Genomic DNA, 44,156 nt, shown 5'->3' on the forward strand with positions numbered 1-44,156 from the left:
CCCGAAAAATGAGAACGACGCCGATGACATCGCCATTTTCACTTCGGATGGGCGCCGCACTGTCATCAATAAAGTATTCCGTTCCGTCTTTGGAAATCAGGATCGTGTGTTTTGCCAGACCGACCCTGCCACCCGCTTTGAGAACCTTGAGGGCGGGGTTTTCCATCCGGTTGCGTGTCTTTTCATGATAGATGGCAAAGATTTTATCCAGAGGGTTGCCTCTGGCTTCGGATAAGCGCCATCCGGTCAATGCTTCGGCAACCGGATTCATGAGCAGAACCCTTCCTCCCCTGTCGGTGGTGATCACGGCATCGCCGATGGCGTCGAGGGTCGTCGCCAGGTACTCTTCGCTGATGCGGAGTTGTTCCTCTTTGACCTTCAGGTGGGTAATATCCGTAAAAACAGTTGCGAATTGACCCTTGCGGGGTGAGAAGACGGAAACCAGAAGGTGTTTGTCCATGGGCGCCCAATGGATTTCAAAGGATGTGGGGGCTCCCGTTTCAGCCACCTGGGCATAGGTGTCCAGGAAGGGGGCGTCGTCGACCCCATAGACTTCCGTGGCCCGTCTGCCGGCGATGGCTTCCCTTTTCAGGCCGGTGATGCGTTCATAGGCGACGTTGACCTCCAGCAGCCGATAGTCGACCGGTTGGCCGGCAGCATCCAAAGTGATCTCGTGAAGACAAACGCCTTCATTCATGGCTGCATAAAGCTTGCGGAATCGGTCTTCACTCTCGATGAGGGACTGTCCGGATCGCCGCCGGTCATCTTCAAGCCTGGTCTTCATCAGGGCGATGGCCGCGAATTCAGCACAGATCGATGCGATCGCCGCATCCCTGGGGGTGAAATCAACCGGTTTGTTGGCCAGGATGAGCAACCCGACCACGTGTTGGCCGATAGCCATGGGGGCGAACATCACATTTTTCAGTTCGACGTGCCCTGCGGGCATAAAGCCGGCCGACCGGCTGCTGGCAAAATCGTTGGCATAGACCGTCTTTCCATCCCGATACGCCTCGGCCCGCAGTCCGCGTATGGGCAGCTGGGGGGCAACTGCGCAGGGCATCCCGCCGGTATCCAGAAAAAGCACTTCATTCTCGGCGGCGTCTTCCGAAAGCAGGGCCACATATCCGGCTGTCGCGCCCGCCGCCTCCTTGCAGGCCTTGAAAATGGACCTGGCCGCTTCATCGAAGCCCTGGTCAGCCAAAACGATGGCGCTGCATTTTTTCAGGACGGCCAGTTCCGCCTCAAGCGACCCGATCTTCTTTTGCAATTCATGCGCTGAATGGTGAGTCGTCATTTTTCCTGACCTGCGGCTTTAAGGTTGCCCTTTTTGTCTTGACAATACCGAAGCCCACCAATTAAATCAATGCGCTTTCGCATTTCAGCGCCGCCACCGGACGCTGGCCGGTTTGAACGAAAACCCTATTCCGGAAAAATGAAGTCAGACAAGCGTGCGCGGGAGATAGCGCGGGTTTTAGGTCATGGATCAGCCTGTTTGCATGAGACGATAAGGAGATTGAACCGTGCTCGAATTCACGTATGAAGAACTGCTGCCCCTGGGCAAGGACAATACCCCCTACCGGCTGCTCACCACCGACCACGTCTCCACGGCCCGGTTCGAAGGACAGTCCGTACTCAAGGTCGCATCCGAAGGGCTGGAACTGTTGGCCGAGACCGCCTTCACGGATGTCTCCCACCTGCTGCGGCCGACCCACCTGGCGCAGTTGGAAAAGATCCTCAAGGATCCGCAAAGCTCGGACAACGACCGTTATGTGGCCCTGGAAATGCTCAAAAACGCCGTTATCTCCGCCGAAATGGAATTTCCCATGTGCCAGGATACCGGTACTGCCATCGTCATGGGCAAAAAGGGCCAGTTTGTCTGGACGGGCTTCAGCGATGAACGGGCGCTCTCCAAGGGCGTGTTCAACGCCTATACCAAAGCCAACCTGCGCTATTCCCAGAATGCACCACTGACCATGTACGAAGAGAAAAACACCGGGTGCAATTTGCCGGCCCAGGTGGAGATCTATGCCACCGGAGGCGATGCCTACAAATTCCTTTTCATCGCCAAGGGCGGCGGATCGGCCAACAAGACCTACCTCTTCCAGGAGACCAAGGCCGTGCTCAACCCGGGTACACTGGTGGATTTTCTCACGGCCAAGATGAAGACCCTGGGCACCGCCGCCTGCCCGCCTTACCATCTGGCGTTCGTGGTGGGGGGGACATCGGCGGAGTTCAACCTCAAGACGGTCAAGCTGGCCTCGGCCGGCTATCTGGATGGTCTGCCCACCGCCGGCAGCCAAACCGGGCATGGCTTCCGGGATCTCGAGCTGGAAGCCGAACTGCTGGCGCGGTCCCGGGAACTGGGCATCGGCGCCCAGTTCGGCGGCAGGTATTTCTGCCACGATATTCGCGTGGTGCGGCTGCCGCGCCATGGCGCTTCCTGCCCCATCGGCATGGGCGTCAGTTGCAGCGCGGACCGCAATATCAAGGCCAAGATCAGCGCCGACGGCATCTTTCTGGAGCGGTTGGAAACCGATCCCGCACGCTTTCTCCCCCAACCTCAGGGCTCTGGTGAGGACGCCGTGGCCATTGACCTGAACCAGCCCATGGACAAGATTAGGGCCATCCTCACCCAATATCCGGTGGCCACCCGCCTGAAACTGTCCGGCCGGATCATCGTCGGCCGGGATATCGCCCACGCCAAGCTTAAGGAGCGGCTGGACAGCGGCCAGGGACTGCCCCGGTATCTGAAGGATCACATCATCTATTACGCCGGACCGGCCAAGACCCCCCGAGGCTACGCTTCCGGTTCCTTCGGTCCCACCACCGCCGGACGCATGGATTCCTACGTGCCCATCTTCCAGGCCCGGGGTGCCTCCATGGTCATGCTGGCCAAAGGCAACCGCTCCAAGGCAGTGACGGCGTCGTGTAAGCAATACGGCGGGTTCTACCTGGGCTCCATCGGCGGCCCTGCCGCCCGGCTGGGTAAGGAGTGCATTACGTCGGTGGAGGTGCTGGAGTACCCCGAACTGGGGATGGAGGCGATTTACATGATCACGGTCAAGGATTTTCCGGCGTTTATTCTGGTGGACGACAAGGGCAACGATTTTTTTGAGAAACTGCTGTAAGCTACTCCCCCTGGCCTTCGAAGAAATTGTATACAAAATCGATATGCTGTTTCATGGCCCGCAGGGCGGCTTGAGGGTCGTGATCGCGGATGGCCTGGTAGATGGCCCGGTGCTGGTCGATAATGATGTCGATGTTTCCCGGCACCTCGTAAAGCCCCTCCAGGTTGACCCGGATGCCGGTAAACAGGAAATCGTAGAAATTCTTCATGATGAAGATGTGGAGAGGATTATTCGTGGCATAGGCGATGGCCATGTGAAACGACGCATCCGCCTCCGAACCCAGTCTGCCGGATTTGACTTCATTTTGCATCTCGGCGATGCTTTCCTCCATAAACCGCAGGTCCTTTTCCACGGCCCGGGAGGCGGCCATGGCTGCCGCGTTGCACTCCAGCCCCATGCGGACTTCCAAAAGGTCGCTGATAGAGGCATCCTGGCTTTCCACCATGTTGGCCAGGATGTTTTTCTCCCGTGATTCAGGCGACCGCACGAAGGTGCCCTGGCCCTGTTTCTGTTCCAGCAGGCCCATGACAACCAGTTTGTTGGTGGCGTCTCTGACCGAGGTCCGGCTGACACCAAAGGCTTCGGCCAGTTCCCGTTCGGTGAGAATCTTTTCTCCGGCTTTGAATTCACCTCTGAAAATCAGTTCCCGCAACTGGTCGAACACCTGGTCTGAAATCCGTTTGGGTTTAATGGGCTTGAATTTGTGTGGCATGTTTAATGAGCGGCTCCGCGCGGACATGGAGATGGTTCTTAAATTCAATGGGTGCATGTGGCGCAGGTTACGTTCCGGTGTCGGGCGCCGAGGCCGTAAGCCTAAATCGAACTGAAAATATGATAATAAATATCGGATAGATATATAATTCCAATCGGTTTGTTGTGTTCCAGTACGGGCAGGCGACGATACTTGTTTTTGATCATTTGGTCCAGGATAACGATGATATGGTCATCCAACTGCGCACTCATCACGTTCATGCTCATTACCTGTCTGACATTTTTTCCCTTAAGGGCTTCCACCAATCGCCTCAACTGCCCTGTCCACAACAGCGTGTTTGCCTCCACGCTCAGATTCAAAAAATCCGGTCGAAGATGAAAAAGAATGTCATACATGCTGACCACACCGCACAACTGACCAAGATCGTCAACGACCATGAGGCTGATGGTCTTATGGCCCGACTTTCTGACCCTCCCGTTAAGGATCAGCTTGATGGCATTTTCAATGGGCGCATCCTGATGAATTTTATCGAAGGAGACAACCATTACGTCTTTGGCATACATGGTCATGGAATCACTCTTCCTGCCTGTGCGAGACCGGGCTTCAAATCAGGCGCTCTGCGGTTTTACCGACCCTTCAAGGGTGCAGGCCTCGTGTTGATGGCTCGCCGGGATGGCATGCACGTTCAACGCTGCGTCAGTCGTAGGAGTAAACCCTGTATTCGGTCGTTGCTCCTAAGACGGCATCGATCTTGTTCTCCACGACCTCCCGTTCCTTGTTGGCAAACCACCGCTCCCAGTCATCAACCGATTTCCAGGTGCTGATTACCAAAAATTCATACGGGTCCGCCACATTGCGCATGGTCTCCCCCGAGATGTATCCGGGTTGACGAAAAGCCAGCTTCCTTGCCTCGACAAGCAATGGGCCTATCTGGGGCAGCAGGCCGGCTTCCATTCCGCCATACAGGCGGGGCATTTTTCTGAACATGAGCACGCGTATTGACATTCTTGCCTCCGATGAATTTAACCTGGTCCTTACATGTCTGCGGTCAGTTAGAAGTCGGTAAAATTTTGGGTCAATCGCACCTCGGCAGTTTAGCTTATCAGGCCGGATTATACCATAAGATTTTTTAATGTCAGCAACACGCCGGCTGCCACCGCCGAGCCGATCACCCCGGCGACGTTCGGCCCCATGGCGAACATCAACAGCATGTTTTCGGGGTCTTCCTCCATGCCCATTTTTTGACTGACGCGGGCAGCCATGGGTACTGCAGATACTCCGGCGGAACCAATTAACGGGTTGATTTTATTGATTGAAAATTGGTTCATGAGCTTGGCCATCAATATGCCGGATGCGGTTCCGATGCAAAAGGCAACGATTCCGAGCAACAGGATTCCCAGGGTTTCCAAACTCAGGAAGTTGGCTGCCGACAACCGCGAACCGACCCCCAGTCCGAGAAATATCGTGACGATGTTGATCAAGGTGTTTTGGGTGGTTTTGGAAAGGCGGTCGACGACACCGCACTCTCGCATCAGGTTCCCAAACATGAAAAACCCAATCAGTGGCGCGGCCGACGGCAATAAAAACATGCACAGCCCAAGGGTGGTCAGCGGAAAGATAATCTTTTCCACTTTTCCCACATAACGTAATTGGGTCATGCGGATTTTGCGTTCATCGGAACTGGTCAACGCCCTCATGATTGGAGGCTGAATGATGGGAACCAGGGCCATATAGGAATAGGCGGCCACAGCAATGGCGCCCAGCAGGTCTGGGGAGAGCTGGCTGGCCAGAAAAATCGCCGTGGGGCCGTCGGCTCCGCCGATAATACCGATGGATGCCGCGTCAAAAAGATCAAAATTGATTCCGGGGACGATTTCAGACAGGATCAGTGCGCCGATGAGGGTGCTGAAGATGCCGAACTGCGCGGCCGCTCCCAAAAGGGCGGTCTTGGGATTGGCGATCATGGGGCCGAAATCGGTCATGGCGCCGACCCCCATGAAGACCAGAAGCGGGAAGACACCTGTTTTTATTCCGATTTCATAGATGTAGTAGATGATGCCTCCCGGCTCGGTGATGCCTGCCAGGGGAATATTGGCCAGGATGCATCCAAAGCCCATGGGCAAAAGGAGCAGGGGTTCGAAGCGTTTGCCGATGGCCAGATACAACATCAACAGACCGATCGCGACCATTAACAGCCTGCCGATACCCTCGGTCCATAATCCGGACACCGGGAAAAGGTAGGCGAACAGCCCCGTGGTCTTGATGAACTCAATCACCATGGCACCCATGGGAGCCATTTCAGTCTGTGCGGCGGTTTCCCCCGGCGAGGAGGTGGCGGCCAGGGCCAGGGTGGAAATGATCAACAGCGCAACTACGACTGCCAAACCAATGGCTGACTTTTTATAGTGTATCATCGGGTCTCCTGGCCTATGCAATCGTTGCGACCAGTTGTTCGGGTTTGACGACTTGGTTTTTTTCCACTTCGATGGATACCACCTTGCCGTCGCAGGGGGCTACTACCGGGGTTTCCATCTTCATGGCTTCAAGAATCATGAGTGAATCGCCTCGATTGACGTGATCACCGACAGAGACAAAAATTTCGTATACAATGCCCTGTAATTTGGCTTTGACGCCGACCACGTTAACCGGTTTGGCTTCAGCTGCGGGTGCTATCGTTTTAACCTCACCGGTGGCCGCTTCCACCTTGACCTGGTAGGTTTTGCCTTCTACGGTCACCGTGTAATCGGCGGGCTCGTTCATGGCCGGCGCTGACGCCGTTGCCACGGCCGCAGGAGCCGGCGCGTCCTTTGTGTCGGTAACCTTGCGGACATTAATGGGTTTGTTGCCCCTTAAAAAGTCGAGTCCCTTGTTGCTTCCCTGCGTTTCCAGTGCGCCCACAATGAAAATGTTTTCGTCGTTGACCGGCAGGCCGTGTTTCTCAAGAATCGCCTTGGCTTTGGGAATACCGGGTTCAAGGATGTCCAGCGGGTCTCCTGTGAACACGGGTTTGCCAAGCTGATCCTGGGCAAGCTTGACGATTTCCGGATCCGGTGGCACGGGTGTGCGACCGAAGTAACCCAGCACCATCTTGCCATAGCCGTCGGTTATTTTTTTCCAGGGCCCCTGGGTCACATTGGTGTAGGCCTGCTGGAAATAAAACTGCGATACGGGGGTCACCGAGGTGCCGAACCCGCCGCGGGCCACGCATTCGGACATGGCCTCGATCACCTTGGGGTAGAGGTCCAGCGTGCCGGTGTCGCGCATCATCATGGTGTTGGCCGTCAAGGCACCCCCGGGCATGGGCGAAAGGATCACCTCAGACGAGATTTTCTGCGACTCAGGGGGAAAAAAGTAGTCCTTTAGGCATTCCTGAAGGACTAGGTTGGCCTGCATAATTTTGGTCACGTCGATATCCAAGGTATAATCGGTCCCCTTCAGTGCATGCCACAAAGAGAGCATATCCGGTTGGCAGGTTCCGCCGGACAGGGGGGAGCGCGCCAAGTCCACGCCGTCGCAGCCGGCCTCGATGGCGGCTTTGTACTGGGTGATGCCCACACCGGCGGTTTCATGGGTATGGGCCCAGATGATGGCATCCTTGCCCAGCAGCTTGCGCGCTGCCTTGATGGTCTCGTAAAACTTGTTGGGATTGGATGTTCCGGAAGCATCCTTGAAGCAGATGGAATCATAGGGAAGTCCGGCGTCCAATATTTCCCGAAGGGTTTTAATGTAAAACGGGGCATCGTGGGCGCCTGAACAGCCCGGCGGCAGTTCCATCATCGTGACGGATACCTGATGGTGCAATCCGGCATTGGTAATGCATTTTCCCGAATAAATGAGGTTTCGAACGTCATTGAGGGCATCGAAATTGCGGATGTGCGTCATTCCATGCTTCTTAAACATGCGGGCATGCAGATCGATCATATCTCTGGGCTGAGCGGACAGCGCCACCACATTGATACCCCTTGCAAGGGTCTGAAGGCTTGCAGCCGGTCCTGCTGCTGCACGAAACCGGTCCATCATATCAAAAGCGGATTCACCACAGTACATGAACAGCGCCTGAAAGCGCGCCCCACCGCCGGCCTCGATATGTTCAATGCCGGCATGCACAGCGGCTTCGATGGCAGGGATGAAATCATCAGTCAGTGCACGGGCCCCGAATACCGATTGGAATCCATCCCGCAATGAGGTATCCATATAACGAATGTTTTTCATGATTGATACTGTCTCCAAGAATTTAAATGATTAACGATGACGACTGCGTCAGTCAAAACAACCGTGCATGGATAGGCATCAACCAACGATGCGTGTCCGGGAGCGATGGGTGGCAATCGCCGCGCTGATAATGGCAATCAGCAACTTGTCATCCGTTTCGACAAAAGCGCGCTTTCTTTTTTTCAGTTCGGCGGACTCCATTGCGGCCAGCTCCCTGGCACTGCCTGCGGACAACATGCGGAAGGAAAGCTTGATTAACAGGATCAATGCCACGAGAAATAAAAATACCACCATCATGCCCAATAAGGTCAGTTTTAGTCCGGCAACAATCATTTCGAGTCCTCTAAGGTTGTGTCCGATGGGTTGCGCCCAGCCATGGCCTGAAATTGAATCCGCCGGCCGGGGATGGACGCCGGCAGCAGTTCAGATCTGGCAGTGAAAAATCTCCTCAGACCCGTGGCAAGATATCAATGCCATTGAAATTAGTCAATTCGGGAAATTATGATTCGCTTGTAAGAATTTTTCTGACACGACTGCGCGTGAACGTCAAAGGTCGTACCAATTATTGATCCGCTGATCAGAAGCCCTTGTTTTCGGACGGACGCAACGGTTCTTAAGTATTCGACAATTCTTTTTTATCAACCCGCGTTAAAGCAAAGCCCGCCAGCGGCACGATTGCTTGGATCTTGACACTTTCGGAGGTCCCATATATTAATGGTATAACCAATTTTAATTTTGACAATGGCTTAACCAGCCCAACCCGAAGAAGGCAGGTATTGCGCATGGAAGGTCTAGATGCATTGTTCAACCCGACTTCAGTGGCGGTGGTGGGCGCCTCCAGCAGTCCGGGAAAAGTCGGCCACGATATCTTTGTCAACATCCTGAAAGGGGGCTTTACCGGCACCCTTTACCCGGTCAACCCCAGAGCCAAGTCCATTGCCTGCGTGCGCGCCTACGCGGACCTTAAGGATATCCCGGACCCCATTGACCTGGCCATTATCATCCTGCCGCCGAAGCATGCGGAGACGGCCATCAGGCATGCCATCGACAAGGGTGTCAAGGCCGTGGTCATCGTCTCTGCGGGATTCAAGGAGGTGGGCGGCGAAGGTCTGAAGATTGAAAGGCGAATCGTGGCCATGTGCCGGGAAGCCGGTGTGCGGGTGGTCGGCCCCAACTGTTTAGGGGTGATCAATCCCATGGCCGATGTGCGGCTCAACGCCAGTTTCTCGGCGCGCATGCCGGCGGCGGGCAATATCTCCTTTATCTCGCAAAGCGGCGCACTGTGCACGGCGGTGCTTGACTTTGCGGCCGACAAGGATTTTGGATTTTCCAAATTCGTCTCCATCGGCAACAAGGCGGATGTGGATGAATTGGATCTGCTGCGTTATTTTCACGCCGATCCTGAAACCGAAGTGATTATGCTTTACATCGAAGAGCTGCAGCGCGGGTCCGAGTTCATCCAGGTGGTCAAAGAGATCACCGGCGGGGAACGGCCCACGCCGGTGCTGGCCATCAAATCCGGCCGCACCAGTGCGGGGGCCCTGGCAGCTGCCTCCCACACCGGATCGCTGGCGGGCAGTGAAGCGGTGTATGATGCCATCTTTGCCCAGAGCGGCATTATCCGGGTGGACTCGATCAACGAGCTGTTTGATTTTGGCATCGCCTTCGCCTATAAAAATGAGAGCGCCCTGGGCAAGATGCGGCGCAAGGTGCCCCTGGGCAACCGGGTGGCCATTGTCACCAATGCCGGCGGTCCCGGTATTGTGGCCACGGACATGACCGTTTCGTCCGGGCTCGAACTGGCCGCATTCAGCGAAGACACCATCGACGTACTCAAAAGCCATCTACCCCTGACCGCCAACGTGAACAATCCCGTGGACGTTATCGGCGATGCAGCCCAGGACCGCTATGAAAACGCCCTATCCGCGGTTATCAAGGATGAGGGCGTGGACGGTGCCCTGGTGATCCTCACCCCCCAGAGCATGACCAACGCCATCGGTACGGCCGAGGCCATCGTGCGCATTGCCCGGCGCTCACACAAACCCATCTTGTGCTGTTTCATGGGGATCATCGACGTGTCCGCCGGCGTTAAGCATTTGCAGGAGAGCGGGGTTCCCGTCTACCGTTTTCCCGAAAGCGCGGCCAAGGCATTCGGGGCCCTCTACCGTTATTCCCGCTGGCTTAACCGCCAGCAGCTGGCACCCTTTCCGGTCACACACGATAAAAAACGCGCGGCGGAGATCATTGCCGGCGCAATGGACCAGGGTAAAACCTACATCGGTGAGATCGGCGGCACCGAATTGCTCAAATGCTATGGATTCAACGTGCTGCCCACGGTCCTGGCCGCCAGCGAGACCGAGGCCGGGGACGCCGCCGACCGGATGGGGTATCCAGTGGCGATGAAGATTGTATCACCCCAGATCATCCACAAGTCTGATGCCGGCGGGGTTATTGTGGGGCCGGACAGCCGCGGGTCGGTGACCGCTGCCTATGCCACCATTGTAGACAACGCCAAAAAATTCAACCCGGATGCTGAAATCACTGGCGTTCTCATTCAGCGGCTGGCGCCCAAAGGCCACGAGGTCATTCTGGGCATGACACGTTATCCCATATTCGGCCCGCTGATCATGTTCGGCATCGGCGGCATCTTCGTGGAGGTGTTTCAGGATGTCGCCTTCCGGCTGGCGCCCTTGACGCGCAACGGTGCCCGCAACATGGTGCGCAGCATCAAGGGCCACAAATTGCTTTCCGGGTTTCGCGGTGCGCCGAAGACCGACATCGGCACCATTGAACGCATGCTGGTGGGGCTGTCCGATCTGGTGCTGGACCATCCGGAGATCAAAGAGCTGGACATCAACCCCCTGCTCGTTCACACGGAAGGGGAGGGTGTCACCGTGGCGGACTGCCGGTTCATTCTCGAAAAACAGGAAAACCACAGCAGCTGATCAACCGAGCGGTTGGATCTTCAAGCGATGGGTTGCCCATCTGAATCGACAGCGATCATTTTAACAGGAGGCAGGCGATGAGACGGTCATTGTACTGGGCTGACAGTTTTGTGGAAAAACAGCGCACGGCGGAGCAGGCCATTGCCATGATCCGCCCCGGCAAACGGGTGTTTATCAGCAGTGCCTGCGGCGAACCCCAAGCGCTGGTCCGGGCGTTGTCCGCTGCTGCCGTCAGGATCAGCGGACTGGAAATCGTCCGTCTCATGAGCCGCGAGACCACCTCCCTTTCCGAAATCGCAGACAAGACCCGTGACCACAGCCTCAACATTCGGACGATCTACCTGGGATCGGCGGATACGGAAGCCATTGCCCGCCACATGCGCTTCATTACGCCCATCAACATGTCCGAGGTGCCCGGATTGTTCCTCTCCCGGAAACTGCCCATTCACGTAGCCCTGGTCCAGGTATCACCTCCCGACGATTTCGGCTGGATGAGCCTGGGCGTCTCCGTGGATGTCACCCTGGCCGCCGCCCAGAGCGCCGACCTGGTCATTGCCCAGGTGAATCCGAAAATGCCCCGCACCATGGGACAGAGCTTCATTCATGTCAACAATGTCCATGTGATGGTGGAGCATGAAGAACCCATCTTGGCCGTTAACCTGCGCAAACAATCCGGAGCGGCCGAATGGATCGGCAAACACATCGCCCGATTCGTGGATGACGGCTCGACGCTCCAGATCGGGCTGGACGCCGCCTCCCAGGCCACTGTCAAGGCGCTGGCCGACAAGAACGATCTGGGGTTTCATTCCCAGTACATCACCGATGATGTCATGCACCTGTATGCATCGGGGGTGATTACCAACCGCAAGAAGGGACTCAATGAAGGCAAACTGGTGGCTTCATGCGCCATCGGCAGCCAGAACCTGTACGAGTTTCTGCACGACAACCCGGGCGTCGATTTCAGGCCCTCGGACTATGTCAACGATCCCTTCATCATCGCCCAGCATAACCGCATGATCTCCATGAACGTGGCCCACACCATTGACCTCACGGGACAGGTGACGGCCGAGGCCTCCGAACACACCTTTTTCGCCGGTGTTTCCGGTATTCCCGATTTCGTGCGCGGTGCCAAACGGTCCAAGGGCGGCAAATCCATTCTCATGCTCTACTCCGCCTCTCGGGATGGAAAACAAAGCAATGTCGTGCCGTCTCTGAAGGGGTCTGCCGTGGTGGTCCCCAGGGGCGACGTGCAGTACGTGGTTACCGAATACGGGGCGGTGAATCTGTTCGGCAAAAGCCTTCAGGAACGCGTACTGGCCATGATCGGTATCGCTCACCCCGACCATCGTGACCAGTTGTTTTCGGCAGCCAAGGAGATGCGCCTCATCGGCAGCGAGCGCCACCTGGGGGAGGCCACCAAGGGCATCTACCCCATCCATCTGGAAGAGACCATCGTGCGCGACGGCGAAGAGATCACCATCCGGCCGTCCAAGCCGGTGGATGAGCGCCGGATCCAGGAGCACTACTACAGTCTGGACAAAAAGGATGTGCAGCTGCGGTTTTTCCATGAAAAACTCAGTTTTGACCGCAGCGATGTGGAAACGCGTTCCCAGATCGATTATATCAAGGACCTTACCCTGGTGGCGGTGGTGGGCGAGTTCGGCTTCGGTAAGGTCGTGGGGGTTGGAGAATATCTGCTGCTTATCGACGCCAACATCGCCGAAGTGGCGTTTTCCATCTCCAAGGAATACCAGGGCAAAGGCCTGGGCAAACTGTTTATCCGCAAGCTGGCCCGAGCCGCGCGTGAAAACGGTATTTCCGGCCTGGTGGCCTATACCTCGCCCCAGAACAAGGCCATGATCGGCCTGTTCAAGACGCTGCCCTACAAAGTGAAAACGTCTTTCGACGGGGAGTCTCTGATGCTCAAGTGCCGGTTCGATGAGCTGGCTGAAACGGTCCGTTGATCGCCGCAGCATGCCGGGTTAAAAAGGTGTGCAATTCTGACCGCTGCCGTCGTGATGTCGTTGTGCCGGGGGCTGCGCCCGAAAGCTGCAGTAACACTGAATCTTTCATAAAATCGAAATGTTGGCGGCTTACCGACCCAGGCTAATTAATCCTTGTCAAGTTTGACTCAATATGTTTAGAATAATTCCTTTTTTCATCAGAAAATACAGTAAAATTGTTGGCAATCCTGTTTGCACAGGTGTCGCTTTGCTGTGAAGCACTGGTTTTCTGCGGCGGTTCGCCTGAGACCGACTGCCGCAGCGTCGATTCCGTATTTTAAACTCGTTACAAGGAGCAGTTATGGCAAAAAAAATGAAAACCATCGACGGGAACACCGCAGCCGCCCACGTGGCTTACGCCATGAGCGAGGTCGCGGCCATTTATCCCATCACCCCTTCGTCCCCCATCGGTGAGATATGCGATGAGTGGGCCGCCAACGGCCGCAAGAACGTCTTTGGCCAGACCCTGCTGGTTCGCCAGCTGCAAAGTGAAGCCGGTGCGGCTGCCGCTGTCCACGGTGCCTTGGCCGCCGGTGCGCTGACGTCTACTTATACCGCCTCGCAGGGCTTGCTGCTGATGATTCCCAACATGTACAAGATGTCCGGTGAACTGTTGCCCGGCGTTCTGCACGTTACCGCCAGGGCCATTGCTGCCCACGCCCTGTCGATCTTCGGCGACCACCAGGATGTCATGGCCGTTCGCCAGACGGGTTTTGCGATGCTGGCCTCCGCATCGGTCCAGGAGGTGATGGATCTGGGGTTGGTGTCCCATCTGGCCGCCATCGATTCCAGCCTGCCCTTTCTGCATTTTTTCGATGGATTCAGGACTTCCCACGAGATCCAGAAGATCGAGACCATCGACTATGCAGACATGGCCGCGCTGATCAACATGGAGGCCCTTGAAAATTTCCGTGCCCGTGCGGTGAATCCGGAAGCCCCGGAGCTGCGCGGCACCGCCCAGAACCCTGACATCTACTTCCAGGGACGCGAAGCGGCCAATGTCTATTACCAGGAGCTGCCGGACATCGTTGCCGATTACATGAAAAAAGTTTCCGCCCTTACCGGCCGTAAATACAACCTGTTTGATTACGTGGGCGACCCCAACGCCGACCGCGTGATCGTTTCCATGGGGTCTTCGTGCGAGACCATCGAGGAGGTTGTCAACTACCTCAACGACCGCGGCGATTCCGTGGGTCTGGTCAAGGTGCGTCTGTTCCGTCCCTTCTCCGCCAGGCATCTTTTGTCGGTCATTCCGGCCACTGCGTCACGCATCACCGTTCTCGACCGCACCAAGGAGCCCGGTGCCCTGGGCGATCCGCTGTATCAGGATGTGTGCACGGCTTTCATGGAGCAGGGTGAAATGCCCTCCATCGTCAACGGCCGTTACGGGTTGGGTTCCAAGGAGTTCACGCCTTCCATGGTCAAGGCCGTGTTTGGCAACATGAACGGCATGGCGCCCAAAAATCACTTTACGGTAGGCATCACCGATGACGTCACCCACACCAGCCTGGATGTCGAACCCGGCTTCGATGTGGCGCCCGAAGGCACGGTCCAGTGTAAGTTCTGGGGGCTCGGGGCCGACGGAACTGTCGGCGCCAACAAGAGTGCCATCAAGATCATCGGCGACAATACCGATATGTACGCCCAGGCGTACTTTGCCTATGACTCCAAAAAATCGGGCGGCGTGACCATCTCCCACCTGCGTTTCGGCAAGACGCCCATCAAGTCCACCTACCTGATCGACAGTGCCGATTACATTGCCTGCCATAATCCGGCCTATGTCAACATTTACGACGTGCTGGAGGGCATCAAGACCGGCGGCACCTTCATGCTCAACAGCCCCTGGAGCCTTGCGCAGATGGAAGAGAAGCTGCCGGTGGCCATGCGCCGGACCATCGCCCGCAAAAAGCTCAAGTTCTATAACATCGATGCGGTGAAGATCGCCGGCGATGTGGGTCTGGGTGGTCGCATCAACATGATCATGCAGACCGCCTTTTTCAAAGCGGCCAATGTGATCCCTGTTGACGAGGCCATTGCCTACCTGAAGGACCAGATTCACAAACTGTTCAGCAAAAAGGGCGACAAGATCGTCAACATGAACAACCAGGCTGTGGACAAGACCCTGGATCACCTGGTGGAGGTGAAGGTCCCGCCCGGCTGGGCCGATGCCGGCGTGTCCGCCGCCGCGGCCCTCGACGAGCCCGCCTGGGTGACCGACGTCATGCGGCCCATGCTGGCTCAGCAGGGTGATAAACTGCCGGTGAGCGCCTTTTCCCCGGATGGTATCTTCCCTGTGGGCACCACCCAGTATGAAAAACGCGGTGTGGCCATCAACGTGCCCGAATGGATTATGGAGAACTGTATCCAGTGCAACCAGTGCGCCATGGTCTGTCCCCATGCGGCTATCCGTCCGGTGCTGGTCACCGACGAAGAACTCAAGGATGCGCCAGAGGGGTTCGAAGCCAAAAAAGCCCTGGGCAAGGAGCTCAAGGCGTATAAGTTCCGCATGCAGGTGTTCACCGAGGACTGCATGGGCTGCGGTAATTGTGCGGACATCTGCCCAGCCAAGAAGCCGGCCCTGGTGATGAAGCCTCTGGGCGCCCAGATCAAGCGGCAGGTTCCCTGCCAGCGGTACGCCTCCAGCCTGCCGACCCGTGAAGGCCTGGTGGCCCGCAACTCGGTCAAGGGCAGCCAGTTCTACCAGCCCCTGCTGGAGTTCTCAGGCGCCTGCGCCGGCTGCGGCGAGACGCCCTATGCCAAACTGCTCACCCAGCTGTTCGGCGAACGCATGGTCATCGGCAATGCCACGGGGTGCTCCTCCATCTGGGGCGGCAGTGCACCGGCGATTCCCTACTGCGTCAACGAAGAAGGCTGCGGCCCCACCTGGGGCAACTCCCTGTTCGAAGATCCGGCCGAGTTCACTTACGGCATGTTCCTTGGCCAGCTGCAACAGCGCCAGGTGCTGACCGACCTGGTTGCCGAGGCCATGGCTACGGACATCGATCCCACCCTCAAAGCGGCCATGCAGGGCTGGCTGGAGAACATGAAGGATGCCGACGGCTCCCGACGCTACGGCGACCAGGTGCGAGAGATGCTCTTCGCCTACGAGGGGAATCCCCTGCTGGACAGGATTTCCGGCCTGGCTTCGTATTTCACCAAGCGTTCCTACTGGATTTTTGTGGGCGACGGTTCCGCCTACGACATTTCGTTCGGGGGGATCGACCATATCCTGGCCACCGGTGAAGACATCAACGTGATCGTCTACGACACCGAAGTTTACTCCAACACCGGCGGGCAGAGTTCCAAAGCCACACCCACCGGATCTATCGCCAAGTTTGCCGCCTCCGGCAAAAAGACCGCCAAGAAAGACCTGGGCGGCATGGCCATGACCTACGGCTACGTCTATGTTGCCAGTGTGGGTATGGGGGCCAACAAGCAGCAGTTGATCAAGGCCTTCAGCGAAGCGGAAGGCTACGACGGGCCGTCGTTGATCATGGCCTATGCCCCGTGTATCAACCACGGCATCAAGAAGGGCATGGGAAAAACGCAGGAAGAAACCGACCTGGCTGTCAAAAGCGGCTACTGGCCGCTTTATCGCTACAACCCCATGCTCAAGGCCGAGGGAAAAAATCCCTTTATTCTTGATTCAAAGGACCCGGACGGCAGCCTGCAGACGTTTCTCGCCGGCGAGGTGCGCTACGCCGCCCTGCAGAAAATGTTTCCAGATGAAGCCAAAAAACTGCATACTCGGTTGGAGGCTGAGTTCACCGATCGCTTTGCTGCGCTCAAACGCAAGGCGGAGACCGCGTACGTGCCTGCCCAGCCGTCGGCAGAACTGGCCGTGCCGCCCGAAGGCGGGGCCGACGCCTGTACTTTGGCGGGTACTGCCGAACACGCCGGGCGTGACGGCGCCGGCGAAGCCTGTGATGATGGCAGGGCCGGGAAATAGCGCCTGACCCGACCACCTTGTAAAAACAAAGGGCTGTGTCACTTCCGGGTGCCGGCCCTTTGTTCGTCGGGTGCGCCTGCGTTTCAATCTGCCGAGGATAAATTCGTTGACAGAATCCGGTTCCGGCCGGTAGACGGGAGGTGATTGGCTCCGTGCGCATTGGACAAGGGTTGGTCGCTTTTGGATATGTTGTGGTTTGAGATGGTTACTTTGAGACAGGTCATTTCCATGAATGCAGATGCCTTAAAAGAACTTCTGGAAAATGTAAAAAATGGAAGCCTTCCCGTGGGAAAGGCGTTGGAAAGGCTCAAGGACCTTCCTTATGCGGACATGGGTTATGCCATGGTGGACCACCACCGCGCCCTGCGCAGGGGGCACCCGGAAACTATTTTCAGCCAGGGCAAGACGGTGGATCAAGTCGTGGGCATTGCACGGCGGCTGCTGGAAAAAGACGCCAACATCATGGCCACCCGGGCGGATCAAACGGTCTACGAGGCGCTCAAGACCATCGGCGGCCGGGTGGAATACCACCCGGCCGCTCGCATCGTGGTGATGAACCGCCAGCCGATCACCCCTACGCGTACAAATATCCTGGTGATGTGTGCCGGCACCGCGGACATCCCGGTGGCAGAAGAGGCGGCCGTCACCGCTGAGGTGATGGGCAACCGCGTAGTGCGGCTCACCGATGTGGGCGTGGCCGGTATTCACCGGCTGCTGGCCAACCGCGAGAAAATCCGGACCGCCAGTGTGCTGGTGGTGGTGGCCGGAATGGATGGGGCCCTGCCCAGCGTGGCTGCGGGCCTGACTGACAAACCGGTGATTGCCGTACCCACAAGCATCGGATACGGCGCCAGTTTCGGGGGACTTGCGGCCCTGCTCACCATGCTCAACTCCTGCGCCAACGGCGTCACCGTGGTCAACATCGACAACGGTTACGGCGCCGGATACGCGGCCTCAATGATCAACCGCATCGCCAGCGAATAGGGCGATGATCGACAACCACCGGGTTGACCACCTTGGCTGGAAGGGTTGCCGATGACCTACAACTTCGATCCTGACCGATGGCTGGACAACGAACTGGCCGTGCTTGAATTCGAATTCAAGGCCGGACGGATGAATGCATCGGATTACCAGAGGCAGCAGGACCGGCTTATGGATCGGTATGACGAGATGGTGACGCGCCTGGATGGAAGCTATCGGATGTCATAAGAGCGCGGCGCAAGTAGCGGGCGGAACGCCTGCCCGCTGCCTTGAAGCGTCATGGTGCGCAAATTTCCCGCAACCTTTGGCTTCTTAACGTCAAACAGAAAAAGGAGACCTGAGCATGCAAAAAAAAATCGCCATTGCCGTTGACGCATCCATGCATTCATCACACGCTGTTCAATATGCCGTGCGCATGGCTGCATCTATTCCCGAGCTGCAGGTCGTGCTCATCCACATCCAGCCCACCCTATCCGGCTATCTGTTGGATGAAGCCCGGCAAAGCGTTAAGGCCGAGAAAGAATTGCAACAACTCATCAGGAAAAACCAGGCGGCTGCCGTGGCCCTGCTGGAGGAATACAGGCAGCGGATGGTTGAATCCGGCATGCCTGAGGACCGTATTGAACTCAAAACCCAGCTGAGGCATATCAGCGTCGCCGATGACCTGCTGGCCTGGTGCCAGGTCTCCGCGTACGACGCGCTGATGGTCGGCCGGCGCGGCGTCTCCTATCTGCAAGGGCTTGTCATGGGCAGCGTGACGGAAAACCTGGTGAACCATTCGAATTTGACGCCCATATGGATCATTGATGGAAAAATCGATTCGGAAAAGATCCTCCTGGCGGTGGATGGCTCACCACGCGCCTTGCGGGCTGTGGATTATCTCTCTTTTATGTTGAGTGGTTCGGAAAAAAGCCGCATCCACATGCTGCACATTCAGCCGCGCATGCAGGATTATTGTGAAATCAACGTGCAGCTGGAAGTTTCAGCCCAGGCAGAATCCATCCTTTTGGACAGTGACCGGAAATGCCTGGATGATTTCCATGCCCAGGCGCTGACCGTTTTCAAGCGCAACGGATTCAGCCGGGATCGCATAGACCTGCACATTGTCCCCAACAAACTGGCGGTCGGAAAAGCCATTTTGGACGAGGCGCGCAGAGGCAACTTCGGCACCATCGTCATCGGCAAGCGCGGTGAAAGTAAAAGTATGTTCTTCGGCAGCGTATCGCGCCATGTCATCCAGAAAGCAGCCGATCTGGCGGTGTGGATCGTTCCCTGAGCGGGTTTTTGAGGCAGGTGAGGTAAAGGGTGATCGGTCTTCCCTGTATAATGCGGGCGCCAACGATCCGGTGCCCGGAATCATACTGGCAAATGGCCGTCGCTGCTGTTATAAATCAAATCATCAGTCAGACACCGACCAGATTGGAGGGCCCCATGGGACGATTGTTATCCGCTGTCATGGTCAGCTTGGTTTTGCTAACGGGCGGCACCGCTTTCGGCGATGCCGCCCCCGTGAGCAGCGCCACGCAGGAGTGTCTGGATTGTCACGCCATCTATCATCCGGGCATCGTTGCAGACTGGCAGAAAAGCCGCCACGCCATGACCTCACCGAAAACAGCCATGACCGTCCAGGGCCTGCAGCGACGCATGTCCGGCAGTCAGGTGCCCGACCCGCTTTTGGAAAACAGTGTGGGCTGTGCCGAATGCCATACCCTCAGGGGCGGGGACCATGCAGACACATTTGCGCACAACGGCTACGACATTCATGTGGTGGTCAGCCCGGACGATTGTGCTACCTGTCACCCTGTCGAACGGGCGCAGTACGCCCAAAACATCATGGCCTTGGCCGAGAAGAATCTTTCCGAAAACACACTCTACGCCGATCTGCAGCGAAGCATCCTGGGAACGGCTTCAGTGAAGCCCGACCAGGTTCACTTTGTCCCGGCCAATGACCTGACCCGGGCGGAGGCCTGCTACTTCTGTCACGGCACACGGTTGCGTGTAACTGGCACCGAAACCCGCGACACCGATGCCGGGGAGCTGGAATTCCCCGTGATCGCCGGCTGGCCCAACCAGGGAGTGGGCCGTGTCAATCTGGACGGCAGCCGGGGCGCTTGCTCGGCCTGCCATACACGCCACCGGTTTTCCATCGAAATGGCCCGCAAACCATACACCTGCAAAGCGTGTCACGTGGGCCCGGATGTACCTGCGTTCAAGGTCTATTCTGCCAGCAAGCATGGCAATATCTTTTCTTCCATGCAAAGCGGTTGGGATTTCAACACGGTCCCGTGGGTCATCGGTGAGGATATTCAGGCACCTACTTGTGCGACCTGTCACATCAGCCTGACGGTGAACACGGACGGGGAGGTTATCAATCCGCGGACGCATCAGATGAGCGATCGCCTGGGATGGCGCATCTTCGGGCTGATCTACGCCCATCCCCAGCCCAAATCACCGGATACCACCCCTATTCGCAACAAGGCCGGATTGCCCCTGCCCACCGATCTGGACGGCAGCTTAGCCGTTGATTACCTGATTTCGGCAGACGAGGCCGCCGCCCGGCGAACCACCATGCAGCGCACCTGCCTGGCATGTCATGACGCCTCGTGGGTTAACGGTCATTTTGAACGCCTGGATAATACCATCGTCACGTCCAATCAGGCGGTGCTGACGGCCACCGGGCTGATCACGTCCGTCTGGGAAAAAGGCTACGCACAGGGTCTGGCCGGCGGCGGGAGCATTTTTGATGAATACATTGAACGTTGCTGGAGCGATGTCTGGCTGCTTTACGCCAACAACATCCGGTTTGCTTCAGCCATGGCCGGCGGCGGGGATTACGGTGTTTTTGAGGATGGCCGCTATCACCTGACCAAAAGCATCCTGGAAATGCACGCTTGGCAGCAGACCCGCGACTTGATCATGAAAAACCCGTGACAGCCGGTGCATGCCTTTCGACTGCAGGCCGCACCGATGTCAACGGGATCAAGTGCGGCTGAGCGCCGCAACCTTATCGGCGTAGGCGCGGATATCGCATTTGCGTTCGAGACCGGATGCCGCCATGTAGCGCACCTTGCCGAAAATGTCCCGTTCGAACCATGCCCGGTCGTGCAGACCGAACACCCAGCCTACACCGGCAAAGGAGTTGGGGTCGCGGCCGTCCAGAAAATATCGGTTGTTCAGCGCAAGGGCCGTTGCATACGCCTCTTGCGGCGTCGATGACCACTCGATGAGCTTCTTGCCCCAGTACATGCGCATGTAGCTGTGCATGAAACCGGTGTGGCGCATTTCCGCCATGGCGGCATTCCAGTAAGGATCGTGGGTCTTGGCTCCTTCCAGGGTTTGCCGATCGTAAAGGGTTTCGCGCCGGTCTGCGCCATGTACAGCCAGCGTTTTTTGCGCCCAGGCGGGCAGGCAGCCGTAGCTGTCATAGTCCGGTGTGTAGAACACGAAATTGAGTGCCAGTTCCCGGCGTACGATCAGCTCTTCCAGGTAGGCGGCGCGATCCGCCGGGCTGCCCTGGGAGGCATGGTCGATCTGCAAGGCCAGGAATACCGGTGAAATCTGTCCGAAATGCAGGTAGGGGCTCATGTGAGATGTGTCGCCGGTCTGGGGCTGGTTGCGATGAACCGCATATCGGTGCAGGTGGCTGGTGATGAACCGGCGCACTCTTTTTTTGGCTTCTACAGGCCCGCCCCTGAAAAATTGGGTAACAGCGGGCACACTTCGGTCAATGTCGAGCCCATCCAGAATCGTGTCGATGGCGCCCAGATCCAGACCTTGCGGTACGATTTCGAGGGATGAATGTTTGGGCCGATAGCAAGGGCAGGGCACGAGGAATGGTTTCAGGTGGCTGTGAATTTTGGGGCGCAGGGTTCGGGCCGCGTACTCGGCTTTGGGGGAAACAACCCCAACCGGTACCACCGCATCGCCCTCCACGGCCACGCTGCGGCAAGGGGCTGTCCGGGAGAGCGCCTGGCGCCAGGCGCGTTGATGGCGGGTGTAGCCCACATCGCAGACCAGCATCGCACACCGGCCCGTCAGCGGGCCGATCACCGTGACGGGATCGCCCTTTTGCACCACCATGCCGATGCCCCGATCGGCCAACTGGCGCTGGGTTTCCACCAGACCTTCCAGCATAAACCGGTAATGGCGCAGGTTGGCCTCGGGATAGCCGTCAGTCAACGCAAATGCTACCAGTACGGGCAGGTCAAGCCGGTTGGCCTGGACGATGGCAAACTCCAACGCCGGATTGTCCTGGGCCCGCTGGGACTGCTGCATCCAGTAGAGTACCCAGGCTCCCTTTTTAATGGCATTCCGGTTGAGCATGCTGATGCGTTCCGGTTGTATGCCCATTGATCCAGATTCTCTGCGCACGAGGATGTAAAACCCCGGATTGAAAGAGTGATCGATCCGGGGTGTTTTTCTTCTTGTCGCACGGCGATCTGACCGGCAGTGAGCCGTGGGGTGCCTTGAAACAACCAGGGAAAAACGAGATTAATAGCGCCGCCCGCCGCCACCCGAGCCGCCGCCGCGCCTTCCTCTGTCACCCTGGCCGCCGCCACCGGGCCTTCCTCCGCCACGGCCACCCTCGGGCTTGGGACGGGCTTCATTGACGTTCATGGCCCGGCCTTTGAGCTCTTTGCCGTTCATCGCTTCGATTGCCTTGCGGGCCTCCTCGCCGTCAGGCATCTCCACAAAACCGAATCCTTTGGGCCGTCCGGTATCGCGGTCTTTGATGATGTTGACCGCGTCAACCCTGCCAAAGGCTTCGAAAGCTGACCGTACATCAGCCTCCGTGACGTCGAACGACAAATTTCCTACGTAGATGTTCATTTAAATCTCCTTAGATGGAAGTTGATAGCCACGCACCTATCCGGTCTGGCAGTGAAAATGCATGGCGATACAGAGTTAACCTGATGATTTTGTAACTAATCAATACCACCATGGTTTCACCCATCATAACACTATCCGCGGCTAAAGCAAGCGTTTGGTGATGCAGGCACCCGCAGACATATATTTTTTTATTTCAACAATTCGCTTGCTTTCGCCTCAGATTGCTTTAATATGGGTGCATTCAACATGGCTCCCGGCATCAGTGAATCCGAGGGGCGATTTTGTCTGCAGGAAAATTCAGTACTCCAATGAAGCATCCTCCAGATTTAAGATTTTGAATAATTTAAAGAAAGGAGGGTGTTATCATGGCCAATGGAATTGTAAAATGGTTTAACGACCAAAAAGGTTTCGGTTTCATCGAGCAGGAAAGCGGACCAGATGTGTTTGTTCATCATTCAGCCATCAACGCAACCGGTTTTAAAAGCCTGAGCGAAGGTGACCGCGTGACCTTTGACATCGAGCAGGGCCCGAAAGGTCCTTCCGCCGTCAACGTTACCAGAAGCTAACCTTCTGTCCCACTGTTGAAAGGGAGCATCCGTGCCGTATGGGCGTGGATGCTCCCCGACACCCCTACCGCGACACTCCCAGGATTCAAACCAAGATACAATCAACCCCGGAATTGTTCCGCGGGTTAACCGTATATGTTATGCACGGCAGTATTCCCAGACAGGTGTGTGGGAAGCCGCATGGCGTCAACGCTCAACCGAGATCGAGGATGTCGATCTCCAGCAAGGAACGTATTCACTTGACTTTTAAATCTTTTTTGTTGAATCCCGCGGTTGCCGAAGGTGCAGCGCAAGCGGGTTATGTCACCCCCACCCCCATTCAGACGCAGGCCATTCCCGAGGTGATGAGGGGACGGGACGTAATGGGCCTGGCCCAGACCGGTACGGGTAAAACAGCCGCGTTTGTACTGCCCATTCTCAACCGGCTGATGAATGGCCCGCGCGGCCGCGTCGGTGCGTTGATTGTCGCCCCCACCCGCGAACTGGCCGAACAGATCCATGGCGCCATTAAGCTTCTGGGAAGTCAGACCCGCCTGCGCAGCGCCGTGGTATATGGCGGTGTGGGGATCAATCCCCAGATTCAGGCCCTCAAACGCGCGGATATTGTGGTGGGGTGTCCCGGTCGGTTGCTGGATCATCTCAGCCGACGGACCGTCGATCTTTCCCGGCTGGATGTGCTGGTGCTGGACGAAGCCGACCAGATGTTCGATATGGGTTTTTTGCCGGACATTCGTCGCATTCTGTCTCACGTTCCCCAAAAAAACCGCCAGACCCTGCTCTTTTCGGCGACCATGCCCAACGATATCCGTTGCCTGGCAAATGATATCCTGCACAAGCCGGTGACCGTCCAGATCGGAGCCACCGCCCCCGCCGAGACCGTCAGCCATGCCCTCTTTCCGGTCGCGCAGCATTTGAAAACGGCCCTGCTGATCAAGCTGCTGGGCCACACACGCACCGGTTCGGTCCTGGTTTTTACCCGCACCAAGTTCCGTGCCAAGAGTCTGGGTGAAAAATTGGCCCGAGCCGGCTACCGTTCGACCTCACTGCAGGGCAACCTGTCACAAGGGCGACGTCAGGCTGCGATGGACGGATTCCGTTCCGGAGAATTTCAAATCCTGGTGGCCACCGATATTGCTGCCCGCGGCATTGATGTTTCCAATGTGTCCCATGTCATCAATTACGATATTCCCGCCACTCCCGAAGCGTATATCCACCGCATCGGGCGCACGGGGCGGGCCGAGTGCAGCGGTCAGGCGTTCACCCTGATTACCAAGGATGATTCGCTGATGGTGAAGGCCATCAACAGGGCTATCGGCAATTGTGTCGAGCAGCGCACCCTGACGGATTTCAATTACGAAACGCCGTTGATATCACCGGGGAAAAAAGAGGTCACGGGCACCAATCGGACACAACCGACAGATAAGCGCAAGCTGTCCACACCCAAAAGCAATCGGCGGGTCAACAAGGGGGCCTTTGCCTGGCTTTCACCTCAGACCAAGCGTGCCGGAGGACGCAGCAGGGCGTAGGCAGGGTCAACCGGAAATGCTCGATTTGGGTTCAGGCCCGGGTCGAAAGATGCCATTTGTGCATGGGCACGCCATTGATGCCTGGTATTAGATGCGTTACTGATTGCTGTAAACAAGAGGGCTTAGCGGCTGGATCCGCTGAGCCCTTTTTTTACTAAGGCATCCCAGTGGCCCTCAATTCTCAAGCCGGATCAACGGGCGGGGGGTTAAAGGAAAGGAGGGCAGGCCCGGACACAGGCCTGCCCAGGGAGGAGGGTAGATGAATCGCTTCATTGTACCCGTTGGATCATGCCGGACCCGATTGCCCAGCTGGGATCCACGCTAAAGCTAAGACCTGTCGAGCCGTTATGCAATTGCAAGCATGGGGCCTCTTGCAAAATAGGTTGACAGCAGTCCCTTAAGCCGGACACAATTTGCCTTAGCCGCGCCCCTGAGGGAACCGGTTACCCATTAACCGATTTTTTGATAAAATCCCAATGGAAGTGGCCAGACGGCCCAACTCGAAACGTCCTTTTTTCGGGAGAAGACGATGACAGATAACACAAAAAGGCAGCTGCTGCGAAAACAGGCTGAGTTGAAAACGAATCAAGTCAAACATGCAGGAACCGGAAAATCGTTTTTTCCCCAGGACCATCAAACAGAACAAATTTTGGATGCCCTGGCAGAACACGTTGTCTATCATGACATGGATATGAAGGTGCTGTGGGCCAATCGAGCCGCATGTCAATCGGTGATGCTGGAACTCGGGCAAGTGGTAGGCCGCCACTGCTATGAGATTTGGTCCAACCGCTCGGTTCCATGTGATGATTGCCCGGTGAAGCTGTCGCGCCAAACCGGTCTGCCCCAATCGGTGGAAAAGACAACGCCGGATGGGCGGTCCTGGCATATCGGTGCTTCGCCAGTGAGGGATGCCAAAGGAAATATTGTCGCCATGGTTGAGCTGACCATGGATATCAGCGAACGCGTACAAATGGAAATGGCGCTTAGAAAGATCCAGGATGAACAAGAGCAGCGCATAGAGGCGCGTACTGCCGATTTGATGAGCGTAAACAAAAAACTGAATACGGATATCACCAGACGCAGACAGGCTGAAGGACAGTTGCGGGAGAGCGAAGAGCGGTTCCGCAAGGTTTTCGAAAATGCAGTGATGGGCATTGCCATCAAAGATTGGAAAGGGCGCCTGCTGCAATGCAACCCGGCTTACTGCAATCTGCTGGGTTACACCGACGAGGAATTGCACCGGATGGCGTTCGACTCCCTGATCCATCCGCAGGACCGGGAGGCCTACTTGGCTGAAATTCATCGTTTGCAATCCGGTGAATTTACGTTTTTCGATATAAAAAATAGGTACGTACGTAAAGATGGCAGGCCGGTATGGGTTCACAAGTTCGTTTCCATTTTGCGTGCTGCAATGGACCAACCGGCCAACTTGATGATCCTGGTCAACGACATCACCGATCAAATCCAGGCCAAAGATCAGCTCAGCAGGCTCAATGATACCCTGGTTGAACGAACCCATCTGGCCGAGCAGCGCGCCGTTTACATTCAGCAGCTGGCCATGGAGCTTTCCAAAGCGGAAGACCGCGAACGCCAGCGACTTGCCAGCGTCCTGCACGACGATCTGCAGCAAATGCTCGCCTATCTGAAAATCAAACTTACTTCGCCGCAGGCCCGTGCCGATCGTGCTGAAAACATATCCCGAACATCCCTTCTCATTGACCAATGCATCGATCGCTGCCGGAATCTCGCCCATGAGTTGAAGCCCTTTGGTCCCCGACGAAATGATTTTCTGGGCGCGCTTAAATCGACCTGTAGGCAAATGTACGAAATGTACGGCTTGGCGGTTGCTTTGCGGGTCTCTACTGACCCTGGCGTCGAATCGCCGGTGCTCTCATCACTTTTGATCCGCTCGATCAGAGAACTGTTATTCAACGTTACCAAACATTCAGGTGCAAAAGGTGCTTCCATCGATTTGCGGGTTGACGGAAACCAGATGCTGGTAACCATCAAAGATGAGGGAAGCGGGTGCGATATGGAGACGCTTAGAGAAAAAAGGGAGAACAACGCCGCTTTTGGTTTGTTCGACATCGAGGATCGCGTCAGTTTCTTAGGCGGCAGCATGCACATCGAAAGTGAGCCGGGTGAGGGATTTTGCGTCACCTTGTGGGTGCCCAGAGAGTTGTCCTGCCCTTCTGACAGGAAGCCGCCGCCTGCAGATGCCAACCGGGCAGGCGCATTCAAAACGGTGGTGCAGCCGCTTGAACCGGTGGATCCGGGCGCAGGCCGATCGATCAGCGTGCTGCTTGCCGATGATCATCCAATCATGCGCGAGGGTCTGGCAGAGCTGATCAATGGACACGCAGGCATGGCTGTCGTTGGATTGGCTGCCAATGGCCAGGAGGCTGTCGATCTGGCCGCAAAGCTGAGGCCCGATGTCGTGCTGATGGATGTGAGCATGCCGTTGATGAACGGCATTGAAGCTGCCCGGCAGATCAGCCTGCTATTGCCGGGGATACGCATCATTGGACTCACGATGCACAAGGATCCCGACATCCGGCAAGCGATGCGCAATGCCGGCGCATGTGCATGTCTGTCCAAAGCGGATGATCTTAAAAAACTGATTGAGACCCTATCTCAAGCGTACAATAAGTTTTGACGGCCTTTTAAAAAGCCCGACATCCGTGTCACGCGTCAGGTTACCAGCGGAGTCGCATGGGCTGCCGGCTCAATCACCACCCAACCGATTTCAACACGCACTTCAATTATCCAGACACATCAACCAACCCCTTGACAAGAATACCAATCTTTGCGAACTTGAACATATCCAACGCATCATTGCCACCTTAAAAAACGGAGATCACACCCATGCCCCTGACAAAGAAAGACCTGGTCGATCAGGTCCAGACCGAACTCGGATTTCTCCGCAACCAATCCGTCGAGATTATTGAATCCCTGCTTGAACTGATCAAGTCCACCCTGGCGTCTGGCAACGACGTCCTGGTTTCCGGCTTTGGCAAGTTCTGTGTCAAGGAAAAGAAGGCGCGTAAAGGTCGCAATCCAGCCACGGGCGAGGATGCAATCCTGCCTGCGAGGCGCGTGGTGACGTTCAAGTGCTCCGGAAAATTGCGCGATAAGGTGAATGGGGGATGAGTCCCAAATCGAAACGACCCCAGCGTTCACGGCGGACTTCCTATATCATTGCGCAGTACACCGTCAAAGAGGGAACTCACCGGGATGTGATCAAGAACATTGGTGCTGGCGGCCTGTATATCCGAACAACCAGGAAGATTTCCGAAGGGCAATCGATCCAACTCGAATTCCCGTTGTTTCGATTCGACAACACGGTTGTGGTGTCTGGAAAGGTGGTTCGCACCGATTCCGATGGGTTCGCCGTGGCCTTTGATGAACCGCTCGATGCGTTGGAATCCAAAAATGGTCGACTTCCGGAGATCGTCCATGAAATCAATCGGTAAGCCTAAACGAATATCGGTTCATTTTCCTCGACACAGAAACCCCATCATTGTGAGTTCATCAAGGGTTTTGTCAGTCAGCGCCTTACTGTTGGCGGCAGGCGGTTTGGTACCGGTGCTGTTGTCAGGTTATTTGGCTGGCAAGCTCGGGCAAAAACTTTCCGGAACATGGCACCGCAGGTTGGTGTTGGTCTTTCCGCTGATAATGGGTTTGATTCTGTTGACGCGGATCATGGGATAGAAGCGCCCCATATTTCCCACGGCTTCCAACCAGGCATCCAATGGGTTGTTTTGATCCTCTTGGATAGGACGCTTGCCGAACTATCGAAAGACCGTATGAATATGCCTAAGATCCTTTGGCTTGTAATCGGAGTGCTGCTTTATATTATTTTTCCACGCGATTTAATACCGGATTTTTTGGTCGGGTGGGGTTGGCTCGATGATCTGTTTGTGGTGTATATGCTCTGGCGTTATTACCGCCGCCAGTCGCAATTGCGCCGGCCCGGAAACCGCTCCGACCAGCCCCGGGGTCCGGCTGGCGATCGACAATCCCGCGCCTCCGATTCAGACGGCCGAGACCACCAAAATCCCTACACGGTCCTGGGCATCACCCCAGGTGCTTCCAGTGAGGAAATCAAAGCTGCCTACCGTCGGCTCGCATCCAAATATCATCCTGACAAAGTACAGCATCTGGGGGATGAATTTCAAAAAATAGCCGAAGCGCGCTTTAAAGAAATTCAACAGGCCTATGCAGAACTCATTTCAGGTAAGACGCCGTTATGAAAATTATCGAGGCGACCCTTGTCACCACGCCTCGCATTGGGATGCGTCAACCGTTATTTATATTGATTGTTTTTGACTGTTCCTTTAAAAGAGAACGATTCACAGACAACCTGAAACAAGCGTCAGCCCGTTGCATTCCATTCGCACGGACATGTTCACTGAATCGCACTCCAAAAACGCGCGGCCGATTCCATTACAGAAAGAAGACCGTATTATGCATTATGATGACAGTGTTGATAGTTCGCGGCAGTATCTGCGTCTTGCTCTGGAAATGATCGGCAAAAATGGACTTCCCACAGACCCGTTGAATTACTGCATCTGGTATGAATATGCGTCTGGAAAAAACGGGAAGCTTAACGCGGCCATAGACAATCATCTGCAAAGCAACCTCAGTTTCTCCGAAGAGATCAGCCGTCAGCTTTTCAATCAGTATGTCGCTGCTGAATCGGAAACGGTAAGCGCGCTGGTAAGCGAAGAGCTGAAAAAGGTTTTTGCTGAAATCATCGACGCCATCAAAACCACGAATCAGCATTTTTCCAAGTCCGAAACCAATCTGGAGACCATCAATGAATCGATTGTGCCCAGTTTGTCTGAATCGGATCTGGAACGCATCGTCGGACAAATCAAACGTGAAATTAAAACCCTGGAATCCTCCGGTGGCTCCTTCAAAGAACAACTCGAACAGGCGACCCGTGAAATTGATCACTTGAAAACCAAGTTGGTCCGTTATCGCCATGAAGCGCTCAAGGACCCCTTGACCCAGATTAACAATCGCCGGGGGTTTGAGAAAACGTTGAAAGACACCATCGGCAAAGCCAGAACCAATGGTACTTCCCTTTGCCTGATAATTGCCGACATCGATTACTTCAAGAAAATCAACGACACCCACGGCCATCTGGTTGGAGACAACGTGCTGCGAATGGTCGCCGCCACCATCAAGGAATCCATAAAGGGAAGGGACTTGGCAGCGCGGGTCGGTGGTGAAGAGTTTGCCATCCTGTTGCCAGACACGCCCTTTGCCGGGGCAATGAAACTGGCCGAGGATATACGCGTCTCCTTTGAACGGCTGGACCTGAAGAAAAAAAACACTGGAGAGAGCCTGGGGAAAATCACCCTCTCTTTTGGCGTGGCCAACTACAAAAAAGATGAAGTTGCCGAAGATTTTGTAAACCGGGCAGATGAAGCCCTGTACCAGTCCAAAAATACAGGCAGAAATAAAGTGACCGGTGTTTAACCGATGAATCTCCAACCTTCCTGACCATCATGAAGCCAGGCAGCCCCGGCACACCATCGTCCCATCCACCGATTCCAGCTTGGAGGCCATGACCGGTTCCCCGCACCGACTGCAGGGCTGTGAGGGTTCGATACGGGCTTTGCCGGGCATGCCGGTTGTGACCGGCGTCATGGAAAACAAAGCGTCGGCCGGGGTATTCAGCACCGCTTCGGTCCGCTGCATGCCGAGGATTTGCAGTTCAGCCTGCTCCGCCTCCGTAATGCTGCCGTCACGCGTCTTCTTGAACAGTTCGATCTGGCGCTCGCTGGCCCGGAACGTGTCGGGTCGCATGACCAGCCGCACCCCCTGGCCGGTTCGGCGGTTGAAGAAGGTGAAACCCATCTTGCCGTAATCCTTGTAGAGCAGGTTGCCCTTGCCGAAGGTGCAGCCGGTGAGCACCTGGATGGCATCCACGCAGCAGGCGTCCGTCTCCACGACGGTGACCAACTCCTCGTCCAACGCCCGCATCTCTTTCAGCCACGCCAACCCGGCCGTTGCCGCCACATAGCCGATGGCCAGACCGCCGCACACATGGCCGTGAAAGGCCTTGCAGCGTTTGAAATCCTCACTTTGTAAAATATGCTGGGCATTCATTGGCATCCTCCATGATGGTGTGTATCATCTGTTCTATGCGAAGGGGAACAATTGTTTAAATTTTTTGCAGCAAGCAGGCGCTTTCTTAATCTTTGGGAATAAAGACTACCCGCCCATTATGCGGCACAATATCCACTTCAACGCCGTAAACGGCAGCTACCATATCTTCGTTGACCTGGTCCTGCCGGACGTTGGCAAAGACTCTGCCTTCTTTAAGAAACAGGAATCGATCCGCAAATCGGAAAGCCAAGTTTAAATCGTGCATGGTCATTACGGCGGCAATTTGGTGCTCTTTAACAACCCGGCTGATGGTATGCAGGATGTCGAGTTGATTTTTCAAGTCCAGGCTGCTCGTCGGTTCGTCAAGCAGCAACACCTTGGGTTCTTGGACCAATGCCCTGGCAATGCAGACTTTTTGTAATTCTCCGCCGCTCAACTCGTCGATATGGCGCAAAGCCAAATTTTCAAGGCCCAGTTGGTGCAGTGCCCCTGCCACTTTGGCCAAGTCTTCCTTACCCACTTTCCATCGCAAATGGGGTTTGCGTCCCAGCAACACCGCGTCAAAGGTTGTCATCCGTCCGGCATCATTGCGCTGGGGCACATAGCCTAAATGCTTGGCGATCTCTCCTGTGCGCATGCGAAAAACATCGGCGTCTGCAACTTGAACAAAACCTGCCCAGGGTTTGATCATGGCGTTGATACAGCGCAGCAATGTCGTTTTACCGGCACCGTTGGGGCCCAGTATGGCCAGCATTTGCCCCTGCCCCAATTCGAACCTCAGGTCACACAACACCACCCGGCCGTTTTTATATCCGACGCTGATATCTTGAACCGTAAGCATCAGCGCTTCCTTTCCTTAATGAGAAGGTAGAGGAAGGTGGGTGCCCCCAGAAAAGCAGTGAGTATGGAAACGGGCAGCACATGTGGTGCCATCATGATGCGGGCTACCGTGTCCGAGGCCAGCAACAGAACTGCCCCGGTCAGACAGGCGCCGGGCATTACGAAGCGATGATCGTCGCCGATGACCCGGCGCACGATATGCGGGCAAATCAACCCGACAAAGCCGATGACGCCCAGAAAAGAAACAATGAAGGCCGTAATCAGCGAGGCCGCTATCATTCCCAGCATGCGGACCCGCTCCACCCGAACCCCCAAGCTTTTAGCAGTTTCATCGCCGGCGTCGATGGCGTTGTAGTTCCACCGGTTGATCACGAAAAACACCACCCCAACAACGACAACCACAGCCATAAAGCCGACTTCTTTCCATCCGGCGCGGCCGACGTCTCCGAAGGTCCAGAATACCATGGCTGCCAGTTGAACATCATCGGCAAAATACTGCAGAAACATGGTTCCGGCTGAAAAAAGCGAACCGAGTGCAACGCCGCTTAGCACCATTACTTCGGGGGTGGCGCCACGGATGCGGGCGATGGCGATGATGATCAAGGATGTGACCATGCAGGCGAAAAAGGCTGACACGGTGGTCAGGTATGGATTGGCAATGGTTACGGCACCCACCTGTGTGGATTGCATGGCGCCCGTTCCCATCAGCATGACGGCAAAGGCAGCACCGAAGGCGCCCGCCTGGCTGAGCCCCAGTGTGAAAGGGGACCCCAGAGGATTTCGCAAAATGGACTGCATGGCTGCACCGGCGGCGGAAAGTCCCGCGCCGGCCAAAAGCGCGGCAAGGGCGTGGGGCAGGCGGATATCGTATATGATGGTTTGAAAACGGGCATCGGCGTCCATGCCGGATAAGACCCGCATCACCGCTTGCATCGGCACGCGCACCGCTCCCAGGGAAACCGCCAGAATGAACAAAACGGCGGCGGCAAAGCCAAGCCCGGCTAAGAAATAAACCTTTCGGCTGACATACGTATTATATTCCGCTGGAATCCGGCCGTGGTTCAAATGCGACATGACGTTATCACTCGATTCGTATGCGACTGAAGGTCAGCCCCTCAAACTGTGTGCTCAGGGTTTCAAACGCCGGGCCGCCGTTCAACAAGACCGATATTTCTTCAGCCTTGGCCATGGTCGCCACATCCGCAAAATGATCGGGATACAGGACTTTTCCCACGTAGTAGGCGTTGGCAAAAATTGCTTCGAAATTCTGGTTATAGGAGTTGTATGGAAAAAGGCCATAGACGTCTCCCTTGCGTACGGCGGAAAGACCCTGATAAGCAGGATCGGTGCGCAACTGGTCCAGTGCATTGGCGCCCGCCCCCAACCGCAATGTAGAAATATCCAGAAAAATTACCGCCGGGTCCCAGAAAATGATTTGTTCCTTGGCTACCGTAGCGTGGGAAAGCGGCTTCTCTCCTTGGGATGGCGCTGCCATGTTTTTGGCATGCGTAAATACAAATGGTGCAAAAGAAGGCTCCGTGGACTGAAACCCGTGAGGTCCGCTCTGACCCAACCCGCCGATATAACAAGAAGGTCGTCTGTCCTGCGGGATATCCCGTGTCCGCCGCCTCAGATCCTGCTCCAGCGCATCGAACAATGCAATCACCTCTTCGGCACGCCTGGTTTCCCCCATTGTATCCGCCATGAGGTGCAATGCCCGGTTCAGTTGTTTGCGTCCGTATGTGAGGTTGCCGTACTCCAGAACGATCACGGGAATGCCGGTTTTTGCCTGCAGATGGTCGGGATCCTGGCCGCGTCCCGCAAAGGTCTTGAAAATCACCTGGGGCTGGGGCTGCAAGCCTGCAATCAACTCCGGGTTGTCATGGCCCCTGAATTCTCCGAAGAGCGGGTAGGTCTTAAACTGCGGGTTGGCGATAGCGTAAGGGCGCGCATCAATGGGAGATCCCCTCAGTTCGATACTATCCACCGCAACAATGCGGTCGTGGGCCCTGAGATAGGTCAGCAGCCGCAGGCAACCGGCCCCGGAACAGATGACCCGGTCCACCTTGTGGGGGATGGTCACCGTACGCCCGGCCATATCGGTGATCCGCCTTTCTACAAAAGACAAGGCCGTGTCTGGGCAAAGCATGGAAAGCACCGTCAAAATCAGGGCCGCTCCCAGTACCGGCCGGTATTTACACCGTCTTAGCGCCGATAAATAAATTCTCCTCATGCTGTTTTCTCGCATACTTGTTTTTGCAGCGACACGTCAGTAATCCCTTTAGCGTCGGTTTTCCCCAATACTTTTTCTTTCCCTGCCCCAAGCTGGCATCCGGCAAGTGGCGTTCCGTCAAAAAGTACTTGTACGGCAAGCGTGCCACCCGGTGCCAGGTCTTTCGGATTTTTAAGGGCGACGATCTCGAATTTCAACCCCAGGGGGCGAGTCCATTCTATGCGATGATCGAATATCGATGCTTCTCAAAACTCAAACTTCACGCCCCCGGCAACGATCACACCCGGTGCAATCGTGTCGCCGGCGGAAGGGGAGCGGAAAATGGGATATTCTTCGTCAAATATATTCTCAGCATTAAGATACGCTGTGAGCCGTTCGAAAAACCTGCGCGAGACAGAGGCATCCACGGTGAAATATCCGCTTTCCTTCAAGGTATTCTCGTTGTCGAAGTAAATATCGGCGTAATAATTGGCAATCAAGGAGATATTGACGATTTTCGGATTGTTGTAGCGGAATCCGAAATGGACATTGTGGCGAGGGTCGTTGGACAGGTAGTTGCCCTCCAGATCGGCGTTCTCCTCATCCTCTGTGACCTCTGAAATGTTGTAGGTGTAGTTCGCAAAAAGGGTGAGGCCAGGCCGGGCATACCACTCCAGTTCCGTTTCAACCCCGTAGATGTCTACTTCGCTGATGTTGTCCAGCTGATACTCATACCGGGTTCTGCCCCCGGCGAAAGTGCCGGTGCCGGTGAGACGGTCCCCGATGTAATCGGTGGCAAAAGACTGGTAGAAGGTCACTCTGCCCCACAGGCTGTCGGTCAGGAAACGTTCAACCCCCACATCATAGGACCATATTTCCTCAGGCTCCAGATCCGGGTTGGCTTCGCGATAATAGGTGCCGCCACCACGGACGTGGACTTTGTAAAGTTCAAACAGACTGGGCGCCCGGAAACCCTTCCCGCCCGAGGCCCGGAGCGTGGTTTTATCATCCGGATGCCAGGCAATGCCCAGCTTGGGAGAGAAGCTGCCCTCCGTGTTGGAATCGTAGGTATTGCTGTAAGCCGGCTTTCCCGCGCTTGCGACCGTGTCCCAGTTGGCGCTGTCCGAAGTTTCAATCCAATCGTAGCGCGCCCCGGCGCATACAATCAGGCTGTCATCCAGGAAACGCAAATCCAGATTGGCAAAGGGCGAAATAAACTGCTGCTTACCCTTGGCGCCTGCGTCTCGGGTGCTTCCGGGGTAGTCTTCGTCATACTCGAATAGGGCTTCCTTGAACGACGCGCCGACGGTTATCTGTGCAGGGTCCCAATTCAAGAGCGTTCCCTGAAGATCAGCGCCCCAGGTTTGGGTCCCCTTGAATTTTTCGTCTCTGAAGGGGGAGGTGTAATTGTTGTTGGCCGTATCCTGGAAGGCTGTCTTGTCGGAGCGGTTGAGATAAACCAGGCCCTTCATTCCAAAAGAATCGGCTGTGTGAGAATAATTCAGCCAGTACTGGTTCAGTTGCAGATCGTTGTGAAAGAATTCCCGGCCCTGTCCCATATCATGGTCGTAGTAGAGAGCCGCAAGGGAGATATCGGATGATGACGTCAGATCATAAGTCGCCTTGCCGAGGACTTTACCGACCTCCCGATAACGTTTGATTTCATAAGCTTTCGGGTCTTCCACCATATAAAACCCGTCGCTCTCTTCGTACCCGCCGGCGACCATGAAGCCAAAATCTCTGATTTTCTGGCTGTGGAATCCGTATCCGGCGTACGCGTCAGCCGTTCCTGCTTCGCCGCGAACCGAGGTTTTCCTCTCGGCCGTCGGTTTTTTGGTGATAATGTGGATCACGCCGCCCAGGCCCTCGGAGCCGTAAAGCGCCGAGGTCGGTCCCCGTACGATTTCAATGCGCTCGATGGTTTCCTTTTGGATATGCCCCCAACCCACCCAGGCGATGGCGTTGTTGAAATTGTCGTTCTGCGGTACCCCGTCCACCAATATCAGAACTCTATTGCTGCCCACGCCGCGCATTTTTAACGGACTGACGATCCCATTGGTCTGGAGTCCGTAATGCCGAAAATTATACATACCCGGCACGCTGCGGACGATGTCCTCCATGCGTTCGAATGGCGATGCCATGAGTTCTTCGCTGGAGATGACCGTCACACTTTGCGGGGCATCGAACACCGGAATCTCGGTCCGGGTGGCCGAAACCACCACCGCATCCAGACGATGCACACACTTTGGCGTTTCCTGCGCCGGCAGCAATAAAGGGCGTCCAAGAACCGCAAACGCCAATACAATACCGATCCATTTCAACCGCTCCATTGTATTCTCTCCCTAACCAACCTTTTAAATGACGTTTCATGCGTTGACTGAAAGGAGCAGCCGTTATATCCTGCAACTGAAGCCGTTCTTTTCTGCAAACGCTTCACCTGGAGGGCGGCGGAAAACCCTGGCCGGTACATGCCGCCCTCCACTTTAACCCGCTTGGGTCCTGCTTCACATCGGGCCTGTGCTTTAGATCATCCCTTTCCCAAAACAAGCGCGGCCGCGAAGACGCATCCCACTTTTGGGCGCATGGACCTACGCGGCCTCGTTTTATCGCAACACAATTTTGCCGCCATCTAATCGTCTTGGCCTCAATTTACCGTGAACCGCGACAGCGAGCGCATTCCTCGCCGCTTGCGGTGGGGTTAGCGAGCGAACGGGGAATCGATCTCCATCCTCACGGTGCTGCGCAGCACCGCCGTTACAGGCGGAACCCTCCCCGCGGCTTGCCGCGGTGAGGGTTCAATTATTTTACATCAACTCGAAAACAATGCTAATCTCCAAAGGTATCGGTCCGCTGAACAGGTGCCGTGGCGGCCTTGGAAAAGGCCCGGCGGCCTTTACCGCTGCCAGGGCGGCCTCATCCAACATCCGATGCGCAGAGGGCTCCACAAGGGCCACATCAGTCGCCGATCCGTCAGCTGAAATGACAAACCGCACCACCGCCCGCCCTTGAATCTGGCGCCTTCGCGCCGCGGACGGGTACCGCTTATGGTTTTCGATCATCATCCGCACCATGCCGAAGTAATCCGCCGATGAACCGTAAGCTGATGATGACGCCGCGGATGCGGTCTCGGTGCTTCCACCCATGCTGGACGGCTGCCAGTCAAGAGCGGCGGGTGTCGAAGCATTTGGTGTTTCCGGCACTGTAATTGGTTCAACAACGGACGGTCTCGCGGCCAGCGACCGTGGCGTGGCAGGCGGCGTCGCGGGCTTCACCACAGGAATGGGGCACAGCGGCTTGAAGGCCTGGGCCGCCAATTGCGGCTTGGTTTTTTGCCGCTGCGGCGGTAGGGGAATGTCTCTTCCGGAAGGCTTTTCTTCCGATCTCATTTCCAGTTCGATGTAGCTTACGGGTTCCCTTTTGTTCAATCCCGCCATATGTCCTAACGCCCATGCGTGAACGCCGATTGAAAGAAGCACCAACCCACGTAAAAGCCAATTCGGGTTTTTCGTGTAACCGATGGTTTGTGCTTCAGCCTTACCCATCATAGACCCTTTTTTGTTGCCAGACACAGTCGGCCGGCACCCGCAGCCTTGGCCACGTCCATTATGGCAACCACCTGGTCGAGCACCACCGTGCGATCCGCCTTGATAACCACCAATCGGTCCTGCGCGGCGCCGATTTTCTCCTGCACCCGCCTGAACAACGCGTTCAGGGCCACCTCCCGGTTTTCCAAAAACGCCCGACCGCGGGCGTCGACAACTATCGTGATTTCTTCTTGTGTCTGCGGCTTGGACGCCTCCGCCTGAGGCAGTTTAATGTCGATGCCCTCATCCACCATAAAATTGGTGGTGAGAAGAAAATAGACCAGCAGAAAAAACACGATATCGATCAGGGACGTCAGCGGCGCTTGAACAGCGTAACGGGGTCTTTTCCTCCGGTGCACCAGCATGCCTTAATTCCTCCGAAGGCCGCCAAGCGTTTTGACGAACCGCACGGTTCCTGCCTGCAGCCGCGCCTCGTAGCGGTCAACCTGGCCGATCAGATAGCTGTGGGCCACCATGGTCGGTAACGCCACGGCCAACCCCAGGGCGGTCGTCAGCATGGCTTCCCAAATGCCGCCTGCCAGAACGGCCGCGTTGACCTTGCCACCCATTTGTTGGATGACCATGAACGCCTTGATCATGCCGATCACCGTCCCCAAAAGCCCCAGCAAGGGGGCGATGTTGGCGATGGTGGCCAGGGCCTGCAAATAGCGGGAAAGATCCCTCACTTCCTCTTCGATGGCGTGCACCAAAACCGTTTCCAAGGTTTCCCGGTCCTGCCCCATCACATCCATCGCCTGGGCGAGGATACGTCCCATCGGTGACTGGCTGTCGGTGGCCGCCCGCACGGCGCTTTGCGCATCGTTTTCCGCCAGGTGCCGGGCGACCCGCTCGTCCACCTTTAGACCCCGCTTGCGCAATACCGCAAAGCGAATGAACCGTTCGACAAATATGGCCAGCGCCAGAACAGAAGAAAACAAAATAGGAACAACCAACACGCCGCCTTTGGCGAACAAATCCTGCATTAAAATTCTCCCTGTTAATACCGTCTTTCGATATCGGCCGTGCCGTCGAAGTCAAGGTCTTCGCTTTGGCAGACCACCACCTGCGCAGCATCGTAAGTCTCCCACAGGTCTGGCTTGCCGTCCTTGTTGCGATCCTCCTCAACCTTTTTGACGCGACCGTTTTCATAGTGATACCAGATATCCGTCAACCCATCCCCGTCGCTGTCCTTTTCAGCGGCAACCGCGTTTTCTTCAGCGTCATAGCGCCAGGTAAGAAGCGCGCCCGTTCCGTCTTCCGCCTCCCTGGACATGACAATCTTACCGGCCTGATCGAACTTCTCGAAGGTCACCAGACGCCCTGTGGCGGTATCAAAGACCTCTTTTTTTCTGAGAACCTCCCCGGAATAAGACAAACGCTGCCCACGCCGGCCCGCTGTGTCGACAAGGTCCGTTACCTTGGTCCATTCCGCGGTATCAAACGCCGTAAGCGTTTCAAAGTGCCCATCGCCGTCATTGTCCATTATTAAGCGAATCTGCCGGCCGCCGTCATACTCCGACTTGGCGTCCACCTTGCCGTCGTGGTTCCGATCCTGCTGTGTACGACTGAGAGCGCCTCGGCGGTAATATTGCCAAGAGTCGATTCGGCCATCCCGGTTGGTGTCGCTAAGGGCGCTGTCGACCGTACCCTGTTGGTTGTAGGTGATGGTCTGTTCCGGCCGGCCGTCTCGATTCTCGTCGATGGTTTGCTTTACGGGTTTGCCGTTCTGAAACCGCGTGAAAACCATCCGGCCGTTGTCTGTTTGTTCCACACTGCAAAGTTCACCTTCCTTGAATCGCGTGGTTTTGACCGGTTCGTTTGGATTCGCCGCAAATTCCCGGACGCAAAGCGGGCGGCCCCGATCATCGTAAGCGGTGAATCGGTCCATTCGTCCGTCATGGTTTGAATCTTCTTCTTTGGATATGGGCTTACCCTTCGACATTCGAACCTGGAGATCGAATGCGCCGTCTCCATTGGTGTCCCGTTGTTCCAAAACCGCTTGCCCCTCAACGAACTCGGTCACGATGTCCGGTTTTGTGCGGCCGTTGTCGACACACTCCTGTCGGCAGAGCTCGCCGTTTTTATAATGACGGAAAGTCTCCATGCGCCCATCCTCATCCAGGTCATGGCAGCTTTCGATAGATCGACCCTGTTCGTCAAACCGGATTGTTTGGTCAATTTGGCCGTCGCCGTTCAAATCCGCCGTCTGCTCATATGGTTTTCCATTCCGAAATCGTTGCCAGACATTCACCCGCCCGTCGCCTGTTGTATCGCGCGTAACAAGCCGAGGCTGACCCGCCTCGTATTGATAAACGGTATCCATGCGACCATCGCCGGTTGTATCCCGCCGCCATTCCAATGGACGCTGTTCACCGTCAAATGTCAGAATGCCGACAATTTCGCCATGCTCATCCAAACTGTGACGGGTCGTTGTTTTTCCGTTTGCCAGCAGGTCCCTTTCATCAATACGGCCATCGGCATCCGTGTCGCGCTCAATCCTTTCGACAGCCTCACGCTTGTAATATTGAAAGGTGTCCATTTTCAGATCGCCGTTGGTGTCCGCCTCGAGTTTAACGACGTCCCCGGATGGAGCCAAATGCGCGATCCGATCCGTTTTGCCGTCGTTATCCGAATCCTCTTTTATGATCCGGCCGCCGGCTATGGCCGATGTCGGGTAAAAAACACCCCCAATCAGCAGATACACGCAGAAAACGAGCATGGGAGAATGCCAATTCGTATACCGCAAGGACCCGGAAAATATAGCCAACAAATGCTCCTCCCAAAACGGCCTAAAAAAAAAGCCACGAAAACCGGGCGATTATTGTAAGCCCTGACCTTCGTGGCCTGATCAAAAAATAAATTGATTTACCAAACCTGTGGCGCCTTCTTGGCGCCGAATTTAAGGGTTTCTAACTCCATGCTGATCAAAATGTCAATGAAAATCAAATCCGTTCTTTGGCCGGTGGTTTTCTGAGATTGAGAAAATGACTGAAGGTTTTAAAGTAAAATCGAAGAGCCACAACCGGATTGCCAAACATGACCACTGCATTGGATTGGGTAAACGAAGTTTTCGATGAACCCGATGGCTAAGATGGATTTGATTCATCCAATACCAACCTTACTTTTCCAGCCAATGCGTCGATAGAAAACGGCTTTTGAATGAAATTGACATCGTTTTCGAGAACCCCCCGATGCATGATAACATCAGCCGTGTACCCGGACATGAACAACACCTTGATTTTTGGTTTCAAAGGAACCATGCGTGCCCTCAGCTCCTTGCCGTTCATTTCTGGCATCACCACGTCTGTGAGTAAAAGGTGGATTTCTCCTTGATGGCCTTGGACGATTTCCAGCGCTTGGGATGGGGCGCGGGCTGCTAAAACTGTGTAGCCATAACGTTCAAGCACGCTTTTGATCAGCGTCAAAATAGATTCTTCATCTTCCACCACAAGCACAGTCTCCGTTCCTCCGGCAATATTTACGTCGAAAGCTTTTTCTTTTACCTCCAGCGTTCTGATTACCTTGGGGAGATATACCCTCAAGGCGGTTCCGAGACCCGGTTCGCTGTACACATTGATGAAGCCATCGTTTTGTTTTACGATTCCATAGACCGTTGCAAGGCCAAGCCCGGTTCCCTGACCCACTTTCTTGGTTGTGAAAAACGGTTCGAAGGCATTTTCGAGGGTTTGCTTGTCCATGCCGCAGCCCTCATCGCTGACCGCCAGCATAACATATTCCCCGGGTTTGAACCCGGCGTGAACCGCGCAATAATCCTGATCCAACACAAGGTTTTTTGTTTCAATGGTAATGGTCCCCACCCCTGCTATCGCGTCCCGTGCATTCACGCACAGGTTGGCCAATATCTGCTCAACCTGGGTCGGGTCTATCTTAACTGCCCAAAGATTCGTGGCCGGGTGCCAAACCAGCTCGATATCTTCTCCAATCAAGCGGCGGAGCATTTTGAGCGCGTCCTCAACAACGTTGTTCAGCTCCAGCACCTTTGGGGAGATGGTCTGTTTTCGTGCGAACGTCAGCAGTTGTTTGGTTAAATCCGCCGATCGTTGGGCTGCCCTTTGAATCTCCTGCAGCTCTGGCCGTCGAGGGTCATCCGGTCTCATCTCTAATAACATCAACTCTGTTCGGCCCAGTATGGCCCCCAACATGTTGTTAAAATCATGGGCGATACCACCAGCCAAAGTGCCGATGGCCTCCATCTTTTGGGCCTGGTGGAGTCCTTTCTCCAAGCGCATTAATTCTGTTATGTCCGTTGCTATCTGGATTCTTGCCAAGCGTCCATCTATCCACTCGATTGCACGGTCGTAGTTCATGTACCAGTTGCCCGTGACCGGGTTTTTCCCCTTCCAGGCAACGACGCCAGTGGGTTTGCCGCTAGCGTCGACCAGGCGATCATTGGTGCAGTTCGGGCAGGGGGCCGATTCTCTCCGGAAAACCTGCCAGCAGATCTTTCCGGTCAAGTCGGCTCCGAAGGTTTCGACCATGTGCTTGTTCATGAAAAGAATTTCATGGGTTCTCATGTCGGCCACGTAGATCGTGGCGTCGATGCTGTCTAAGACCGTGAGGAAGCGCTGGTGGGATGTTCGCAGGGCCTCTTCGCTGCGCACCCGGTCGGTAATATCGGTGTAGACCGCCACGACCCCCTTCAGTTCACCTTCGATCATGATGGGAGATCCTGCCGCGATGACGTGAAGGGGGGTGCCGTCCTTGTGGTAGCGGATGGTTTCGAAGGACTCAACGCGAAGGCCGGACAAAACCTGGGTGGTTTTGGAGCTGGCTTCAGCGTGATGCTGGTGTCGTGCCACCAGGTCGTCGAGTGGGGTACCGATTGCCTCCTCGGGCGTGTATCCGAACATTTTGGCTGCACCGGGGTTCCAGTCGATCACCCGGTGGCGTTCATCGAGGGTGACGATGGCATCGGGCGCGTGGTAGAGCACCAGCTCGAGAAATTGCCGGCGCTTGCGGATCTCGTCCTGGGCTTTCCTGATCTCCGTTATGTCGCGGACAAACTCGACGACGTTGGCAACAGAGCCTTCGGCATCGAAGATGGGAAATGCGCGCACGTCGTGGGTGCGGCCGTCGGCGGAGTTGACTATTTCACTTTCGACAAGCGTTCCATTGACAAAGACGGGGGCGGCGCTGCCGTCTTGGGGATAGCTTCTGTTGTTGGTCATCAGCAGACGGCCGTTGGCGTCCCAGATCGTAATTCCCATCGGGAGGTTGTCGAAGAGGCTGTTGAGCAGATCGTGTTGCCTGCGCAGGGTTTCGTAGGCTTGGATTTCTTCGGTGATGTCGTGGGCGACGGCGTAGGTCACCCCTCTTTCGGGCGCTGGCTGGGACACCCAGTTAAGAAATCGGTATTCACCGCTCTTGGTGCGATAGCGGTTTTTAAAATTGATGACTTTTTCGCCCTTCTGCAGGTTTTCCACCAGCGTTTTGCGGGTGGTTTCAAGGTCCTCGGGATGGATGAAATCGGTGAACGGCACCCCAAGGAGTTCGGCCTCGCTGTAGCCGAGCGTGGCCGTAAAAGCCGGATTGACCTTGAGGAAGGTGGCGTTATTGATGTCGGCGATGCAAATCATGTCAATGGACATGGAAAACAGGGCTTGTTGCTCCAACTGTGCCCGACGGATGTCGCTGATGTCCACAAACCCACCCACTATGCCTGCGACCGCTCCGTTCTCGTCGCGGAAAACATCTTTGTAGTAGATGACGGGCCGGGTCCTGCCCTGCTTGTCCTTCACCTCGAATTCGTAGACCTGCGGTCGTTGGTGTTCCAGAAGCTCCAGATCCTTTTGATGATAGGTCCTGGATAGATCATTCGGCCACAGATCCTGGACGGTTTTTCCATGTATCTGTTTGGCTGTAACGCCCATGATCTCAGTAAAGGCTGCGTTGCAGCCCCGATATCGGCCGTTGGTGTCCTTGTAAAAGATCGGCGTCGGTAGAGACGTCAAAAGCGATTCCGTAAAGTTCAGGCTTCGCTTGAGCTCGGCTTGTACCTGAGCAAAACGGCGAGTTTGGGCCTCAAGTGCTACAACCCGTTTCTCCAGCTCTTCATAGGTGGGTTTCGGGGGCATGGATGTTAACAGAGTATCCGAATCAAAATGAAGTCACAATTGTTTTCATTATTAATTATTCCATGGATGGGCAACAATATATCAGTTTGATAGGAAAATACAAGTTGTTGGGGTGCGCTATGGGGGCATTCAGCTTGTTATCCGTCTTTGAGCGGTTCCGCCTGGAGTGGGTGCCCAATGTGCTGATCAGATCTGCAAACAGGAACCGAAATCAAGGTTCTTTGTTCTATCTTTACTGAGCTTTATTAATGCTTAAGTTTCCAATATGGAAATCAAAGGCGAGAAATAGAAATGTTTGATTTTAAGGCCGTTTGATTATTTTTGAGAGCTTATATTGGGAGGTATCGTCCATGCAAATAAACAAGCGGTCATTTGTTGAAAGAAGAACCGGCAAGGATAGGCGACACTTTTTTTCAATTAAAGGGCTGTTTTTTAAGAAGCAAGATCGACGCA

General features: G+C 55.6%; 36 protein-coding genes. 16 read left to right on the top strand and 20 right to left on the bottom strand.

What is annotated here, in order from left to right:
• A partial coding sequence (locus R6V78_RS04345; RefSeq protein WP_410288107.1) for a PAS domain S-box protein occupies positions 1-1,294 on the bottom strand: 1,294 nt, incomplete at its 3' end.
• Positions 1,295-1,520: 226 nt separating this feature from the next.
• On the opposite strand from R6V78_RS04345, the gene R6V78_RS04350 reads away from it, so the two are divergent.
• Positions 1,521-3,128 (top strand): fumarate hydratase, encoded by a 1,608-nt coding sequence (locus R6V78_RS04350; protein WP_410288108.1) that lies wholly within the window; start codon positions 1,521-1,523, stop codon positions 3,126-3,128.
• A 1-nt stretch (position 3,129) separates the two neighbouring features.
• On the opposite strand, the gene R6V78_RS04355 is transcribed toward R6V78_RS04350, so the two are convergent.
• The 6 genes from R6V78_RS04355 to R6V78_RS04380 all read right to left on the bottom strand — a co-directional run bounded on the left by R6V78_RS04355 (position 3,130) and on the right by R6V78_RS04380 (position 8,385).
• A complete protein-coding gene (locus R6V78_RS04355) occupies positions 3,130-3,840 on the bottom strand; it encodes a FadR/GntR family transcriptional regulator (RefSeq protein ID WP_410288109.1) in 711 nt (236 codons plus the stop codon).
• A 101-nt stretch (positions 3,841-3,941) separates the two neighbouring features.
• Positions 3,942-4,409: an HPP family protein gene (locus R6V78_RS04360; RefSeq protein WP_410288110.1), complete on the bottom strand. Its 468-nt coding sequence runs from the start codon at positions 4,407-4,409 to the stop codon at positions 3,942-3,944.
• A gap of 127 nt (positions 4,410-4,536) precedes the next feature.
• Positions 4,537-4,845: an antibiotic biosynthesis monooxygenase family protein gene (locus R6V78_RS04365; RefSeq protein ID WP_410288111.1), complete on the bottom strand. Its 309-nt coding sequence runs from the start codon at positions 4,843-4,845 to the stop codon at positions 4,537-4,539.
• 107 nt (positions 4,846-4,952) lie between these two features.
• A complete protein-coding gene (locus R6V78_RS04370) occupies positions 4,953-6,254 on the bottom strand; it encodes a sodium ion-translocating decarboxylase subunit beta (protein WP_410288112.1) in 1,302 nt (433 codons plus the stop codon).
• Positions 6,255-6,267: 13 nt separating this feature from the next.
• A complete protein-coding gene (locus R6V78_RS04375; RefSeq protein ID WP_410288113.1) occupies positions 6,268-8,052 on the bottom strand; it encodes a biotin/lipoyl-containing protein in 1,785 nt (594 codons plus the stop codon).
• 78 nt (positions 8,053-8,130) lie between these two features.
• Positions 8,131-8,385, bottom strand: a complete 255-nt coding sequence (locus R6V78_RS04380) for an OadG family transporter subunit (RefSeq protein WP_410288114.1) — start codon at positions 8,383-8,385, stop codon at positions 8,131-8,133.
• A 449-nt stretch (positions 8,386-8,834) separates the two neighbouring features.
• Between R6V78_RS04380 and R6V78_RS04385 the strand changes: the two genes are divergently transcribed.
• The 7 genes from R6V78_RS04385 (at position 8,835) to R6V78_RS04415 (ending at position 20,861) form a co-directional block, all read left to right on the top strand.
• Entirely contained in the window at positions 8,835-10,997 is a 2,163-nt protein-coding gene (locus R6V78_RS04385; protein ID WP_410288115.1) for an acetate--CoA ligase family protein, read from the top strand.
• Between the two features lie 77 nt (positions 10,998-11,074).
• Positions 11,075-12,961, top strand: a complete 1,887-nt coding sequence (locus tag R6V78_RS04390; protein WP_410288116.1) for a GNAT family N-acetyltransferase — start codon at positions 11,075-11,077, stop codon at positions 12,959-12,961.
• 340 nt (positions 12,962-13,301) lie between these two features.
• Positions 13,302-16,949 carry a pyruvate:ferredoxin (flavodoxin) oxidoreductase gene (gene nifJ / locus R6V78_RS04395; RefSeq protein WP_410288117.1) on the top strand — a complete coding sequence of 1,216 codons (3,648 nt, stop codon included), beginning with the start codon at positions 13,302-13,304 and terminating at the stop codon, positions 16,947-16,949.
• Between the two features lie 228 nt (positions 16,950-17,177).
• Positions 17,178-17,933, top strand: a complete 756-nt coding sequence (gene larB / locus R6V78_RS04400) for a nickel pincer cofactor biosynthesis protein LarB (RefSeq protein WP_410288118.1) — start codon at positions 17,178-17,180, stop codon at positions 17,931-17,933.
• Positions 17,934-17,984: 51 nt separating this feature from the next.
• A complete protein-coding gene (locus R6V78_RS04405) occupies positions 17,985-18,158 on the top strand; it encodes a hypothetical protein (protein WP_410288119.1) in 174 nt (57 codons plus the stop codon).
• Between the two features lie 115 nt (positions 18,159-18,273).
• Positions 18,274-19,206 carry a universal stress protein gene (locus R6V78_RS04410; protein WP_410288120.1) on the top strand — a complete coding sequence of 311 codons (933 nt, stop codon included), beginning with the start codon at positions 18,274-18,276 and terminating at the stop codon, positions 19,204-19,206.
• 155 nt (positions 19,207-19,361) lie between these two features.
• Positions 19,362-20,861, top strand: coding sequence for a multiheme c-type cytochrome (locus tag R6V78_RS04415; RefSeq protein ID WP_410288121.1), 1,500 nt, complete (start codon positions 19,362-19,364; stop codon positions 20,859-20,861).
• 48 nt (positions 20,862-20,909) lie between these two features.
• Here R6V78_RS04415 and R6V78_RS04420 read toward each other — a convergent pair whose 3' ends face one another.
• Positions 20,910-22,280 carry a deoxyribodipyrimidine photo-lyase gene (locus R6V78_RS04420; RefSeq protein WP_410288122.1) on the bottom strand — a complete coding sequence of 457 codons (1,371 nt, stop codon included), beginning with the start codon at positions 22,278-22,280 and terminating at the stop codon, positions 20,910-20,912.
• Between the two features lie 141 nt (positions 22,281-22,421).
• Positions 22,422-22,760: an RNA recognition motif domain-containing protein gene (locus R6V78_RS04425; protein WP_410288123.1), complete on the bottom strand. Its 339-nt coding sequence runs from the start codon at positions 22,758-22,760 to the stop codon at positions 22,422-22,424.
• A 365-nt stretch (positions 22,761-23,125) separates the two neighbouring features.
• On the opposite strand from R6V78_RS04425, the gene R6V78_RS04430 reads away from it, so the two are divergent.
• The 7 genes from R6V78_RS04430 (at position 23,126) to R6V78_RS04460 (ending at position 30,339) form a co-directional block, all read left to right on the top strand.
• Complete coding sequence (locus tag R6V78_RS04430) at positions 23,126-23,326, top strand: cold-shock protein (RefSeq protein ID WP_410288124.1); 201 nt, start codon at positions 23,126-23,128, stop codon at positions 23,324-23,326.
• Between the two features lie 239 nt (positions 23,327-23,565).
• Positions 23,566-24,852, top strand: coding sequence for a DEAD/DEAH box helicase (locus R6V78_RS04435; protein WP_410288125.1), 1,287 nt, complete (start codon positions 23,566-23,568; stop codon positions 24,850-24,852).
• A 691-nt stretch (positions 24,853-25,543) separates the two neighbouring features.
• Positions 25,544-27,508, top strand: coding sequence for a PAS domain S-box protein (locus tag R6V78_RS04440; protein ID WP_410288141.1), 1,965 nt, complete (start codon positions 25,544-25,546; stop codon positions 27,506-27,508).
• 209 nt (positions 27,509-27,717) lie between these two features.
• Complete coding sequence (locus R6V78_RS04445; RefSeq protein WP_410288126.1) at positions 27,718-28,002, top strand: integration host factor subunit alpha; 285 nt, start codon at positions 27,718-27,720, stop codon at positions 28,000-28,002.
• Positions 27,999-28,325 carry a PilZ domain-containing protein gene (locus tag R6V78_RS04450; RefSeq protein ID WP_410288127.1) on the top strand — a complete coding sequence of 109 codons (327 nt, stop codon included), beginning with the start codon at positions 27,999-28,001 and terminating at the stop codon, positions 28,323-28,325. Before R6V78_RS04445 ends, R6V78_RS04450 begins: the two co-directional genes overlap by 4 nt.
• Before the next feature lie 165 nt (positions 28,326-28,490).
• Entirely contained in the window at positions 28,491-29,105 is a 615-nt protein-coding gene (locus R6V78_RS04455; protein WP_410288128.1) for a DnaJ domain-containing protein, read from the top strand.
• A gap of 214 nt (positions 29,106-29,319) precedes the next feature.
• Positions 29,320-30,339, top strand: coding sequence for a diguanylate cyclase (locus R6V78_RS04460; protein WP_410288129.1), 1,020 nt, complete (start codon positions 29,320-29,322; stop codon positions 30,337-30,339).
• A 27-nt stretch (positions 30,340-30,366) separates the two neighbouring features.
• On the opposite strand, the gene R6V78_RS04465 is transcribed toward R6V78_RS04460, so the two are convergent.
• The 10 genes from R6V78_RS04465 to R6V78_RS04510 all read right to left on the bottom strand — a co-directional run bounded on the left by R6V78_RS04465 (position 30,367) and on the right by R6V78_RS04510 (position 39,712).
• Complete coding sequence (locus R6V78_RS04465) at positions 30,367-30,972, bottom strand: FmdE family protein (protein ID WP_410288130.1); 606 nt, start codon at positions 30,970-30,972, stop codon at positions 30,367-30,369.
• 85 nt (positions 30,973-31,057) lie between these two features.
• Complete coding sequence (locus tag R6V78_RS04470; RefSeq protein ID WP_410288131.1) at positions 31,058-31,813, bottom strand: ABC transporter ATP-binding protein; 756 nt, start codon at positions 31,811-31,813, stop codon at positions 31,058-31,060.
• Positions 31,813-32,886 carry a FecCD family ABC transporter permease gene (locus R6V78_RS04475; protein ID WP_410288132.1) on the bottom strand — a complete coding sequence of 358 codons (1,074 nt, stop codon included), beginning with the start codon at positions 32,884-32,886 and terminating at the stop codon, positions 31,813-31,815. Before R6V78_RS04475 ends, R6V78_RS04470 begins: the two co-directional genes overlap by 1 nt.
• A gap of 7 nt (positions 32,887-32,893) precedes the next feature.
• Positions 32,894-34,045, bottom strand: a complete 1,152-nt coding sequence (locus tag R6V78_RS04480) for an iron ABC transporter substrate-binding protein (RefSeq protein WP_410288133.1) — start codon at positions 34,043-34,045, stop codon at positions 32,894-32,896.
• A complete protein-coding gene (locus R6V78_RS04485) occupies positions 34,042-34,281 on the bottom strand; it encodes a DUF4198 domain-containing protein (protein ID WP_410288142.1) in 240 nt (79 codons plus the stop codon). Before R6V78_RS04485 ends, R6V78_RS04480 begins: the two co-directional genes overlap by 4 nt.
• A 9-nt stretch (positions 34,282-34,290) precedes the next feature.
• A complete protein-coding gene (locus R6V78_RS04490; protein WP_410288134.1) occupies positions 34,291-36,264 on the bottom strand; it encodes a TonB-dependent receptor plug domain-containing protein in 1,974 nt (657 codons plus the stop codon).
• Between the two features lie 564 nt (positions 36,265-36,828).
• A complete protein-coding gene (locus tag R6V78_RS04495) occupies positions 36,829-37,566 on the bottom strand; it encodes an energy transducer TonB (RefSeq protein WP_410288135.1) in 738 nt (245 codons plus the stop codon).
• On the bottom strand, positions 37,566-37,973 hold the full coding sequence (locus R6V78_RS04500) for an ExbD/TolR family protein (RefSeq protein ID WP_410288136.1): 408 nt from the start codon (positions 37,971-37,973) through the stop codon (positions 37,566-37,568). The genes R6V78_RS04495 and R6V78_RS04500 overlap by 1 nt, the downstream gene beginning before the upstream one ends.
• 3 nt (positions 37,974-37,976) lie before the next feature.
• A complete protein-coding gene (locus tag R6V78_RS04505; RefSeq protein ID WP_410288137.1) occupies positions 37,977-38,591 on the bottom strand; it encodes a MotA/TolQ/ExbB proton channel family protein in 615 nt (204 codons plus the stop codon).
• A 14-nt stretch (positions 38,592-38,605) separates the two neighbouring features.
• Positions 38,606-39,712, bottom strand: coding sequence for a hypothetical protein (locus R6V78_RS04510; protein ID WP_410288138.1), 1,107 nt, complete (start codon positions 39,710-39,712; stop codon positions 38,606-38,608).
• Between R6V78_RS04510 and R6V78_RS04515 the strand changes: the two genes are divergently transcribed.
• On the top strand, positions 39,695-40,435 hold the full coding sequence (locus R6V78_RS04515; protein WP_410288139.1) for a hypothetical protein: 741 nt from the start codon (positions 39,695-39,697) through the stop codon (positions 40,433-40,435). The two genes, R6V78_RS04510 and R6V78_RS04515, sit on opposite strands and share 18 nt — an antisense overlap.
• A 259-nt stretch (positions 40,436-40,694) precedes the next feature.
• On the opposite strand, the gene R6V78_RS04520 is transcribed toward R6V78_RS04515, so the two are convergent.
• Positions 40,695-43,703 carry a PAS domain S-box protein gene (locus R6V78_RS04520; protein WP_410288140.1) on the bottom strand — a complete coding sequence of 1,003 codons (3,009 nt, stop codon included), beginning with the start codon at positions 43,701-43,703 and terminating at the stop codon, positions 40,695-40,697.
• Between the last annotated feature and the right edge of the window lie 453 nt (positions 43,704-44,156).

The sequence above is a fragment of the Desulfosarcina sp. genome, assembly GCF_046496365.1.
In the GTDB taxonomy this organism is placed as follows: domain Bacteria; phylum Desulfobacterota; class Desulfobacteria; order Desulfobacterales; family Desulfosarcinaceae; genus Desulfosarcina.

Coding starts and splice junctions, on each gene's coding strand:
- R6V78_RS04380 (WP_410288114.1), bottom strand. CDS start 8,385: ATGATTGTTGCCGGACTAAAACTGACCTTATTGGGCATGATGGTGGTA.
- R6V78_RS04430 (WP_410288124.1), top strand. CDS start 23,126: ATGGCCAATGGAATTGTAAAATGGTTTAACGACCAAAAAGGTTTCGGT.
- R6V78_RS04510 (WP_410288138.1), bottom strand. CDS start 39,712: ATGGAGACTTTCCGTCATTATAAAAACGGCGAGCTCTGCCGACAGGAG.
- R6V78_RS04385 (WP_410288115.1), top strand. CDS start 8,835: ATGGAAGGTCTAGATGCATTGTTCAACCCGACTTCAGTGGCGGTGGTG.
- R6V78_RS04355 (WP_410288109.1), bottom strand. CDS start 3,840: ATGCCACACAAATTCAAGCCCATTAAACCCAAACGGATTTCAGACCAG.
- R6V78_RS04370 (WP_410288112.1), bottom strand. CDS start 6,254: ATGATACACTATAAAAAGTCAGCCATTGGTTTGGCAGTCGTAGTTGCG.
- R6V78_RS04475 (WP_410288132.1), bottom strand. CDS start 32,886: ATGTCGCATTTGAACCACGGCCGGATTCCAGCGGAATATAATACGTAT.
- R6V78_RS04360 (WP_410288110.1), bottom strand. CDS start 4,409: ATGACCATGTATGCCAAAGACGTAATGGTTGTCTCCTTCGATAAAATT.
- R6V78_RS04440 (WP_410288141.1), top strand. CDS start 25,544: ATGAAGGTGCTGTGGGCCAATCGAGCCGCATGTCAATCGGTGATGCTG.
- R6V78_RS04460 (WP_410288129.1), top strand. CDS start 29,320: ATGCATTATGATGACAGTGTTGATAGTTCGCGGCAGTATCTGCGTCTT.
- R6V78_RS04425 (WP_410288123.1), bottom strand. CDS start 22,760: ATGAACATCTACGTAGGAAATTTGTCGTTCGACGTCACGGAGGCTGAT.
- R6V78_RS04415 (WP_410288121.1), top strand. CDS start 19,362: ATGGGACGATTGTTATCCGCTGTCATGGTCAGCTTGGTTTTGCTAACG.
- R6V78_RS04495 (WP_410288135.1), bottom strand. CDS start 37,566: ATGGGTAAGGCTGAAGCACAAACCATCGGTTACACGAAAAACCCGAAT.
- R6V78_RS04520 (WP_410288140.1), bottom strand. CDS start 43,703: ATGCCCCCGAAACCCACCTATGAAGAGCTGGAGAAACGGGTTGTAGCA.
- R6V78_RS04445 (WP_410288126.1), top strand. CDS start 27,718: ATGCCCCTGACAAAGAAAGACCTGGTCGATCAGGTCCAGACCGAACTC.
- larB (WP_410288118.1), top strand. CDS start 17,178: ATGAATGCAGATGCCTTAAAAGAACTTCTGGAAAATGTAAAAAATGGA.
- R6V78_RS04465 (WP_410288130.1), bottom strand. CDS start 30,972: ATGAATGCCCAGCATATTTTACAAAGTGAGGATTTCAAACGCTGCAAG.
- R6V78_RS04450 (WP_410288127.1), top strand. CDS start 27,999: ATGAGTCCCAAATCGAAACGACCCCAGCGTTCACGGCGGACTTCCTAT.
- R6V78_RS04455 (WP_410288128.1), top strand. CDS start 28,491: ATGGCACCGCAGGTTGGTGTTGGTCTTTCCGCTGATAATGGGTTTGAT.
- R6V78_RS04470 (WP_410288131.1), bottom strand. CDS start 31,813: ATGCTTACGGTTCAAGATATCAGCGTCGGATATAAAAACGGCCGGGTG.
- R6V78_RS04390 (WP_410288116.1), top strand. CDS start 11,075: ATGAGACGGTCATTGTACTGGGCTGACAGTTTTGTGGAAAAACAGCGC.
- R6V78_RS04420 (WP_410288122.1), bottom strand. CDS start 22,280: ATGGGCATACAACCGGAACGCATCAGCATGCTCAACCGGAATGCCATT.
- nifJ (WP_410288117.1), top strand. CDS start 13,302: ATGGCAAAAAAAATGAAAACCATCGACGGGAACACCGCAGCCGCCCAC.
- R6V78_RS04500 (WP_410288136.1), bottom strand. CDS start 37,973: ATGCTGGTGCACCGGAGGAAAAGACCCCGTTACGCTGTTCAAGCGCCG.
- R6V78_RS04375 (WP_410288113.1), bottom strand. CDS start 8,052: ATGAAAAACATTCGTTATATGGATACCTCATTGCGGGATGGATTCCAA.
- R6V78_RS04405 (WP_410288119.1), top strand. CDS start 17,985: ATGACCTACAACTTCGATCCTGACCGATGGCTGGACAACGAACTGGCC.
- R6V78_RS04365 (WP_410288111.1), bottom strand. CDS start 4,845: ATGTCAATACGCGTGCTCATGTTCAGAAAAATGCCCCGCCTGTATGGC.
- R6V78_RS04515 (WP_410288139.1), top strand. CDS start 39,695: ATGACGGAAAGTCTCCATGCGCCCATCCTCATCCAGGTCATGGCAGCT.
- R6V78_RS04480 (WP_410288133.1), bottom strand. CDS start 34,045: ATGAGGAGAATTTATTTATCGGCGCTAAGACGGTGTAAATACCGGCCG.
- R6V78_RS04505 (WP_410288137.1), bottom strand. CDS start 38,591: ATGCAGGATTTGTTCGCCAAAGGCGGCGTGTTGGTTGTTCCTATTTTG.
- R6V78_RS04410 (WP_410288120.1), top strand. CDS start 18,274: ATGCAAAAAAAAATCGCCATTGCCGTTGACGCATCCATGCATTCATCA.